A 57,671-nucleotide genomic window follows, 5' to 3' on the forward strand; every position below is an offset into this window, starting at 1 on the left:
GGTCTACGTTTCGCTCGCGGTATCAGAGCTGGCATGACCCATATCAATGACATCTCAGTCAATGATGAAAGCAATACGCCATTCGGCGGTGAGAAAAATTCAGGTATCGGTCGCTTTAACGGTGAATGGGTACTAGAAGAGTTCACTAGAACACATTGGATCTCAATGCAAAATGAGCCACGTGACTATCTATTTTAATTGTTCCAAATGACAATATAGTTAATAAAAAAGACCGCTTGGGTAGCGGTCTTTTTTTGTGTGAAATCAGGAAGTTTATAGAAACGTTATATCTGAAAAACAATCACTTATCTGGCATGAAAGCCAAGTAACCCTTCAATCTCTTCCATAGTCATGCGTCTGACCAATGCTTGCTCTTCTACTGACAAACGGTTGGTGTGTTCTTTTATCATCGTATGAATACTCCGCGATATCTCAGAGGTGGTCGCGTAATACATTTGAGGCTGTTCTTTCGTCAATCTCATCAAAAAACGATTAATAAGTTTACGTTTTTCATCTGATTTATTTTCTTCAGTCGTAGTATTATTTTGAGTCATGGTGTTCTCCTAAAGGTAAGCCGTGTAAGCAGTCAGACACATGAGAGTTGATGCTTATAAGTTATTTGTGGGGCTGAGCGCATTACCTTACAAGTATTAGGTTGGCATTAAAGTTGAATGCTAAGTGTTTTTTACACCTTATATGGTATTTAAAGATTAAAAATAATAAAACAGTGCTAAATAGCTAGAAGGATAGGGTATGTCAAATCAGACAGTGAACAACTTAGAGAACAATAATGTCACATTGGTATTATTTCATAATGACTTGCGAGTAGCGGACAACGAAACTTTGCTAAAAGCATCTGAGATATCCAATGATGGAGAGCTGCTATTGGTTTATGCTTCATCATTGACAGATACATTAGACAATAAAGACCATTATGATGCCTATCGTTATGAGGCTATAGGTCAAGCTCGTCAGCAGTTTCTACACGAGAGTCTAGCTGATTTAAATACTTCGCTGATGGAGCTTGGTAATAGGTTGCTCTATTTACAGAAAAGCGATGAAGCATTAGATGCCTTTACTCAGTTGAGTAATTTAATAGAACAGCAGCAAGTGACAGATGTCTGCATCAGTCAAACGGCAGATTATAATCAAAACAAAGTATATGACCTTCTGCAGGCGAAATATCCAGAGATACAATGGCATGTTCAAACAACAGCGACTTTATTTGACGAGTTGCCGCTAGAGAGTTTGCCCAAAAGCTTTACGCAATTTCGTAAACAAATCGAAACTGATTATGATTTGCTGCATGCAGAAAAAGATATAAATATTGACCCCATACCAGAATCACTCGCGCCATTGCCTGACAATATGCTGAGTCGGGACGAGTACTTTTTTGAATCGCAGTTGTTTAATCAGGCAGGGCTTGATAAATCATCACAGCAGCCATCTTGTTTTAGAGGTGGTGAGTCGAGCGGTCTCAAACACTTAAACACTTATTTTGACTCCGATGCACCTAGCACTTATAAAACCACTCGAAATGCACTTGATGACTGGACACATTCTACGAAGTTTTCCGCTTGGCTTGCAAACGGCTCGCTGTCTGTAAACACAGTATTGAACCGTCTACGTCGTTATGAGCGCGATATGATTGCAAATGACTCTACCTACTGGATATGGTTCGAGCTGCTGTGGCGTGAGTATTTTTATTGGTACGCTGTGAACCATCAGGAAAAATTGTTTTGGTTTAAAGGCATCAGTCAACGTACACCTTCGACTCAATTGGACGGAAATCTTTTAGTACAATGGAAAAGCGGTACGACATCGTATCCTATCGTAAACGCATGTATGAACCAACTGCGCATGACAGGCTATATGTCGAATCGTGGAAGACAACTGGTTGCAAGTTGCTTCATTCACGAGCTAGGCCTCGATTGGCGCTACGGCGCGGCTCACTTTGAGCAATATCTTATCGACTACGATGTCGCTAGTAACTGGGGCAATTGGCAATATCTGGCAGGCGTGGGTGCTGATCCAAGAGGATGCAGACAGTTTAATCTCGCCAAGCAAGCCCAGCAATATGATCCAAACGGTGAGTTTATCCGTCAATGGCAAGGTAACGTTCAAAAGAGCGATTAATGTACGTTGAAAGCTGCCATTGAACAGATGACAACTATTATTAGACTAATTACAAGATAGGTTCAAACAATGAAAAAGCCAAGTCCTTATCTAACTTTTGCAGGTGCGATTCCGTTTATAGCCTGCGCGTTTTTGCTAACGATAGACGTTGTTACCGTACCTGTACTTGGTTCAGTAGTCGATATATTGAGTGCTTATGGTTTAGTGATTGCATCGTTTATGGTAGGTGCACAGTGGGGCAATCATTTAGGATTGGCTGATGACAATGAATGGGCTATTAAGCTACCTATCTATAGCAATGTCATTGCGCTTGGCCTTTGGCTTGGCTTTTTAATCTTATCAGCCAGTAGTTTTATTTGGCTGCTAGTGATTGGCTTTATAAGCCTTTTAGTTATTGATTATGGACTTCATCGAGTGCGGATTATTAGCCACATATATTTTAAAGTGAGAAAGTATGTCACGGCAATAGTCGTCGTATCGTTAGTTGTTGCGGCATTGCAGTTGTAAATGAAAGTGACTTAATTATAGTTAAATATGAGCCAAGGTTCTTTCTATGTTTTTTTGCTTTAAACATTAATCTCAGAGACACCCAAACCTGATGTACTTAGAAATATCTAATATTTTGGTAGCTGTACTGCAAATTTATAACATTCATATAATATGAATGTTATAATTAAAGCATCTATACTCTTCTAAGAAGACGGCTATGCAATCTATCAAATTACCTAGCAAACCACCAAGCTCTCCGCATCCTATCCTCAATTTAAGCTTTCGCATATTTTTTAGTGCTGCGGCGCTATTCGCTGCCGTAACGATGTTGCTATGGGCGTTTGTGTTCACTGGTCACACGGATATCGATGCACAGGTTTTGAACCCGTTATACTGGCACGGCCATGAGATGGTGTATGGTTACGCCTTGGCAGTGGTTGCAGGGTTTTTACTGACCGCGGTCAAGACATGGACAGGGGTAATGATGCCGCACGGTTGTAAACTGCTAGGTATCTTTGTCTGTTGGTTGCTGGCGCGCCTAAGCTGGTTGTGCTTTGGGCTTGGTATAACGCTGACAGGTGATAGTATATCGTGGCTATATATAGCGGCTATTTTTGATATAGCGTTTGTCGTCTCGATGGCATATGTGATATGTCGCGCGGTATGGCAAGTTAAGCAGTATAAGCAAATGGGTATCTTGGCAAAACTGGCACTGCTGACTTTTGGCAATGGACTCTGCTATTGGAGTATTATCAATGCTGATATGAACACAACCAAGATAGGCATTTATCTGGGATTCTATTTAATCATTGGCTTGGTACTGACGATTGGTCGACGCGTGGTACCATTCTTTATTGAACGTGGTCTCGGTATGGGTACAGAAACGTCAGAACCTATTAAGTTACGTAATAGTAAAGTACAAGATATCGCAAGCTTAGCGTTTTTCTTGGCCTTCTTTATTGTTGATGTATTTTATCCAAATAAATATCTGCTGACGGTTACTGCGCTCGGTGTGGCAGTGATTAATATCATACGTCTAATAGGGTGGTATCATCACGGTATCTGGCAAAAGCCATTACTTTGGTCGTTGTATATTGCGTTTTTAGGCATGTGCTTGAGCTTCTTATTGTATGCATTACAGCCTTGGCTTGGTTATCCGCACAGCATCGCTATGCATGGACTGGCGATCGCTGGTGTTGGTATGATGACCTTAGCAATGATGACTAGAGTATCTTTGGGACATACGGGCCGCAGTATTCATCAACCGCCAAAAACGGTAAGCGCTATGTACGGTTTGATGGTCTTAGTATTTGTCAGCCGTGTCCTGCTGCCGTTAGTAGACATGGGTCATTACCTAATATGGATTATGATTGCGCAAAGTGCTTGGATTGCATGTTTTGTGCTATTTTGCATCAGTTATCTGCCCATGCTGGCACGTCCTCGGCCAGATGGATTATTTGGTTAAAACGTCCTAACGATATTATTTTCAAATACCATTACCAAAAACGTGACTTGCTTTGTTTGGCTTAATACATAAATTTTATAAAAATAGGAGCGCAAGTACATGCGACTGACCAATTATAGTGACTACGCGCTACGTTCATTGATTTATTTAGCTGTGAGACCAGATCCATCACTGCTGGCTAATATTAGCGATATTGCTGATAGCTATAGTATCTCCAAAAGCCATTTGACCAAGATTATTCATCAGCTGGGCCAACTCGGTTATATAGAAAGTGTGCGCGGCAAAAACGGTGGCATACGATTGGCGCGTACGCCTAAAGATATAAATTTGGGCGTATTGATCAAGCAAATAGAGCCTGATTTTAATCTGGTAGAGTGCTTTGCCGTACCAGCGTCTCACAAAGACAGTGAGCAGGGCGCTCATCAGACGGATTTGCCAGTGACGTTCATTGAGGAAGAAAAGAATAAATCACTAGGCTGTGTGGTTAGTCCAGCCTGTCAGCTAAAGAGCGTGTTTTTTGAAGCACTCACCGCATTTATTACTGTGCTTGAGCGTTATACATTGGCCGATATTATTAATAATGAAGATGAGTTGGCTACTTTGCTGCTCAGATAATCATGTGCTTTATAGATTCATTAGCCGAAAAAATGGGTCGCTATATTAGAGACATAGTAATAGCGACCCATTTTTATGTTTATCAAAAATACGTGTCTAAGATGCGAAAAACTAGGCGTTTTCTAGTTTTGGACGTGCTTTCTTAACAGCTTTTAACAATGCTTTTTCAAACCCGCCTTCTTCGAATTGCACAAGATAAGAATGGGCAGCACAGAAATTGCGAACGTCACGCCATTCATGGGCCAGATTGGTCGCCCAGTCGCAATATTTCGCGCCAGCGTCTGGTTCATTTTTCAATGCTTTTTTGGTCGTAGGGTGCAATATCAGCTCAGGTAGTACAGATTCTAGTAACTTCGTTGGTGGACTCATGAAAGTATCATCTACGTGCAAGCTTTGACTGGCAGGATGATAGGCCAACAAAGAACCTGCATGAATCATCTCATTGGGTGAAATATAATAGACACCTTCCGACATTGAAAACTTAAGTTCAGGATAGCGTGCAGCGACTGCATCGCTCTCTACCAAGTCGTCTGCCCAATTGATTTCTGGTACTTTTTTATGATGACGGCTACTGCCATAGAATGTGGCTTGCGGAAAGTCTTTGGCCATTTGAGCACAGCTGACTGTATGAAACGGATGTATGTTAAGGACAGCTTCGACATCTTGACCATTGTTGGTCAGTGCCATCACCTCATCTCGAACATCACCTGTTAGGGCGTAACTGTCCAAAAAGATAAATTTTCCTGACGGTAGCTTGACCAGCGAGCATTGAGTACCGATATTTAGCACACCACCGATACGGAATGATCCGCGTATATTCCAAAATCCTGCACCTAAATCATGAATATGATCAGTCATAAATATTGCTCCTTAATGGTTTATTCAATTATTTTAATTATTCGTATATAACGCTCTATTATTATTGATTTTTATGGCAGTAAAGTCTGTAAGAAAAAAGATAGAAGCAATGTAAATGTGTAAAAACAAAAAAGAGTTGTTATTCAAATGTCATTATTAACAGTGAAGACTATCAGTCTTTCCTTTTGTAAGTAGGTCAAAACCAGCTTATAAACAACCTTCGTAATCATAGGCTGAGATACGAGAGTCATCTTTATAATTCTCATTGCCACATACAAATTTATCGAAACGGGTATCATCGTTAATATAACGCTGCATCCATGCGATGGCAGGCTTGCTCAATAGTTTCTCGTTAAAACGATGGCTGGCGCAGAAATGACTACCGTTGTTAATCTCGACCTTCATTTTTGGACCGTCGGCTTTTTGATAAAAGGTGTTGGTATGTTTTTTATTGGGGGCGATACGGTCATTTTCACAAGCAATGAATAGAGCAGGCGTATTCATCGCACCATAGTTTTTATCATGATAGGGCGTTTGTGCAATGATAGCTTGCACCGTACTGCGCTTAGTTGCCAGTCGTAGCGCACCGCCGCCACCCATTGACCAGCCAATAGCACCCAAACGATTTGGATCGATCATGTGACTTACTGTGTCATCATCGATGAGATGATCGAGAGCGGCGCTCAATTGTTCAGCACGGCTATCTGGATTGTCGTAAATGGAGCTGGTATTAATGGTAATAACGATAAATCCCCAAGAGGCCAAACGCGGTCCCCACCATTTAATAGAAGATTCATAAGACACGTAACCTGGCACCACAGCGATAACACCTAGCAGACCACAGTTACCAGCATCCGTTGGGTAGTGTATGGTACCGCCACCAAAGCCATTGGCTGATTGGCGACTCACGTGTTTGGTACTCACAGAAAATGGCCCATTATCACGCGTTCTTGTGAGCCCACTATCGGTGATGGTGTCATCTTTTATACAGTCTACTGCGGCTAATGGTTTCGTAGAACTAAATATCGGTACGACTGGACTGAGACTTTTAATACTAGTTTCGGACACAGTGACTTCAGCCACAGCTATCGTAGAGAAAATCAATGTACATATCGCGATAATAAGTTTTAAAAACACCATATTTTTCATCATAGTAAATTTTATTCTAAAAGATCGTGTAGTCGTGCATGTCTCTAAGCTGGAAAGGCTGGACGTAGGTAGTCCTTGTTATTAATCGTTAAAGCAGTTACGTGCTTAGTAGGTACGTAAATAGTATTTAACCATACTATCTTGTATATGCGATAAACGTAACATTGATATTGACCTTGCGAGTCGAAAGCTGTCTTCACCGTCTCAAGTCGAAGTGTGATTTCTAGTCAAGTTTTTCTACAATAAGATCTAGCCTCAACAAAGCATTTATCAAACGGTAATAACACTTTTAAACCTGAGTATATTGGCGAATGTGCTAACATGATTTTCTTGTCGTTATGATGAGCATTTATCGTTTAATAACCGTGCTTTCACCTCATATATTGAGCACAAATATACGTTATACCTCTCTATCATCCACGCCAGTGACAGTTAATATTTACAGTCATGGTATAACCAATATAGTCAGATCCCCTGTGAATCATTCTAAAGATCAAATCCAAGATATAGCAGCTGTGCCACCTGTTCCCTCCAATCATTCAACGTCGTGGATATTGAAGCTTACAATCGGTCTGATAGGTATGTTTGCTTTTTTGCAAGTGTATTCTATTCAGGCGGTATTGCCAGTCATGATGGTGGACTTCGCTGCGACTGAAGTACAAGCCGGCATGATTGTTGGTGCCACTGTGTTAGCAATTGCGATTATGTCACCCTTTCTGGGTATGCTCTCAGATGCAGTCGGGCGCAAGCCCTTTATCGTTGGCGCTCTATTATTTTTAGCGATACCAACAGCACTCATTGCTCAGAGCTCTAGTATTGGCTGGGTCGGGTTGTGGCGATTTATGCAAGGATTGTCTGTACCGGGTATTACAGTGGTGACAATTGCCTATATCGGTGAGGAGTTTGAGGGGCGGGCAGTAACTGAGCTGATGTCCTTTTATGTGTCAGGCTGCGTGTTTGGTGGCTTTATGGGGCGGTTTTTGCTGGGGCATTTACATGAGCTGATAGGCTGGCGTGATGGCTACTACGTCATGACGGTGATGACCTTGCTAGGTGCGATATGGGTCGGCAAGATGCTACCATCGTCTCGTCATTTTGTGGCCAATCCTAATTTTCGCTCAGCGATACAGACGCTAGGCGAGCATCTAACCAATCGCTATGTCGTTACGTCTTGTCTGCTTGGTGCTTGCGTGCTGTTTTCACTGGTAGGTTGTTTTACTTTTATCAATTTACATCTGGCAGATGAGCCATATAAGCTAACAACTGGGGCACTTGCTAATATCTTCGCAGTGTATTTATTGGGCGTTGTTATCACACCATTGTCTAGCACATTGCTACGTCGGTTTGGCTCGGCGCGTACGGTCCGTGTCGCCATTGTGGTGTCGATGATAGGCTTGTTATTGACCTTGGTCACGCCTTTGTGGGGGGTGGTAATAGGACTGGCAATTATGTCCTCAGGTGTGTTTGTTACCCAATCAGCGACCATCAGTTATATCGCAGTCAATGTAAAAAAAGGACGCTCATTGGCATCAGGTTTATATTATATGGGCTACTATACAGGTGGTACGCTAGGGGCGTGGCTGTGCGGCATGGCTTATGCGCGAGGGCAGTGGAAATTGACAGTAGGATTCTTAGCACTTGTACAGGTACTGGCGTTATTAGTGGCGTTTTTTGGTATGGTTAAAACAACAGTACATGCGAAGTGATTGACTGTCTTATAATACTTACTGTAAGACCGCTTTACACAGCGCCGCTTTTTTCTTACTATCAATAAGGATGTTAGGGTCTGTTGAACATTCAAATATTAGGGCTGCTGATTGCTAAAATTGCATCAAACTAGGCGCAAGCCGACGATAATGTCGAGACCTTAGCTAGGCTTACAACAACGTTTGGGGTGATTTTAGCATCAGCCTTTTAGGGTAGTACTATTTTTCGCCGATGTATGGCGAAAATTGTTTCACCTAGAACGACTATGCGTCAAAAATTTCATTGCACCTTGTCTAAAAAATAGTGACTGCCAGCACCACATTTAAATGTTCAACAGACCCTATCGCATTATAAAAATTAGAATAGTGAGCGCAGTAGGCTTTATACTGCTCTTAACTTGATTATTGTCATTTATCCCTTATAAGTACGACAAACAAGGAAGTCAAATCTATGTCAAACATTTATCACAGTGCACCATCTGCCTACGATTACCCATTATTGGTCAAGCAGTTATTAAGCCGTGCCAAAACGGTATCGCAAGATCAAGAGATTGTTTATGCGGACAAAAAGCGCCTGACTTATAAAGAGCTATTTGAGCGCATCAACCGCTTGGCCAATGTATTGGCAGACTTAAAGCTTGATGCAGGTGACGTGGTCGCTGTGATGGACTGGGACAGTCATCGCTATCTCGAGTCTTATTTTGCTGTACCAATGTCAGAGTACGTTTTACAGACCGTTAATATTCGCCTATCACCCGAAAAGATTCTCTATACCATCAACCATGCAAAGCCTAAAGTGCTTATGCTCAACTCTGAGTTTGCACCATTGGTCAAAGACTATCAGTTTGAGAACTCAAGCATCGAGCATATTATCTGGCTTGATGACAACGGTGTTACTGCTGAAGGTATCTTTGGTAGTAATCAAAGCCGTGTTACAGGCGAGTATGAAGCGCTGCTAGAAGCTGCTAATAGCGACTTTGATTTTCCAGATTTTGATGAAAACACCATCGCGACGACTTTTTATACGTCTGGTACGACCGGTGATCCAAAAGGGGTTTTCTTTAGCCATCGCCAGCTAGTTCTCCATACACTAGCAGAAGCGGCAACTTTGGGTATGCTGCCTGATAAGCAAGGCGTGAGCTATGGTGATGTCTATATGCCGATGACGCCAATGTTCCATGTACATGCATGGGGCTTCCCATTTACAGCGACGATGGTGGGTCTAAAGCAAGTCTATCCGGGTCGCTATGCACCTGACACGTTGATGGATTTGATTGTCAATGAAAAGGTCAGTATCACCCATTGTGTGCCAACGATTTTGCAAATGGTACTCCAAGAAGCTCAAGATCGCGATGTCAGTTTCAATGGTCTAAAAATGATTATTGGTGGTTCAAGACTGACCGAAGGTCTAGCCAAAACAGCGATGGCACAAGGTATTGAAGTCTATACGGGCTATGGTATGTCAGAGACCGCGCCGCTTATTAGCTTGACAGGTTTTAGTCTCGATGAGCCTGAAATGACCGAAGAGGAAGACATTGCCCGTCGTTGTATGACGGGTAAGCCAGTACTTATGGTTGATGCTCAAGTATGGGGTGAAGGAAACAAGTCAGTGGGAACAGGACCAGAAAATACAGGCGAGTTGGTATTACGGGCGCCTTGGCTGACCCAAAGCTATCTTAAAAACGACGACGCTGGCAAGGAGCTGTGGGAAAATGGCTATATGCATACCCAAGATATCGCTTACCTACGTCCTGATGGTTACATTAAAATCACCGATCGCTTAAAAGACGTAATCAAATCAGGTGGCGAGTGGATTTCATCACTAGAGATTGAAACCATTTTATCACTGCATCCGTCAGTAGCTGATGTGTCAGTGATTGGCGTGCGTGATAAGCAATGGGGTGAGCGTCCATTGGCTCTGGTTGTATTAAAGGCTGATGCTCAAAATACCAGTGCTGATGATATCAAAGCGATTGCAGAAAAAGCAGTAGAGCGCGGTATCATTCCTAAGTATGGGGTGCCAAGCCAGTTTAAGTTTGTTGATGAACTACCAAAAACCTCTGTTGGTAAACACGATAAAAAGGTTATGCGTGAAATGTACGCCAATCAAACTGAGATTTAGTTTCAGCTATACTTTCAAATATTTGTATTCGTTAAAACGTTAAAATGTAGTGCGTATTACACGCTTAATAGTTGACCTTTCTGATAGGCTCTGCTACATTTTAAACCGATACGTATTGTATCGGTTTTTCAATTCTGGCAAGGATGACCAGTATTTATTAAGACATGGTTTTTTATAGTTGAAGCATTTTAGAGTTGGTATTAGCTAGCTGTACGCAAATAGTGCAGTGTGCGAAGTGAATACCGTTATAACTTATTGAGTGCCTTGACTATAAAGTGCTACTGCCTCATTTCTCGTTTATGCTAAGGACAGCTACTATGAGCGACTATTCCCAATCCCCAGTTTCTACCCAAATGACAGACACCCCACAATTCGCTGATATTTATCATGAGTCTATTACGGATCGAGAGCAGTTTTGGACGGAGCAGGCGAAGCGTATCTATTGGCATAAAGAGCCTGAGCAAATTTTAGATGACAGTAATCTGCCTTTTGCCAAATGGTTTGTCGGTGGCGAGACCAATCTTTGTTATAACTGTGTCGATCGTCATCTAGCAGACCGCGCAGAGCAAGATGCTTTTGTGTGGGTGTCATCAGAGATTAACCAAGAATTGATAGAAACCTTTCCAGCGGTCGTTGATTCGTTTAAAGATTTAGGCAACAACGTTGAGTTTTATACGGACTATACTAAGCGTCGTCTGACCTATAATGACTTATATAAAGAAGTTAATTACTTTGCCGATGTGCTACAGCGTCACGGTATTGGTAAGGGTGACCGTGTCATTATTTATATGCCGATGATATTAGAAGCGGCTTATGCTATGCTGGCTTGTGCTCGTATTGGTGCCGTTCATTCAGTTGTATTTGGCGGATTTGCTGCACATAACTTAGCTATCCGTATGGACGATGCTGAGGCCAAGATGGTCATTACGGTAGATGCCGGACTACGTGGCGGTAAAATCGTCAATTATAAAAATCTGGTCAATCAAGGCGTCGAGCAAGCGACTGTCAAGCCAGAGAATGTGCTAGTGGTCAACCGCGGTATATTACCATTTGAGCCAAAAGCGATGGATGTTGATTATGCAGCTGAGCGTCGTCAGAGCTGTGAGGCCAATGCGGTCGTAGAGCCAGTTTGGCTAGAGTCAAACACGCCATCTTACCTGCTTTATACTTCTGGTACTACTGGTACACCAAAGGGGGTGCAGCGTGATACAGGTGGTCATGCTGTATCATTAACGACATCGATGGACTATGTCTATGATGGAAAGGCTGGCGAGACGTTCTGGGCGATATCTGATATTGGCTGGGCTGTTGGGCATTCTTATACAATCTATGCACCGTTACTAGCAGGTATGACCAGTGTTATGTATGAAGGCTTGCCGCATACGCCAAACCCTGGTATCTGGTGGCGTATTGTCGAAGCGAATAAAGTTAATATCTTATTCACCGCACCCACAGGCGTGCGCATGCTTAAAAAACAAGACGAAAGCTGGATGACACGCTATGATGTGTCTAGTGTGAAGTCATTCTTTTTAGCAGGTGAGCCGCTTGATGAATCAACAGCCAATTGGTTGACTCAGCATTTAGGCGTGCCAATTTTGGATCATTATTGGCAAACAGAGTCTGGGTGGCCAATCTTGAGCCATACACCAAAATTCGACCATAAACCGCACAAGCAGGGATCACCTGGTTACCCGATGTATGGCTATGAAGCGCATGTCATCAATGAGGAAACGGGCGATCCTTGTCAAGCTGGCGAAAAAGGGTTGCTCGCCATTAAAGCGCCATTACCGCCTGGTTGTCTTACTACGGTATGGCGCAATGATGAGCGTTTTATCAGCAGCTATTTTGGTCTGTTTGACGGTCAGCAGTACTCAACCTCGGACTATGCAGTGACAGATGAAGAGGGTTATTTCTATATCTTGGGGCGTACCGATGATGTGATTAATGTCGCAGGACATAGAATAGGCACACAAGAGATCGAAGAGGCCATCAGTATGCATTCAGAGATGGCAGAGTGTGCTGTAGTAGGCATTCAAGATGAGCTAAAAGGCGAGTTACCTATTGCATTTTGTGTCCTAAAAGACCAGACACAAATTGAAACCACCGAAAACCGTTTCCGTATCGAGCAGCAAGTGATAGGCGCTGTCGTCAAATCTTTGGGCGGTATCGCCCGACCAGCCGCTATCTATTTCCCGCAGGCGCTACCTAAAACTCGCTCTGGCAAAATATTACGTCGCTCAATTCGTGCTCTAGCAGAAAATCAGCCAACAGGAGATATGTCAACGCTTGATAATCCAACCGCTATCGATGCGATCAAGCAAGCAATGAAAGACTATTGATTGGTGAAAATTAGCGCCATATAAACCAGTGATGGTATTAATTGCACCCAAAAGATAGATTAATTCTAAAAAGCTCATGAGCAATCATGGGCCTTTTTTGTTTCTGTTATTTAGATAATTTTTATAGAAAAATGTGCTACCAAAATAAACTTAGATAAAATTTTGATAAAGCGCTTGACCGTAAAAATGGTTTATTGTTATAGTCAATAACGATACAAAATAAATCATTTTAAAATTTAATTTTTGACAATGTTTTATAGATAAATACTCATCGCTTTTATTTTTTCATGAATATCTAGGTGCCGTTACACGGTAGTCTCGCAAAAAAGATAAGGATATCTTATGCACCACGTTCAACAGCTCATCAATGGTCAGTTCGTACAATCAAATACTGATGAATGGATTGATATCAACGATCCAGCAACTCAAGAAGTCATCGCTAAAGCGCCACAAACCACCAATGATGAGATCAACCAAGCAGTTGCCGCCGCACAAACAGCGTTCGAAACATGGCGCAAGACGCCAATTACCACGCGAGCGCGTATCTTTTTGAAGTATCAGTCTCTGATTCGTGATCACATGGATGAGTTGGCAGAAGTTTTGACCGCAGAGCAAGGTAAGACAATTGCTGATGCACGCGGTGATGTGTTCCGCGGTTTAGAAGTGGTAGAGCATGCCGCTGGTATTGCCAATTTACAAATTGGCGATTTTGTAGAAAACGTTGCATCAGGTGTCGATACTTATAGTATTTGGCAGCCACTCGGTGTTTGTGCTGGTATCACACCATTCAACTTTCCAGCGATGATTCCGCTATGGATGTTCCCAATGGCGATTGCTACGGGTAATACATTCATCCTAAAACCTTCTGAACAAGATCCGATGGTAACCATGCGCTTGGTCGAGCTTGCGATTGAAGCGGGCGTACCAGAAGGTGTACTTAACGTGGTACATGGTGGCAAAGCAACCGTCGATGCTATTTGTGACCATCCAGATATCAAAGCTGTTTCTTTCGTGGGTTCTACTCATGTTGGTAAACATGTCTATGAGCGTGCAAGTCAGTCAGGTAAGCGTGCACAATGCATGATGGGTGCCAAAAACCACGGCGTTATCCTGCCAGATGCCAATAAAGAGCAAACACTCAATCAGCTAGCAGGTGCAGCATTTGGTGCAGCTGGTCAACGCTGTATGGCGCTGTCGGTGGTTGTACTAGTAGGCGCAGCTGGTGAATGGATCGATGAGATTAAAGCAAAAGCAGAAAGTTTGGTTGTCTCAGCTGGCAAACATGACAAAGACTTGGGACCGTTGATTTCGCCTGCCGCAAAAGCTCGTGTCGAGCACTTGATTGGAACTGGGGTAGAAGAGGGTGCAAGCTTAATTCTTGATGGTCGCGGGATTACCGTTGAAGGATATGAGAAGGGCAACTTTGTAGGACCGACTATTTTTGATAACGTTACAAGCGACATGCAAATTTATCAACAAGAAATCTTCGGCCCAGTACTCTGTATCATGCGTGCTAATAGCTTGGACGAAGCGATTGAATTATTGAACGCCAATCCACATGGTAATGGTACGGCGATCTTCACTCAGTCAGGGGCAGCCGCACACAAATTCCAACAAGACATTCAAGTCGGTCAAATCGGTATTAACCTACCAATTCCTGTGCCGCTACCAATGTTCTCATTCTCAGGTTCACGCGGTAGTAAACTTGGTGACCTAGGTCCTTATGGTAAGCAAGCCGTACAGTTTTACACTCAGACAAAGACAGTGACTGCACGTTGGTTTGACGATGAAGCGAGCCGCAGTGTCAATACAACAATTTCAATTTAATCGTCAGCTCATTGTGTTTTCAGTATGATATTTTGTGTTTTGGGTATGACGATAATGTGGCTTGCGGTACTATTGAGCGTAGTTCTATTATCGTTATACCGCTATCATGTCGCGCTAATGCCTTATAAAATCTCTGATCAATATTTTTATTAGCGCTTTGATTAATACTTATCTGAGGATTAAGCCCTCTATTTGATCTATAAGAACAAGGATGACTCTATGGATTTTTCATTGACCGATGACCAAGTCGCTTTTCGCCAAACGGCTCGTCAGTTTGCACAAAAAGAGCTAAAGCCAAACGCAGCTGAATGGGATCGCAACTCACATTTCCCAGTAGATGTAATCAAAAAATCTGGTGAGCTTGGCTTTTTAGGGCTATACACCAATCCAGAATATGATGGTTTGGGCCTACCAAGACTGGACTCAGCAATGGTATTCGAAGAGCTTGCCTGGGGTGATACGGCTGTAGCAGCGTATATGAGTATTCATAATATGGCCGCATGGATGATTGGTGAGTATGGCAGCGATACACTATGCAAAAAATATCTCCCCAATATGGTCAGCGGTGAATGGCTTGGCAGCTATTGCCTAACAGAACCAAATGCAGGGTCTGATGCAGCCTCCTTACGTACCAAGGCTGAAAAGCAAGATGAGCATTACGTGCTGAACGGTGAAAAAACCTTTATCTCTGGTGCAGGCTCAACCGATGTATTGGTAGTCATGGCGCGTACTGGTGGTGCTGGTCCAAAAGGCGTGTCAGCGTTCGTGGTAGATGCTAATAGTGCTGGTATCGAATATGGCAAAAACGAGCACAAAATGGGCTGGAAAGCACAACCAACACGGACGATTAGTTTCAAAGATGTAAAAGTTCCAGTAGAAAACCTGATAGATGAGGAAGGTCAAGGCTTTCGTATTGCGATGAAAGGACTCGATGGTGGCCGTATCAATATTGGTATTTGTGCGGTAGGTACGGCACAGGCTGCGTTAGAGACGGCAACCAGTTATGTACAAGAGCGTAGCCAATTTGGTAGCCCGATTGCTAGTTTGCAATCGGTACAGTTTAAACTTGCTGACATGTTGACGCAGACCATCGCCGCGCGCCAAATGCTGTATCTAGCAGCTGATAAAGTCGACAACAACGATGGACAAGCGTCTACCTATTGCGCAATGGCAAAACGTTTATCTACGGATCTTTGTTTTGATGTTACCAATGAAGCGCTGCAACTACACGGTGGCTATGGTTATCTAAACGAGTATCCACTTGAGCGTCATGTACGAGACTTACGTGTGCATCAAATATTGGAAGGCACCAATGAGATCATGCGAGTGATTATTTCACGTCAAGTTATGCAGGATGAAGGATTAAATCAGCTACGCTAATTTATCTCGCCTTACTGAAACAAGGATGTTTTATGACAGATTATACAAATTTAAAGCTATCAATTGATGGCAATACTGCAACACTGACGTTGAGCAACCCACCTGCGCATACGTGGACGATGGAGAGTTTGTCTGCGCTTAAGCAGCTCATTGCAGACCTCAATGCCAATGATGATGTTTACGCCTTAATCGTACACGGTGATGGTGAAAAGTTCTTCTCAGCTGGTGCAGATTTAAACAACTTCTCAGACGGCGATAAAGGTCGTGCTATAAGCATGGCAATTGCATTTGGCGAAGCGTTCGAATCGCTATCTGCCTACCGCGGTGTGAGTATCGCCGTCATCAACGGTTATGCGATGGGCGGCGGGCTTGAATGTGCACTTGCATGTGATATTCGTATCGCAGAAGTGCACGCACAAATGGCACTGCCAGAGACAGGTGTAGGGTTATTGCCATGTGCTGGTGGCACGCAAAATCTACCTATGCTAGTAGGGGAAGGTTGGGCCAAGCGCATGATACTGTGCGGTGAGCGGGTCGATGCAGATACGGCATTGCGTATTGGTCTGGTCGAAGAGATCGCATCAAAAGGTGAAGGGTTGCAAATCGCTCAGGACTTAGCAAAAAAAGTCGCTAAGCAATCACCCGTCGCTGTCAGTTATTCTAAGAAACTTATTCAAGCGGCAAGAGACACCCCGCCTGCACAAAATCTCATACATGAGCGTGAAGCTTTCGTGAAGTTGTTTGATACCAAGGATCAGCGCGAAGGTGTACAAGCTTTTTTAGAAAAGCGTAAACCCACTTGGCAAAACAAATAAACAGCGGTTAAAACGCTTTAGCCATCTTTATTATTTAATTTTGTAGGTCACTTTTATGACAGCAGCTACGCCAGCGACAAACGATACTAAACAAGAAGCGTCTGTATTGTTCAATACCGAGCCGACAGATTGCGGGCATTTGATTGGGATTATGACCCTCAACACACCCAAATCGCTTAATGCGCTTAGCGTTGATATATGTCAATTGCTCTCAGCGCAGCTAGAGCAGTGGCAAGCCGACGATCAAGTAGTCGCGCTTGTACTAAAAGGCGCAGGGGATAAAGCGTTCTGTGCAGGCGGCGATATCCGTAAGCTCTACGACAGTATGTCTACTGATGCACCAATACCTAACCCTTATGCTACTGAGTTTTTCAGTCATGAATATCGTCTCTATCGTCAAATGCATTTTTATGCAAAGCCACTGATACTTTGGGGTGACGGTATTATCATGGGCGGCGGTATGGGGCTAATGGCAGGATGTAGTCATCGTCTGGTCACTGAGCGCACACGTTTTGCCATGCCTGAAGTCACCATTGGACTGTTCCCTGATGCTTCTGGCAGTTGGTTTTTGCAGCGTATACCTGCCAAGACAGGTTTGTTCTTAGGACTAACGGGAGCGATGTGTAATGGTAGCGATGCGCTATTGGCTAATTTGGCAGAGTATGCCGTTGCCAGCCACGACTATGATGCCGTCATGCAGCGCCTCAAACAGAGCGAATGGAACACGGTAGATAACGCAAATAGTTCAAACACATGCCATGATAATAGTGCGCATAGTATTGTCAGCCGTGCGTTGGCTGAGCTACCAGTAGCCGAACTACCTGATAGCAAGCTTGCAACATACTGGCAGCCTATTCAAAAACTGATGAACAGTGGCGGTATGGCTGATATTGATGGGATGCTACAAAGCGACGAAGCACTCGAACAGCTAAATCAAGACTTTGCAGCAGATAGCTGGACGCAGCGAGCAGTTGCGACCTATCGTCATGGTTGCCCAGTAACGGCCGCATTAACCTATGCGCTGTATCAAAAAGTCGCTGACCTATCGATTGAACAGGTGTTGTATTTAGAAACCAATGTCGCAGTACATTGTGCAGCCAATCCTGACTTTAAAGAAGGCGTACGGGCATTATTGATTGATAAAGATAGAAGTCCTAAGTGGTCGCGCTCATTAGCAGATTGTTTAAGTGTAGAAGGGCAGGCGTATATCGATCAGCACTTTGGCGATCCTTATCCAAAAGGTGAGCATCCTTTGAGCGATTGGTTAGGTAGTGAGGCACTAGGCAGTCAAATTGTTCGCTAACTGTCTAAAAGACATTTATAACGTAAGGTACAAGCAAGATTCACTAATAAAGACTATTAAATAGTAGGTAGCAATAGCTACATTACAAATCATCAAGGAGTGATGAGATGGGTACAAAGGGTACAAGTACAATGAATAATGACAGCACTAAACCAAATATCGCCTTCATTGGTCTTGGTAACATGGGTGCGCCAATGGCAGAAAACTTATTAAAGGCAGGTTATACACTCTCTGTTTTTGATTTGTCTGATGCAGCTACTAATCGTTTGCAACAAGCAGGGGCTAGCGTTGCAGAAAGTCCCAAAGATGCTGCAAGCAACGCTCAAGTTGTGATTAGCATGTTACCTGCAGGTCAGCATGTGCATTCTGTATATCTAGGCGATAGTGGTGCTAATGGTTTATTGGCAGAACTGCCAAAAGGTACGCTTGTGATTGACAGTAGTACGATTGCGGCAGCTGATGCAAGAACAGTAGCAGAGACAGCAAGTAAGCTTGGTATTGAATTTTTAGATGCACCAGTCTCTGGTGGTACGGGCGGAGCGATTGCTGGTAGCTTAACCTTTATTGTCGGTGGCGACGATGATGCTTTTGCCAAAGCTGAGCCGATACTAGCAGTAATGGGGAAAAATATCTTTCATGCAGGCGAGCATGGAGCAGGACAAGTCGCAAAAATTTGCAACAACATGCTGTTAGGTATTTTGATGGCAGGAACGGCAGAGGCGATTAATCTAGGAGTTAAGAATGGCTTAGACCCCAAAGTGCTATCAGATATCATGCTACAAAGCTCGGGTCGTAATTGGACTTTGGAAGTCTATAATCCTTACCCGCAAGTAATGGAAAACGTTCCTTCTAGTAATGGTTATCAAGGCGGCTTTATGAGCAAGCTCATGCAAAAAGACCTGAACCTTGCGATGCAGACAGCTCAAAATACTGAAGTAGAAACGCCAATGGGTGCTAAAGCAACAGAGTTGTATGCCTCACATATGGTAGAGAATGGCGACAAAGACTTTTCTAGTATTATTGGACGTCATGACGTTTCACTATTGTCTTAAACATAACGCCCTTAATTATCATATTTCTTAGTTATAGCAAGATTAAGAATTTTCAGTGTCACTAGCAGTGACGTTAATCAAAGAAATGCATTTACCAATAAGAAAAAGGTCTACGCTAAAACCATAGTGTAGACCTTTTTTGGTGACCAATTTTCTGGGTTAGCTTTGAAGATCGTAGACGAGCGCCTGAATATCTTGTGCCGCTTTTTGCAGGCGTGGTACATGAGTCAGAAGATCGTCGAGTGACACCCGTATGGTTGGTGCATGTAGATAGAGAGAAGCCAAATAGCGTGATTTTTTGTCTAGTATAGGCACAGCCACTGCGACCATTTCAGAGATAAACTCTTCATTGTCAATGCCGATACCAGTATCAGCAATACGATCAAGCTCGGCATTTAATGCATCGATATCGGTGATAGTATTTTTGGTAAACTTATCTAGTGGTAACCCTTGTAGTATTTTCATACGGCTAGTCGTAGATAATTGGCTCAAATAGAGCTTACCAGTTGCTGTACACCACATGGGCGACTTTGCACCGACAGGAAGATAAATCTGTAGTGGTAAGGTAGTCTGAGCACGGTTGGTATAAATCATATCCATATGATAGGGAATACCAATACCGCAAGTTTCCTTTAGTTCGTCAACCAGTTTCTGCAAAATCATCTGCCGCTCGTTGAAAAATAATCGTTGTTGCCATAGCTCAACGCTCAAATTGCGTACGCGTTTACCAGGAATAATGCCACCACCAATTTCAACCGTCAAAAAACCATCATCAACCAAGTTTTGAATCAATCTATGGATGGTTGGTTTAGGGATATCTAACTCTTGTGAGAGCTCCAGTGGGGAAAGCGGTTTTGAGGCATAGGACACTGCCTCTATGATTTCTAATACACGGGTAATCGACGATACTTTAGGCATATTATATATGGCTCAGTTGGAGTAAAGAAATAAAGCAGACAGCATCACAGCTTTTTCATAAATTAGACAAACAGTGATAACACTGACGTTCTATAACAAATCTATTATGACAACTAATTTAGCATAATATTGGCTTGAGGCAAGCGTTAGTCTCGTCATCTGAGACAATTTATATCGTTTTATTTGCTAGTGTGCATTTTTTATATAAGTAACAATAGAAACGTCAACTCACAAGGCACAATATTCTGTAAGAATAATCCATATAACTGTCATTGAATCACAAAGCGCTTTAAATAATTATATGGACATATTTTGCAATACCTTTACATAAACATTAAGCAGGCTAACTATCATGTTCATGCTGTTTGGTTACTTTAAGGACGTTATGTAACATAAAGGCGAATTTTTGCAGATTGGTGTAGCAATTATTACAGTACCTATGCAATCTTTACATAACGGCAAATAAAAACAGCAACAGTAGGGGTGACTTTTTAAGTCAGAATTGTTTTAATCACCTCAACAAAATGATGGTTTAAAAAAGCACAATCATCGTTTTCTATGGGCGGGTTTATTTTACACTTTAGGAGAACAATTATGAAATTAGTTAAATTGACAGCTATCTCTGCTGCTGTTCTAGGTTCGACTGCTGCAATGGCGGCTGAGCCAGTTGTCGTTGTTGATAACAACGCTGCAGTTGCATATGAAGCTGAGCCAGTAGCTGTAGCATATGAAGCAGAAACTGAAGCAAACACTACTAACACTGGTGTTGTTGGTAAAACTGCAGGCGCTGTTCGCAATACTACTGGTGCGGTACTTGGTGGTACTAAGACTTTGTTCCAAACTGCTATCAACCCAGCATCAGTTAGTGCTGAAGTTGGTACTTTAGGTTATGGTGCTAACATTGGTTGGTCAATGAATGAGAACACTGAACTGCAAGCTGGTTGGGCAGGTGGCGATGTTGCTGACCTTTTCGGCGGTGACTTTGATGCAGACGACGTAAACTATGATGTAGATGCTGACTTCAGCAACCCGTACCTAGGTGTGCAATTACGCCCTGCTAGCAACTGGTTCACAGTTGGCGCTGGTATCATCGTTCCTGATAACGATTTTGATGTAACTGCTAATTCTGAAGGCGGTACTTACAAAATTAATGACGTCTCATACAATGCAGATGAAGTAGGTACTCTACAAGGTACTATGGAGCATCGTAACAAACTAGCTCCTTATGCTACTATCGGCTTCCGTCCTAACATCACTAATAACTTCGGTGTGTTTGGTGAGATTGGTGCTGCTTATATGGGCAAAACAGATGCTACAGTAAATGCAACTGACCCAGATAACCTTGTAAGTATTTCTAATGGTGTTTCTGATGTACCTTCTGGTCTAAACGCTGGTCAAGTTGCTAAACTTGCTGAGCAAGAGCTAGAAGATAAAGATTGGTTAGAGTGGTTACCAATCGTTAAAGTCGGTGCAACTTACCGTTTCTAATCTAATCACAGTTTAAATGCTGTCATTAGTAGAAAACAAAAAACGATCCTATTTAGGGTCGTTTTTTTATGCTTAAAATAAAGTATTGAAAGGTATTATAAAAACTAGGACTAAACTTTATTCAGAAAATTTTGCTTAAAAAACGACAACAGTTTGCTGAGATTGTAACGCGGTAATGCGGTAGGTAGATTGGCAATTCGTATCCTCAATAGCACTGAGTATAGAAGGAGAGTTAATTTCTTTGTTATTTTCAATTAAGCTAGGGATCAGGTAAGAGTAATCCATACCCAAGCCTTGAGCTAGGGTATATTGGTTCACTTTGATAAAACTTTCTTTTATTTGCCATAACAGTTTGGCAGTGCGTTCACATTGATTTATAGGTAGCTCCTGTAATACGGCCAGCTCGCTCTCTGAGTAGAAACGATTGACTACATGCCACGCAATATTATTGCTCTCTATATCGATACCAACAGGACGCTGACGACTAATAACGACAGCTATTTTGCTGTTTAAACGCGTAAAACTTATCTGATTTAATTCTGTGCTTTGCTTTGAGATGCCAGCTCCTGTATGGCTAAAGCATACATAATGCTGACTATTAACGAGCCGATAGGGAAAGCTTGACTCATCTAAGGTATCATTGATTTCTAACTTTTTAAGCAGCTCTTTTAATAGTTGCCTAACGCCCTGCCGCTGCTGCTGACGTTGCCTGCGCGCTAGTGCAGGCACCGACCGTGATGTTACTGTTTTTGCCATATGGTAGTGCCAATTTAGGTTACTGAACTTTATGATGTCTGTATACGGCGTATTACATGGCAATAACCATAAGGACTTACTCCATAAACTTCTAGTCACTAAATGACTTATCAGCTCGCTCACTTGAGCTGTCGCACACCATGTCGTGGTATCGAGTTGGGTATATTTTATCTCGGTAAGGTTGGAAGTTAGCATATATTACTAGCCATCGAAAACGATTATTATAGAATTGAATATATAAGAATGTGTAAGTTTGAAATCTATGTATTTGATACATAGATAGTCATACAATAGCTATATTTAAATAATTTATATCTAATTAACCTACTAAAAATATCGAAAGCCCAGCAATATATCATTACTGGGCTTTTGTTAAACTACCGAGCGCTATAAATAACGTTAAATCACAATTTAGTAAGACAGCTCAGCACGACGGTTTTGTGCATACACGTCTTCAGTGTTACCAGCTGCTGCAGGGCGCTCTTCACCATAGCTAATGACACGGATATTGTTTGCAGCAACACCTTGAGCCGCAAGGTAGTTACGTGCAGCTTGTGCGCGTCGCTCACCTAGTGCCATGTTATACTCACGGCTACCACGCTCATCAGTATGACCTGCAACAACAACCCCAGCTGTTGGATTTGATTTTAGCAAGTTCACGTGTTGGTTAAGGACGCTCGCTGATTGAGCAGTGATTTCGCTGCTATCGAAGGCAAAGTAGACCACTGCTTGGATATTCTCAGCGCCAGTGATGACAGCGTTTGAGTTATCAACGATAACTGCACCATTATAGCCAACTTGTCCACCTGGGATACCTAGCGGAGCAACCACCACTTCTGAGGTAGTACGCTTGGTAGCACAACCAGTGGTGAAGGCAACAGCGCTTGATAGCATAGCAAGAACAGCGATCTTAGAAAAACTGATTGACATGACGAGCTCCTGAAATTTTAATTAAATTTGTTTTTTTAAACTGCTTCCGATAAACCTTATGCAATCTCTATCTATAATATACTAAATGTTAATTTATGTAAGTATTTTTACTGTAAGTTTAGAGAGATAAAATAGAGTATCTTACCAGCGGTGTTTACCCCAGTTTTCAGGGTTGGCCCAGTAATCAGCATTGAGCCAATTTGGTAATTGTTTATAGTCATACAAATTAAATTGCCAGAGCGTCGCAGTGGTGGTTGATGAAGTAATAGATTGAATATCATCTACATTTAGAGATGGCTCATTTAAAATGTCAAATGGTGTAAAGCCGTAAGGCTTTAAGTCTATCGAGCTGTCTAGGGCAATCAGCAAATGTGCTGCATACAGGTCACGATAGCGCATCAGTAACGGCAGATAATGTTGAGTCAGCTCTTCTGAAAAAGTTGGTAACCAAAAGCAAGCAAGCTCATAACGGTCGAGCGTATTTTGTTTAACAAGCTCTGATAACGTTGATAAATGGCTTGCATTCAAACTCGTCTCAGTATTCTTATTAGTAGATGTAATCTTATCAAGTTGTGCTTGTAGTTCTAACAAACCTGCATCGTTATGTGTTACCCACAATGTATCATTCTTATTTTTGCTCTGGTCAGGTGTCAAGTTTGTCTGAGTGATCAACGAAGGTAGTAGTGCATCAACATACTCTACAAGTAAAGGTAGGGTAATGTCTGCGCGTTTCACCGTATTTTTTGTCATATAATAGGCCGTTAATTAATTGATTGGTAATCAGTACGACTATTAAATCATTTTAAATGACATTATCCAATGGATAACGTACGTTTCATATTTAAATCATCTTGAACCGACGATATCTTAATCGGCATACTTGAAATTTAGCGATTTAGGTCAATCTAGCTATAAGCAAGCCCAACGATAAAGTCAATTTAGTAATAGAAGTCAGCTTAGGATTAGCTAAAAAGCTTTATCTATATAGCGAGTTTATGTAATTAGCATGCAGATAAAGCCTTTATTTACGCTAAAATCTTACAAAATAGTGAAATGACACTTCATCGCCAGTACAAATAATTTATAACCAAATTTCCAATAATAATAGGACACCATATGTCTACTGCTGAAACCGATGCACAAATCATCAATCCTGAAATGCCAGATGTGCCGCCTCATGCACCAAGCAAGATTAATCTAAAAGACTATACGAAACCAATTTTTGATGTCGAGACAGTACATCTAGATATTAAGCTATTTGAAGACTATGCGCAGGTAGACAGTACGCTTGAGATGGTACGCCAAACAGCAGGGGACATTGTTTTATTTGGTGAGTCATTAGAGCTGCTAACGATTACGATGAACGGTAAGGCGTTGACCACTGAGGATTATCAGCAGGAAGCAGGCAAGTTAACGATTTATAACGCTCCTGAGCGAGCTACTCTAGACATTCAAGTACGTATCTGCCCACAGACCAATACAGCGCTTGAAGGTTTATATATGGCTGGTAGTGGTGACGACACGATGTTTGTGACTCAGTGCGAGCCAGAGGGTTTTCGTAAGATAACTTTTTATCCAGACCGCCCTGATGTGCTAGCGATATTTACCACGCGACTTGAGGCAGATAAGCGTTATCCGACGTTATTGGCCAATGGTAACTTAGTTGAAGCGGGTGAAGTAACCGATGCGCCCGACCGGCATTACGCCATCTGGCATGATCCAACCAATAAGCCAAGTTATCTATTTGCCTGTGTGGTTGCTGATTTAGATGTATTGACCGATTCTTATACAACTAGCGAAGGCCGCGAAGTATTGCTTGAGCTGTATGCCAAGTCTGCTGATATTGATAAATGCGATGTCGGTATGCAGGCTTTAAAAGATGCTATGAAGTGGGATGAGGTTAATTACGGGCGGGCCTATGATTTGGATCGCTATATGATAGTAGCGGTCAGCCAATTCAATATGGGGGCGATGGAAAATAAAGGTCTGAATATTTTTAACACCGCTTGTGTGTTATCTAGCCCTGAGACGACCACCGATGCACGCAGCTTTAGTGTAAAAGCCATTATCGCTCATGAGTATTTTCATAATTGGACTGGTAACCGTATCACCTGCCGTGATTGGTTTCAGCTGTGCTTGAAAGAAGGTTTTACCGTTTATCGTGATCAGTCATTTTCAGCAGATCAGCAGTCAAGTGCGGTACAGCGTATCGATGACGTAGCGACTCTACGTGCTCATCAATTCAGCGAAGATGCAGGTCCATTAGCACATCCAGTGCGTCCAGAGAGCTTTGTTGAGATTAATAATTTTTATACGACGACTGTCTATGAGAAAGGCGCTGAAATTGTGCGTATGATTGCCAATACGTTAGGGCCAGATGATTTCCGCAAAGGTACCGATGAATATTTTCGTCGTTATGATGGACAAGCGGTAACAGTTGAGGACTTCTTATCAGCACTTAGTATCACTGATGATAAAATAGAGAATTTCATTGATTGGTATCGTCAACCTGGTACGCCAGTGGTATCAGGATCTCAAACCTACGATAGCGCCGCGCAGACGCTGACCATTACTCTGAATCAGCAGACACGCCACGTGAAAGGCTTCGATGCGCCAAAACCATTACCGATACCCGTAGCAACGGCACTATTTGACAAAAACTCAGGCGCTATCGTTGCTGAGCGTATGTTATTGCTTAATGAGGCAACGCAGACTTTTGTCTTTGAAAATGTTGCAAGCGAGCCTGTCGTGTCTTTACTACGTAATTTTAGCGCGCCAGTACAGCTCAATTACGACTACCAAGATGCAGATTTGGCATTTTTGCTCAAGCATGAAACTAATGGGTTTAACCGCTGGCAAGTAACCCAAATGCTGGTCAATCGTATTTTGCTGCAAGGACAAGGTACGAAGAGCAGCCCTGATGTATATTTAGAAGCATTGGCGCAGACGTTGCCTGTTTTAGCTGCTGACGATGCCATGCTGGCGGCACGGCTACTTGATATTCCATCAGCGCAAGAGTTGGCTTCTGCTATTTCTAAAGACTACGATCCAGTGCTGGTTAAAGAGCAACGCGATGGGCTATATAAGCAAGTAGCTGATAAATTAAAAGACCAATGGGCTGAGCTATACAACAACTTACCAATGCAGTCTTATGAAGACAGCGCTGAAGCTCGAGGCATTCGCGCGCTACGTAATGTCGTGCTTGATATGGCGTTGACTGCCAATGTAGATGATGCAGCCGACTGGGCACAGCAGCAGTATGACAATGCGAGCTGTATGACTGAGCGCTTCGGTGCATTGAAAGCAATGGTCAATCATCAATTGGTAGATGCAGATAAGTACTTAGCGGACTTCTATGAGCGTTTCCAAGCAAATGATCTGGTTATCGATTTGTGGTTCAGTGTACAAGCTGCCGCCGACGATGTAACGCCTGATATGGTGAAGTCGCTACTGACGCACACAGACTTCGATTGGAATACGCCCAACCGCGTTCGTTCAGTAATCAGTGCCTTTAGCTCACAACCGACGGTACTCTGGACAGCAGAGGGCCTAGAGATGTATACAGGCGTAATTCAGAAATTAGATGATGCCAATCCTGTACTAGCGTCGCGCTTACTACAAGTATTGGCACGCTGGAATACATTGGCTGAGCCTCGCCGTCAAATGGCACACGAGCAGCTGATAGATTTACAAAAAAATGTCTCATCTAAACATGTGCTCGAAAGCTTAGAGAGTGTGTTAGGTGCTGCAAAGAGTTAATTAAAATAGAATGTTCATAAATAAAAAGCCCCTTTTGCATTAATGCGAAAGGGGCTTTTTATTATGTGCTTAACAACAAACTATCGCTGATAGCTATTAGCGATTTGGTAGCACATCTTTTACCATATCACGTAATTCACGTAATGCTGTAACGGTGCTATCCCAATCTAGGCAGCCATCGGTGATCGATTTGCCATACTCAAGCTGACTCAAATCAGCAGTCAGTTTTTGATTGCCGCCTTTTAAATGGCTCTCAATCATCATACCGATAATTGATTTATTACCATTTTGAATTTGCTCGGCAACGTTTTTGATAACCATCGGTTGTAGGTAAGGATCTTTACCTGAGTTGGCATGGCTTGAGTCAATCATAATCTTACTATTGGTTTTGCCTTTTGCCAGCTCATTTTCAACTTGAGCAACTGCAGTTTCATCATAGTTAGGCTTGCCATTACCACCGCGAAGCACTACATGCGCGTAAGGGTTGCCTTTAGATTTGATGATAGAGACTTTACCATCTGACGATAGACCTAAGAAGCTATGACCTTCTTTAACCGCTTGCATGGCATTTACAGCAACCGTCATACCGCCATCAGTACCGTTCTTAAAGCCTACTGGACATGACAAACCTGAGCTCATTTCACGATGTGTTTGGCTCTCAGTAGTACGTGCGCCAATGGCTGACCAACTGATGAGATCTTGCATGTATTGCGGCGTATTTGGATCAAGTGCTTCAGTCGCACAAGGCAAGCCTTTTTCGTTCAGATCAAGTAGCAATTTACGAGCTGTGCGCAAGCCTTTTTCTATATCAAAGCTGTCATTCATGTCAGGGTCGTTGATCATGCCTTTCCAGCCAACCGTTGTACGAGGTTTTTCGAAGTAAACACGCATAACCACAAACACACTGTCTTCGATTTCTTTTGCCAATACGGCCAAACGATCGGCATATTCGTGAGCGGCTTTGATATCGTGAATAGAGCAGGGGCCAATGACCACAAACAGACGCTTGTCTTTACCATCCAAGATATCTTGAATAGTATTACGACCTTTTAGTACGGTGTTATACGCGTCGTCTGATAAAGGCAGCTCGGATTTTAGCTCGGCGGGGGTAATCAAAGGAATAAATTTTTCAATATTCACGTCGTCAATATCTGCATTATGGGTAACTGATGTTGTCATGGTTATATATCGTCTAGCTGATTTATAGGAACATTCATTATGCGGACAAAAGTGTTGGTTGACAAGGGTAGTCGAGCAGTTAATTGACTGATAACTGGAATGTGGAAAACAAAACTTAGTTATACTTATAGAGACTTAGTGTGATGTTTGGCCTTCTAAATGCACGTTTAGCATTTGGTTTTTCTATCTATTAATAAGAGTTGCTTGAGTTTTTTATGCATAACACTCAGATTTTATGTGTGAATTTCGCTATTTGTATCATCGTCAAGTATGATGGCAACATTAGCGATGGGTCGTCAAAACTATGGTGTTAAAATAGTACGGATGGGTGCGCACATTGTCCGTCAAAACCTATCACTGATTTATTGCGTTATATTTTATAATAACGATTTATCTTATTTTGTATATTTCTAATATCGAGAGCTTGTCATGACAGATTCTGCTACGTCTCATCACCATACTGACCTCATTCATCAAGCTGAGACGGATCTTCAACTACCAAGTGTAAAAGCTACATCACTAGTGATAGGTATCGTCGCAGGTGAAGTATCTGGTGATAGCTTAGGCGCAGATTTTATGCGGCAAATGAATAATCTACGTGATGATATTGTCTGGGTGGGCGTAGGCGGTACAAAGATGCAAGCACAAGGGTTACAGAGTATTTTCCCATTAGAGCGACTAGCAGTGATGGGGCTGGTAGAAGTGATGTCGCAGCTACCAGATTTGCTCAAAGCGCGCCGTGAGCTACTGAGTGCATTTAAAGCCGCTAGTATTGATTGGTTCGTCGGTATCGATGCGCCCGATTTCAATTTACGAGTATCCAAAAAACTAAAGCCCCAAGGCGTGTTCTGTGTGCAGTACGTCAGTCCATCTATCTGGGCATGGCGCGAGTCACGTATTCATAATATTAAAGCGGCGACCAATCTAGTGCTATGCCTATTCCCGTTTGAGTTGCCAGTTTACAAGCGACATAACCATCCGGCGATCTGTGTGGGCCATCCATTACTACGAACCATTGATCAGACGTTGATTGATATACCAATCAATCAACGTCGTAGTGAGTTGGTCTGGCACAATGATGGACTGCAGCAGTTTTTTATTGAACGCTTTGATGATGTGAGTCAGCTTATTTGTGTGATGCCAGGCTCTAGGCGCGGTGAAATTACGACTATTTTGCCATTGATGCTTGATGGTATTCAAAAGTTAATCCTATTAGATCCTAAGCTGTGCTTCATCATTCCAACGGTCGATCAAAACCATCAATATATCGTACAAGAGGTTATCGACCAACGCTCAGAGCAGCTGCGAGCAGCAATTGTAGTGGTCTACGATGATACCCAGCCAGAATTTAGCCAACATGCCATGGCGGCATCAGACATCGTGATGCTGGCATCTGGGACAGCAACGCTGGAGGCAATGTTGCTTGAACGGCCGATGGTAGTGGTCTATCAATTAAATCAGCTGACTTATCAAATTGCCAAGCGTCTGGTAAAAGTACCGTATGTGGCATTGCCTAATATATTGGCTAATGCGCCAATTGTACCTGAGCTGATTCAAGAGCAGGCGAGCGGTGACAATATTTGCCGAACCGTCATGCGTTTGCTGCAACCACGCGCTTATGCCGAGCAATTACACGATTTATTAGTGACAAAGCAGTCGTTACAACAGCAAAGTAACCATGAGCCTGCAAACAGTGTGATTGAGCAATGGTTTATCCAAAATACGACTAACGTCAATCCTAATTAAATGAAAAAGACCTTCTAATATTATGCATATTCAACACAGTACAGAAAGAGCAGTTCAAAAAATTGACATCAAGATTGAACACATTGATGTCAAAGGGCAATATGTTCAGCTAGCCACGCCCATACACTTATGTGGGCAAATCAATACCTCTGAGTTGCTAAATGAGTATTTGGCTAATAATGGCCAAAAGACAAATCAATCAATACTACAGATTGGCGTTGATGAAGCAGGACGTGGACCATTATTAGGTAGCGTTAATGTGGCAGCGGCAATATTACCGGCGACTTGGTCAGGATTAATTGAAGAACAACCGCTCAAAGAAACGCCGTTGTCGATACTGACAGATTCCAAAAAACTGAGTGAAAAAAAGCGAGATATCCTTTATCCATTGGTTCAGGAGCATGCTATTGGCTATATCATTGCTGATATACCAGCCGCAGTGATTGACCAAGTAAATATTCTACAAGCAACAATGCTCGGTATGCGCTTGTGTACTGAGTCATTATTAGACGTGATTTTTGCAAATTTCTTGATAGCTGGAAATGATAAAAGTATGTCGCTCGATCAATTAAAGATCGAAGTACTATTTGATGGAAATCGTTGTCCTGACCTGAATTATGATAGCTTTAACAAACTAGAGATAGTGCCATCTGCGATTGATTGTCAAGCGTGGGTAAAAGGAGATGCGCGCCATACTAGTATCGCTGCAGCCAGTATATTAGCAAAAGTAAGTCGTGACCAGACTATGTATGCACTGGATACTCAATATCCAGAATACAACATTGCCAAACATAAAGGTTATCCGACGCGCGCGCACATGGAGGCCATTGAAAAACATGGGGTCTTGCCAACGCATAGACGTAGTTTTGCACCAGTGAGAAAAGCTTTAGACGTAGAGTAGCTATAAACAAGTGACTGTATAGCAAATACCAAAAAAGAGTGATTTATAGATGATTTGTCTTCCTTAAAAATAGCCTAAGCCCAGTATTGATTTATAGGTCTAGAAAGAAACCTGTTACTTGCAGTCAGCGAGTAGCAGGTTTTTTACAAAATAATCAGCAAAAGTTCATTAATTATAATACAATAGATATTTATAGAAATAAAACACTGTCAAATCAGTTACTAACAACCTGTAGCTGATTTTTATTCTCATTGCTTTTCACAAGTAGGTTATTATTTTATAGGATGAGCGATGACTTCTTATACTTCTCAAAAAAATCTTGTGGCAGTGCTATTCTTGACGATGTTTCTTAGCGCTTGTGGAGGCGGCGGTGATTCTGATAGTGGCTCTACATCTGCTAATACACCAGACAGTGCACAAAATGATGAAGCTGCTCAGCCAATAACATCAGAACCTATTATTTCTGCTCCGATTATAGAGACACCAACTGAGCAAAGCGGCGATATCCCTAGTACTGGTGGTAATGGGTCAGCTGATAACAATATACAAGCAGCATTAGGTGCGAATAACCAATTTAGTTTGGCAAGAACCAGCTGTGGTCTAAACGGTCTATCCGTTGATACAGAACTAGACGATCTGGCTATCCATCACGCGAACTATATAAAGTATGTATTTGCTAACAGCTCACCAACCAGCTTTAATGCGCATTTCGAAAATGAAATAACTGATATTGCTAGTGCGACAGGCACCAACAACCCTTTTTTTAGTGGGTTGGATCTGGCAGATCGATTGATCAATGCGGACTATGGTAACTCCCAAGATGGTGTCACTGAAAATATTGCCCAGTATGTCTATTATAGTTCGGCGGGCAATTTTTCTAATACAGAGGCCGTGTCAAGTTCTATGGCGAAGTCGTTGTTGTCAGCACCATATCACCTGCGCTCTTTGATGTGGCCAACCTCTGATGTAGTAGGAACAGGTATGGTGACCTATACACCTAATGGCAAAAGTGCATCTAACAACAAAGGCTATGTTTTAGTCAGCAATGCTTCAGGGACAAAAACCACGGCAAATAAAACTCTTGAAGGGGTTTTTACTTATCCATGTCAAGGTGTGAAGGGGACGGTCACAGCGCTGTATAACGAAACACCAAATCCAGTCAGAGGCTCTGGGCGCAATTTACGCACTGATCCTATCGGACAGCCAGTTTATATCAATATGCCATCCGCTGATAAAGTTAAGGTCAACAACGTTAAATTTCATGATATACAGCGCAATATAGATGTACCGATTCAACTGCTTGATTTTGACAATGATCCGTACAAAGGTACGAATTACGCACTACCAACGAATGAAGCATTTATTTTGCCATTAACTGATGCATTCAAAAGCTGTGAGTCAGGTAGTAATAAAGGTGGCAATTGTGGACTTCATGGTAATAGTAAATATAAGGTCAGTTTTGATATTTTGGTAGACGATAAAACATTAGAGCAGCAGTCATTTACGTTTACCACTGGTAAGGTAAATTACTAAGAAGTATTTAATACGCTCTAAATATTTATCGTAAAAAAGGTCTGAACCAGTAATATGATCCAGCCCTTATTTTTATGTGATAATTTTTTGTGTAATAACTAGGCTGTCTTCAAGTAATATGAGAAATGTACTCTAAAACGATGAGTTAGGCTGTTTTAAAAAGTTCTTTTCATCTTCGGTTGAGGTACGATTTAGTACTTCATTACGATGTGGGTAACGACCGAATTGATCGATAATTTGTTTATGACGATGTTCAAAATCTAGCGTATTGGCATCATCTAATTGTTCAAACAATGGCAAATAACGCTTATGAATTACGGCTGACTCGGAATGCATGAACGGTATAATAATAAATCTACGCCATTGCATCGGTAGAGTATCAAAATAAGGCTGTTGAATGGCTTCTTGCGTCAGTGCTAAGGCCATACCATCTTGCGCAAATGCACTTGATTGTCCGCGACATAAATTGCGTGAAAACTGATCGAGTACAATAATTTCTGCTAAGCGTCCTGCCAATGCTGTTATCGAACTATTACCATCTAACGAAGACTCTGCGATACGCCAAGTGACACATTCGCCTTGTTTGGCTGCGTGCCAAATACTGCCAAACTTATCTTGTATCTGCTTATCAAAACGATCGTTTTGTTCAAACCAATAAGCTTCATTGTTTTTATCAAACCAAAAATCCAGCACGGCGCGCGCATCAGGTTCTAGATACGTCAAATCTATGTTTTCAGGATCCAATTGTGATGAATGAGATCGACTGGCTGAGGTGGAATAATCGGTTGAAAGTGACATAAGATATTCTAATTATAATGAATTTAGTCTACTATAGCGCAAATATTTATATCTGTCTGTCAAGATACCAACAGCAGGGTTTCTATTAGGTAATCTATTATGAATGCAAAAAATCTAGAGAATTCTACCAACGCATCATTGCCACCAACGCCTTACTATGTGCTTGATGAAGCGGCCATCGTTGCCAATGTGCAAATCATCGCTAGGCTATGTGAGTTGTCTGGTGCAAAAGCATTATTAGCACTAAAATGCTTTGCCACATGGGGTGTTTTCGATGTGATGCAGCCTTATCTGCATGGTACGACTTCGTCTTCACTGAACGAAGTCAGATTGGGCTATGAAACCTTTGGTAATAACGATGATGCCAATAGCAGCGATAAAAAAGAAACGCATGCTTATAGTGTTGCCTATAGTGCAGATGAAATCCCTGAAGTACTGAACTATGCGGATAAAATTATCTTTAACTCAATCTCACAGTTAACTGCTTTTAGCGCGCAAGCCGCCGCGCAAAATATACCCGTAGGTCTACGACTCAACCCTAAGACCAGCAACTCATCGTTTTTGATTGCTGATCCTGCGCGTCCCTTTAGCCGTCTTGGTGAGCACGATAAAGAGAAAATTGCAGCGGTACTTGGCGATATCACTGGCGTCATGATTCATAACAACTGCGAAAATGATAGCTTTGAAGCGTTTAGCGAAAGTTTGGCTGATATCGAAGAAAGGTTTGGTGATATCTTAGCGCAACTTGAGTGGGTGAGCTTGGGCGGTGGCATTCACTTTATCGCGCCTGATTATCCATTAGAAAAGTTGGCGGCACGTCTAAAAGCGTTTAGTGAAACCTATGGTGTGCAAGTGTACCTTGAGCCGGGTGAAGCCAGTATCCATGGCGCAGGTACGTTGGTGACCACCGTGTTAGATACCATGCATAATGAAAAAAACCTAGCAGTCGTTGATGCTTCTATCGAAGCGCACATGCTGGATTTATTGATATATCGTGAGTCTGCACCGATTGCAGCGATTAACCATACAGCCGCCAATATCGCGCCGATAGGTAATCCTGCGGAAGCTGCGCTGTCTGAAGTTAATACTGAGTCGGCAGGCAATACTATTATTTATGGTCGTTCTTGCTTAGCAGGCGATATCTTTGGTGAGTATGCATTACCGAGTAATCTTCAGATAGGCGATAAGATTGCTTTTGGTAATGCAGCTGGTTATACGATGGTTAAGAAGAACTGGTTCAATGGTGTTAACATGCCAGCGATTGTCATTCGCCGTTTGGATGGCAGTATCGATATCCAGCGCGAATTTGACTATCAAGACTATAAAGCTAGCTTGTCTTAGCATGATGCTTTTATGATTTTTCTGTATTAAAAAACAAAGGCTTAGTCTCGATAATGGATAATTTAAAGGTATCTGCTATTGATACATTATTTTTTACCGATAAAGGAATAAAAATTGTTATAATCGCCTCGGGCAAGTAATGGAGTATTGTTTGTCCGACGGGTGCGTGGGTTTTCCTCGGTCTTCCTTTTTAATTCACGCATATCATTCACTCGTTTCTGTTTTGCATAGCCACTATCGATGGTATCGACAGGGACCCAAAGGAGGATTGTTCATTGAACACAAACCAACAAGCTAAGTCTAACAAAAAAGACGTACTGATCATCGGAGCAGGCGGTGTCGCTCAAGTGGTCGCGCATAAATGTGCAATGCACAATGATGTACTTGGTGAGATTCATATCGCCTCGCGCACCAAAGACAAATGTGATGCCATCGCCCAAAGCGTAAAAGAAAAAGACAGCTTTAAGCAAGCTGCGGTCTTGCACACGCATCAAGTTGATGCCATGGATAGCCAAGCACTTGTGCAGCTAATACAAGACACTGAAATTCAAATACTTATTAATGTTGGCTCGGCATTTATCAATATGACCGTACTAGAAGCCTGCATTGAGACGGGTACTGCCTACATAGATACGGCCATTCATGAAGATCCACACAAGATTTGTGAGACACCGCCGTGGTACAACAACTATGAGTGGCAACGCAAAGACCGCTGTGCAGACAACAATGTTACTGCTATTTTAGGTGCAGGGTTTGATCCTGGTATGGTCAACGCTTATGCGCGTCTTGGCTATGACATGATGGATGCAGGGTCTGTGACTGATATTGACATCATCGATATCAATGCGGGTAGCCATGGCAAATACTTTGCAACCAACTTTGACCCAGAGATTAATTTCCGTGAGTTCACTGGTACGGTTTACTCTTGGCAAGATAGCAAGTGGCAGTCCAACAAAATGTTTGAAGTCAAACGTACGGACGATTTACCAGTGGTTGGTGAACAAAATAGCTACTTAAGTGGTCATGACGAGATCCACTCATTATCAGCTAATCTAGATGTACCAAACATTCGCTTTTGGATGGGCTTTGGTGAACACTATATCAATGTCTTTACCGTGCTACAGAGTTTAGGATTGCTGTCTGAGCAGCCAGTAACGACTGCTGAAGGTCAAGAAGTGGTACCGCTAAAAGTCGTCAAAGCAGTACTACCAGACCCAAGCTCGCTTGCACCGAACTATACAGGCAAGACCTGCATTGGTGACAAAGTCAAAGGCAAGATTAATGGTGTTGAGACTGAAGTGTTTATCTACAATGTCTCAGATCATAAAGATGCGTATAATGAAGTTGGTAGCCAAGGTATCTCTTATACCGCAGGTGTACCGCCTGTTGCTGCTGCTATGTTGGTCGCGACTGGCGAATGGGATGCAGGCAAGATGGTTAATGTCGAAGAACTAGATGCTAAACCATTGATCAATCTATTGAATAAGATTGGTTTGCCAACTCGTATCAAAGACGAGAATGGTGATAGAGCGCTTGAGTTTGATATTTAATTAGTCGTCATATCTGTTCTCAAGCCCATCTGACTTTAATTAAGTCAGGTGGGCTTTTTTCGTTTTTACATGCTCGAAACTAAGCAAAGATGAATTATTGTTAGTTCATTAAGCGTTATAGAGTTCAAATGAGAATGATTTTTAATATCATTTATAGGAAAAGTACGCTAGTATTGCACCTTTGTATCATTTGCTAGACATCTTGTAACGGGGGAGGTTAGAGGTTTGTCAGTAAATAAAAATAGGAGCAGTGGATGACATACGCACGATTTTTCTCTAAAAAATGGGTTACAGCAGGATTCACTTGTTTGTTATATTCGACGTCATTTTCGGCATTTGGTTTGGAGACAGCGATGTTAACGATTGAAAGTCCTCTAGAAGGTGAACTAAGTCATCCTAGTAGTAAAAAAAATAATACCAAACCTCAGCCACTGGATATCAATGTTCCTTGCGAGACGGGCGACTATTTGACTGGATATGTAGAGAGTGGTGATGTGATGACGATGGATGTCATAGATGCTACAGGAACGGTATCGCGCCGTTTAATTGATCATAAGAGTGGTAAGCAAAATTTTTATTTAGTGGCAGAAAACTGCGATGCGACATGGCGCTTGTCTGGATCAGGTGCGTACCAAGTAGTGCTTGAGCAACGTATCAGTTTAGCAGAACAGAACTTAGAAAGTGCTTTAGAAAGCTCTGACACATTACTCAGTCCAAAAGTAACAGCATTACGTGAGTCACTGACAAAAGGACAGAGTAGCGATAGTTTTTGGGCGGATGTAGAGGTATTAGGTACACCGCTCATTGAAGAGACTTCCTCTGGTACGGTGATGACATTTTTGGCGCGGGGCAATTATAACAACATAAAACTTTTAGGCGCACCTTCTAACAATCACGAGTCGCTACAACAGCTGGCTGATTCTGATGTTTGGTATAAGAGTTTTGTGGTGCCAAAAGATACCCATTTTTCTTATCAGATAGCGTTTAATGTGCCTCAACCACCAGAATCTGGATTTGCACGTAGAGTGGCGATAAGAGCTGTGGCTCAAGCTGATCCCTATAATTACCATCCATGGCCTCGTTCAGCAATTGACAAGTACACAACCAAATCTACTGTTGCGTTAGAAGGCGTGCCAAAAAGGCCTTGGGTAGATGTGCAAAAAGAAACCCCTAAAGGAGCGCTGTCTACTTTTAAATTTACCAGTGAGACATTAGGCAATACCCGTGACATTACTGTTTATACGCCTTCTATAAATAGTAATGCAGCAGGGGATGAAGTGTTGTTGTATATCTTTGATGCCGAGTCTTATATCAATACAGTGGAGCTACCAACGATATTGGATAATCTGATTATAGAAGGTAAAATCCCACCAGTAACAGCGGTATTTATTAGCAATCCTGATAGAGATGCTCGTGCACGTGAATTGCCCGCCAATCCAGTTTTTGCAGATGTCATGGCCAATGAGCTGGTGCCACAGGTGAACAAAAAGCTGCCAAGAGCAATACCAAAGGACAGAACGGTGATTGCAGGGTCTAGTTATGGTGGGCTAGCTGCCACGACTATCGCATTACGTCATCCTGAGGTGTTTGGCAACGTCATCTCTATGTCTGGGTCTTATTGGTGGAAGCCGAAAGACCAAACAGCAGATGATAAGCACTTTGTGGCGTCTGAAGTTATCAGAATGGATAAAGTACCGGTTCGGTTATTTTTGAGTGCTGGCGTGTTTGAAACGGCTCGTGGTGATAGTAGTAGCAACGGTATATTAGGAACCAATCGTCATCTACGTGACGTGCTGTTGGCAAAAGGATATGACACTCGTTATGAAGAGTATGGTGCAGGGCATGATTATTTTTCTTGGCGAGGAATAATAGCAGATGGTTTGATATCGCTTTTTGGGTCTGAGGAATAGAAGTAATATCTGTATTTTATATAAACAGTAGCGGCTATGGCAGGATAGCCGCTACTGTCAGAGCTAGCATTGATATTATGTTATTGTTTACCTGCTGCGATTAACTACCTTTGAATAAGCTTTAACTTGCAGGTTTGAAAAATAGCTCATCAATTTATACTTACGTTTGCTATTAATGAAAAAGGAGGCATTTCTATGGCAATCAAAGGAAGCTGTTTGTGTCGAAAAGTTATTTATGAAGTGGATTCCTTGGATATGCCTATTGCTCACTGTCATTGTCATACTTGCCGTAAAGCTCATGCAGCAGCATTTGCCACAGTAGCAGGTATTCAACGTGATAATTTTCGTTGGCTCAGAGGAGAGGAGTTTATTTCTACCTATGAATCATCAGCAGGAAAATTCCGTCACTTCTGTAAGTGTTGTGGTTCTCATTTAATTGCTCAAAGACCTGCACAGTCACATATTGTTCTTCGTGTGGCAACATTGGATGATGATCCTAAAATAAAACCTGAATCTCATATTTGGATGTCACACGAGCTGCCGTGGCTTGAATATGAAGATATGGAGCAGTATTCAGAAGGTCAGTGAGCTATTTATAATTAGCTTAATATTTGTTGTTTATAATAGTTCTGAATAACAAATAGTATTTCATAATAGTAATTTTAGTAGGTTGAACTCTGTGTGGCAGTGCACAAAGAGTCTGGCTATCTTTATTTACTCGGATTATATTCTCTCAACGCTGCAATACGGTCATCGAGCGTTGGGTGTGAGCGGAATAGATTTGCAATACTAAAGCCTTGCGTTTGCCCAGACGAGATTGCAAATGCTTTCATACTCTCAGGCATTTGGTCGGGGCGCTGTGCGGAAGGACGAAGCGCATTAAGCGCACTGATCATCTTTTCGCGGCTGGCAAGTTTTGCGCCCATCTGATCGGCACGAAACTCACGTAAGCGTGAAAACCACATCACGATAGCAGATGCCAAAAACCCAAGCAGAATATCCATCACAATACTGGTAATAAAATAGCCAATACCTGGACGATCACTGGTGTTTTTAAACACAGCACGGTCCACGAAATTACCGACAATACGAGCAAAGAACATCACAAATGCATTGAGCACCCCTTGAATGAGGGCTAAGGTTACCATGTCGCCATTGGCCACATGACCAATCTCGTGTGCCAATACGGCCTCGACCTCATCCTGATTCATATTCTGTAGTAGACCAGACGACACTGCCACCAGCGCTTTGTTCTTATTCCAACCAGTCGCAAACGCATTTGGCTGAGAATTATTAAAAATACCGACCTCAGGCATACCGATACTTACCGCTTTTGCTTGTTTGGTTACCGTATCGACCAGCCATTGCTCAGTAGCGTTACGTGGGGATTCTATGACGACCGTACCAGTTGATCTCTTTGCCATCCACTTTGACAAAAATAGCGATATCATCGAGCCAACCATACCGTAGATGCCGCACATAATGGCAAGGCTAACATAGTTAAGTCCGCCTGCTGTATGTACACCACCAAGTCCAAAAAACCTCGATAAAATACCGAACACAATGCTAAATACCACAATCACTGCTAAGTTGGTCAATAAAAATAATCCAATGCGCATCATGACGCTAACTTCCTATGTAAAGTGTCGGTATGGCCTCGATAGAGCACTCTCTAAGAGGTTTGTTTGCTATAGTTGTATCTAAATTATATTGAACGGGTGCTACTGCCGTAAAAAAGCCAAAACAGCGTATAGCGATTAATTTTATTATAAACTGAAGTGATTATTATGGCGAACCGTAGTTATTTGTATTCAACCAGTATTGTTCCCGAAGCAAATAAAAATGATAGCAGCCGTGTGTTAACTGGCATATCAGAATACAACTATGATATTCCAATCGTCTTTAAGGTGTTACTCTCTGGTAATCCGCAAGCCTGTCTGTCAGTGATTTGGGGTAATCCTGAAAAGATTGCTCTTATTGGAGATTATGCCAGCGGTGTGCAAAATCTTGAAGCATTCTTAGCAGGTATTACGCTACCTGCTGCTCAGGCTCCAATTACAGAAGCGCTTGGGTTTTTAAAAATGCCAGAGAACCAAAATCAGTATTGTATTTTGGAGTGTGGCGAGATTTTTGCTATGGGCGAGACGCCAATGGAAGCGCAAAATCTGGCACTTCTCAATCAAGTACAGAATCTGCAGCCTGAGATAGAGGCGGCATATCAGTCACTGCTGCCACCTGCGAAAGTCATGAATGAACAACCAAGGCCTATTGGCTTATTGGCAAAACTGTTTGGCCGCCGTCCGACACCCGCGAAGGCACTGTCTGTCAATGAATCTGAACAAGCTATCTTTAGTCTTGGTCTGGGACTTTGGTCGAATATTTTGTACTTTGACCTTTCTGAAAAGAGTGATGACTAAGGTTTATCTGTAGGGAATGTAGAAGTGTTATTAATGCTTTAAAGATAGAGAGGTTTTAATCATGAATGCCTTAGAACTTAAGGTTCCGCCTGTAGCGCAAGTTATTATTACAGCAGCTGTTATGTATGGCGCTTCTAAAGTCATACCTAATTTACAGTTCTATTTTAATGGATCAAATACGCTGGCGATTGGTTTAAGTGTCATAGGGCTGGGTAGTGGGGTCTTGGGTGTGGCTCAATTTAAAAAAGCACAAACCACTGTGAATCCGCATACGCCTGAAAAGTCTACAAACCTAGTGACAAGTGGCATTTATCGATATACTCGCAACCCAATGTATTTAGGATTGGTGCTTGTCTTGCTAGGTTGGGCTTTTTATCTGTCTCACTTTTTACCATTTATGTTAGTACCTGTTTTTGTGATTTATATGACACGTTTCCAAATACAGCCAGAAGAAAAAATGATGGCACAAAAATTTGGTAGAGAATATCAGGTTTATCTATCTAGAGTACGCAGGTGGATATAAAGCTTATAGAGTATTCAGTCGAGGTAAGGTGTACGATTGTACGGCTATAGAGGATAGAGTACTGGTTTTTGATAACACCGTATAATATTTGACAAGTTTTATTACTATTGAAAAATGTTGGGTGAGGAGTAGTAAGTTTTGACAGAATTAAAGACCTTTGGGCTGTTTGCGCTTACTGCATTGGCTGAGATTGCAGGGTGTTATCTGCCTTATCTATGGCTACGAGAAGGCAAGTCAATCTGGCTGCTGATACCTGGTGCGCTTAGTCTGGTTGCGTTTGTCTGGCTGCTGTCGTTACATCCGACTGCTGCGGGCAGGGTCTATGCTGCATATGGTGGTGTGTATATATGTATGGCGATTTTATGGTTGTGGACGGTCAATGGCATACGACCAACCACATGGGATATATTGGGTTCAGTAGTTGCATTGTTAGGAATGGCGATTATTATGTTTGCACCGCGCGGACCCTGATCAAAACCGAAGCTTCAGTCAAAACAGTATCTGGTTAAAAATGTAGTACTTATAAAAGCCGATGGCCAATCAAAAAAACACCAACTAAACGGTTAGTACGGCTAACTATAGGTTATCAGTTAATTCGTTCAATCAATCATTGTATTAATAAGTGCTTACTTACGGATACATAGCGATTTGCTATAATAGATCATAAACCGACTCATAAACGCGGTAAACTCTTATTTATTAACATTTAGCACCATAGTGCTTGCTGTTTTGGTCAAATTATTATGCGTATTCGTAAACTATTTAAATTTGAAAATGCTCATATCGTTCGTAACTGTAGCTCTGAGCGTTGTAAGCACTCGATTCATGGTCACAGTTATCAGATTGAGCTGATTTTAGAGGCCACTCGTTTAGACCATGGGCAAATGGTTTATGACTTTGGTCTGCTAAAATCTTCGATCAAAGATATTATTGATAGCTTCGATCATGCTATTTGCTTCTGGAACAAAGATGATCCTGAGTATGTCGCAGCGTGTAAGAAATTTAGCGCACGTTGGATAAGTTTGCCAGTTTCACCATCGGCAGAGCAGTTTTCACGAGTGATATTCTTTTGGGCGCAAGAAATACTGCGCCAGACACAAATGCAAAATGGTGAAGCAGATGTGAGCGTGTACTCAGTAATCGCCCACGAGACGGCGACAGGGTATGCACAGTGCTTTGCTGATGATGTTGCAAATGATCAAATGGGTAAACTGGCCTTAGAAGACTTTGAATTTAGTGAGCAAGTTCGCGCTGAGTGGACGGACTCTGAGCTGTATGCCAAGCTGATTCGCGGTGAAAGCTTTACCAATCCAACCGTGACCATGCAGGTACAAACAGAGCAAGTACAAGCAGGTTCAATCTGATGTGTGATGATCAATCTATAAAAAATGGTAAATACTTAAAGACTCTGACCCTAGCGTCTGAGAAAGATACTCAATCATTGGCTAAGCAATTAGCGTCATTGCCGCTGACAGGAAGTGTGTGGCTGGCAGGTGACTTGGGTGTGGGCAAAACCACGTTGACGCGTTACTGGTTACAAGCGCTTGGTCATTCAGGTGCAGTGAAAAGCCCAACCTATACCTTGGTTGAGCCTTATAGTATTCAGAAACAGGATGGGGCTATTAAGCCAGTCTATCATGCAGATTTATATCGTCTGCAAGATCCTGAAGAGCTGTCTTTTATAGGATTTGATGAGTATTTGGATGAGCCTGAAGCATTAGTCATTATTGAATGGGCGAGCCGGGCTGATAGCTATCTACCACCGCCCACGTTATTCATCGATATGACCCAGAGTGTAAGCGATGACAACGATAATGAAGCACGCCAAGTGCAGCTAATATTATCAAAATCAGGTCAAGCGCAAGGTTTGGACTTATCGCAGCTCACTATCTAAACCATATCAATTGTTATTCTTCTAAAATATGACATCTATCAATGCCAGATAATCATTCTAATACACGTATTAAAAAACTATCGCCACTTCTGATTAATCAATTAGCAGCAGGTGAAGTGGTGACACGTCCAGCAGCAGTGGTTAAAGAATTGCTTGAAAACGCCATTGATGCTGGTGCGACCAATATTGAGGTTCGCATTACTCAAGGCGGTATGGGCTTGATCGAAGTGGTGGATAATGGGGTCGGTATTCATCCTGATGATATGATCATGGCGATTACCCGTCATGCGACCAGTAAGGTTGCCGATGTTGCTAATTTGCATGGTATTACGACGTTGGGTTTTCGCGGTGAAGCGTTAGCGGCGATGGCTGCTGTCTCGCGTTTGTCCCTAACCAGTAGTCATGATGAGAGTGGTATAGGTCGTCAATTACAGGTCGCTGGCGTATTAGATGATACACCGAAACTGTTACCAGTTGTCCATAACCGCGGTACCACGATTGTTGTAAAAGATCTGTACTTTAACGTACCTGCCCGCCGTGGCAATTTGAAATCTATTGCCACTGAATTCGGTCATATCGAGACCATTGTTCGAGAAGTCGCACTGGCGCGTGCCGATGTTGCTTTGACACTTTTCCATGACAATAAACAGCGGCTATCATTATCTGCAAGTGCTACGGGTATTAATGATAACAATGACAGCCGCTTGTCACTGCCGCGTCTAGAACAAGCAACAGGTATGGCGTTGACAGATAATGCGTTAGCAATATCGATAGATTTGTCGAGTCTAGTACAGTCGTCTGTAGAGTACAGTGGCAATGTTAGTCAGGCAGTGGTTAGTGGCTGGTTATGGCCATCGCATTATGAAAAATCTGACTTACCAAAGCTGATTTATGTAAATGGCAGACTGGTAAAGGAAGCGTTGATTAGTAACCAAATACGCCAACTTGCACAAGATGCACAGCTGGCAGGTATGGGGTACGCGCTGTATTTTGATTTACCAACTCAATGGTTGAATATCAATGTACATCCATCTAAACAACGTATCAAAATCAGTCCATTGAACAATATTATGGCGCATTTAGGCCATACGATTCGCTCTCAGTTGAAAACAATCAATGCCCCCGTATCTGTATCAACGACAGACGCTGATAGTCAGTACATATCTTCGGAACGAGCAAATAACAATACTTCTGAAGGTTATCCGTCTGAAATGCCTATGTCCAGTAGTCAGCCTACCAATAATCAAAGGCAGCACAATAAAGTAGAAGCTACTAGACAGTCTTATCAGTCTACTGCAAGTCAAAAATCTTCAGGTAAGTCTTCATTGCAAGAATCGGTACAACCTTACATTAATGAGCAGGCAGGACAAAGTGATAGTAGCACCTCACATTCCTCTGTTGGAGCAGCCAATTCGGCATCCTTGCCAATTTGCTTAGATATAATCGATAGTATAGAAACTATTGATATTGACTCAAACGCAGATGATAAAAATCTACCTTGGCTGTTATTTTATCATCAAGGACAGTGTGTACTGATAAGTGCTAAAGATTGGCAGTTTAAAGTAAGCCAGTTGTTTGAACCACTTACCTCTAATCAGCAAGTATTCAAAAAAGATAAATTGCCAAGCAGCGCCACTGAGATTAATCAGCAACTTATAACCGTCAATATGCAAATGTCTGCGCAAGATTCAATGGTTTTTGCGAATGATCTTACTGAAATAATCACGAATTATGCTATCAAAGCGATGGATAGTCACTGTTTAGTAAAGCTAATGCTGTCTTGACTGTTTGAGAATAATGACAGCATTTAATAATAATTAAAACAACCGTTATCCATATATTATCAAAGGCCACTTTATGCAACATTCGTCTGATAGCCTACCTCACAAACTGACGAATAACAGCGTGGTTTGTCTTATGGCACCAACTGCTAGCGGCAAAACGTCACTGGCGTACGAGCTATACGATACTGGCCGTTTTGAATTAATTTCTGTGGACTCAGCGCTGATATATCGTGATATGAACATTGGCACAGCTAAGCCAACAGCAACTGAGCTGGCGCGTTATCCACATCATTTGGTTGATATTATCGATCCTATGCACAGCTATAGCGTGGCTGAGTTTGTTAGCGATGTTGCTCGTCTCATTGATGAGTGCCATCAAAAAGGAAAAACACCATTACTAGTTGGCGGTACCATGATGTATTACATGGCACTGCTCGATGGATTGTCTCCTGTGCCTGATAGCGATGATATTGTACGAGCGCGAGTAGAACAATGGCGTCAGGAGAAAGGTATTAGTGCTCTATATGACTACTTGGGTAGTATAGATCCTACAAGCCATGAGCGTTTGAACGCTACCGATACTCAACGTATCACGCGTGCGGTTGAAGTCTATCTGCAAACGGATATGCCAATAAGTGACTGGCAGCGCAAGCCAAAGCAAGCACTGGCACACAATCTAGAGCAGCAGTGGCATGCGCTATCGGTAATGCCAGATCGTCCATGGCTACATGATCGTATCGAACAACGCTTAGACATCATGTGGAATGAAGGGCTAGTGACTGAAGTCATTGACTTATTAAAAAAGTATCCGCTTACGCCTAATATGCCTTCGATGCGCTGTGTGGGTTACAGGCAAGTACTAGAATACTTGGTGCATATTGATCATCCGATACTTGATGAGAATCATCTGGATAAAAATCAATTTTATGAAGCTTTTGGAGCACATACAGCTGTCAACGGAGAAAAAGAAACCCCAGATAATATTACTCAGTCGGCCGCTCAATCGAACATAGCTAAACAAGAGACCGAGGTGCTTGCTTGTCAGGAAATGCAAAATAAGGCATTATATGCTACAAGACAACTAGCGAAACGTCAGTACACATGGCTGCGAAAGGTAATGCAATTGCCTAATACATCGTCAAGTAAGATCTCGCAATCTGAAAATAAAGCTGATACTAGCAGTCGTATGATATTACAAACGTTTGAAACGATGGCCGAAGCACGAGAGTATTTGTCTTAAAGTGGAATAATAGGTATCACAATTAGTTTCAAAAATCGGCATAAATAGCTGTTATAATTTAACTCGATGAGTTGAGTATTGTTATAACAGCTATTTATAGACTTTTGTATACAGAAAATATTGACGAAACAACTAGTTACTTAATTATTTACAATAATAACGTATTCGCGATAAAGTGGAATCACTTAAGAGCAACGAGTATTTATTTAGATACGTTTTATAAAGAAAACACCTTATTGTATCTACCTTTTAGCCATTATAATTAAATTGACACTTAAAATAATTGGCACTCAAAACATAATTATATAATATTTAGGAGAGATTTCATGTCAAAAGGACAAACTTTACAAGATCCATTCTTGAATTCGCTGCGCAAAGATCGCATTCCTGTTTCTATTTTTTTGGTCAATGGTATTAAACTACAAGGCCAAATTGAATCATTTGATCAATATGTTGTTCTCCTGAAAAACACAGTGAGCCAAATGGTATACAAACATGCCATCTCAACAGTAGTACCAGCACGTAACCCGCGTAGTAGTACGTCGACAGGTACCAGTGCTCAGCCTCAAAGTGCAGCACCAACTGGATATCAAGGTGGTGGATTTGAACGTGGTGGCAACCCTGCTGCTAGTGGTTTCGAAGAGCGTGGCTTTGCATCGAATCGTAGTGGATTTAACCGTGGTGGTTTTAGCCAAGGTCAAGATCGTGGCTTTGAACGTGGTAGTTTCGGCCAAGGTCAAGAGCGCGGGTTTGAGCGTGGGGGCTTTGGTCAAGACCGTGGTTTTGATGCTGCAACAGATAATATAGGTTTTGAAGATAAGCCAAACGATGGACCTAACGATAATAACAGCTAATTCGTTGCATTAATCGAGCATATTGTTTAGAGCCAAATTATTGAAGTATGATTTATCCGTTTAAAACCTGCTGATAATAGTGGGTTTTTTTTGTATAGATAGTAGTATTCTGTTTATTGATTGCAAAACACTATATTAATGTAGACCATTACTAATATGAAACGTAGTGTAGTAAAATAAACTATTGATTCATTATAAAAATAGAGCGGATTCATGAGTGATACCAAAAACAACTTAACCCATGAGCAATTTATTACGACTGCTATTGAGGCGATTAATACTGAGATATCTGCGTTGGCATTGCTAACAGAGCAGATTGACGACAGATTTGCACAGGCTTGTGACATCATCTTGACTTGTAAGGGTCGAGTAGTGGTCACAGGCATGGGTAAGTCTGGGCTAATTGGTCGTAAAATCGCAGCGACTTTCGCCTCAACTGGTACACCTGCTTTTTTTATGCATCCTGGCGAAGCAGGTCATGGCGACTTGGGAATGCTTGTGAAAGGTGATGTACTGCTTGCTATTTCAAACTCAGGTGAATCAGATGAAATCAAGATGCTACTACCAGTTGTCAAACATCTAAATATTCCACTCATCAGTATCAGTCGTGATAAGCGCGGTATGTTGCCACGAGCAGCTGACATTGTATTGACGCTTGGTCAGTCGCAAGAGGCTTGTCCGCTTAATCTAGCGCCTACTTCCAGTACGACGGCTACTTTAGCGCTCGGAGATGCGTTAGCAGTAGCTTTAGTACATGCACGCAATTTCACTTCTGAAGACTTTGCATTATCACATCCTGCTGGTGCCTTGGGTCGTCAGCTGTTAACGCGCGTCGAAGATTTAATGCATACCAAATCAGAAGATTTGCCTTTGATTCATCAGCAAGCTCCATTGCAACAAGCTTTGTTTACTATGTCTGCTGGTCGCTTGGGCATGACGGTAGTGACTGGTGATGACAATAAAGTCGTTGGTGTGTTCACAGATGGTGACTTGCGCCGAGGATTGGAAAAAGGCATCGATTTGCAAACGCCAATGCATGAAGTAATGGTCAGTAACCCACGCCATATCAGTAAAACAATGCGTGCGTCAGATGCGCTGAGTGTCATGAATGAGAGTGGTATCAGTCAGTTATTGATTATTGACGATGAAGATCGTTTAGAAGCTATTATTACCGTGCATGATTTGCTGCAAGCTGGTGTTAAATAAGGTTTGTGAGTTAGTATCGAAATAGTTAAGCTATATAGAGTACCTCTTCGAAAATAAATATTAAAAAGAGATGAATGATGCAAGACTTAATACAGAAAGCCGGACAAGTAAAATTATTGGTCATGGATGTCGATGGTATTTTATCCAATGGTCAAATTATCTATGATGCTAATGGCGTTGAGACCAAAGCATTCTCAGTACAGGATGGTGTAGGTGTTAAGTCTCTAGCGCGTTACGGTATTTTGACCGCCATTATTACGGGCCGTAGTAGTGCGATGGTAAATAAACGCGCAGCAGAAATGGGTGTTAACCATGTGGTGCAAGGACGCGATGATAAGTTAATCGCGCTAAATGAGCTGCTATCGTCTTTAGATCCTACGCTTAATATTACTGCTGCCGATTGTGCTTACATGGGTGATGATTTACCAGATATCAAGGCGATGCAAACAGTAGGGTTTGCAGCAACGGTACCTAACGCGCATGCTGAAGTTATTCAGCGTAGCGATATGGTAACGACTCGTGCTGGCGGTACTGGTGCAGTGCGCGAGATATGTGATCTTATCCTAAAAGGTCATGGACATTATCAAGACTTTATCGCGCATTATACGCTTGATGAGGCACAAAATCAGGATAAACAGTTGTGAATACACGTGTCTTGATTATATTAGCCTTAATTATTGCCGGTATCGCGGGTTGGTTTTTTCAACAACAAGGCGATGTAGCAGCGCCAGTCAACATTGAAACAACAGATGTCGATTACGAAGCCACCGATATCAAAGCCGTGCAGACAAACGAGCAAGGCGAAACCGAATATGAGCTTACAGCTGAGTCTTTGACCCATAATCCTGAGACCAATCAGGATGAAATGTCAGGTATTACTATGAATTGGGAACCGTCTGCAGAGCAACGTTATCGCATTCAGGCAGGCAGTGCAGCGATTAGTCAACAGACAGGAGAATTTAGCTTATCAGGTGGATTTACACTAGTAAGCGAAGGTAACCAAGATACTCCTGATATTGAACCGATAAAAGTAACTGGTAGCACGTTAAAGGGTAATACGAAGTCAGGTAAAGTGTATAGTGATGCACCTGTAAAAGTCGAACAAGGCATGAACCGGTTTGAAGCCTCTAGTATGACTGCCAATCTTGAAACGGGTGAGTATGAGTTTGGCCAAGTCGCTGTCGCTTTTTCTCCATCTGAACGCCAAGATCAAGCATTATTTTAATCGAAACCTTTCTTATTCACTGTGTTAAAAATAGCGGCTAGCATAAAGTTTGCAAATCCTACCACCTATTATGAAATGAGTTATTTATATGAAACTTAAATTTTTGCCTACTTTACGCGCATCATCAGTCTGCTTGCATAAGTTACATGCACTGCCAATGGTAATGTTGTTAGCGCTACCGCTTTATAGTCACGCACTGCCATCAGATTCTAATCAGCAGATTAAGTTGTTAGCGGATAAAGCTACTTATAGTGAGAGTACCGGTGTGACCAGTTATGCAGGTAATGTCATTATTACTCAAGGTACCTTTAAAATGACGGCCGACAACATCACGGTCAATCTTTCTCAGCAGCGTAGCATTAACTCAGCGGTAGCAACTGGCCGTCCCGCTACTATGCAGCAAATAGTCACGCAAGAAAAGGGTTTGGCAAAAGGCCAGGCTAATAAAATTGACTATAATGCGGTGTCTGGAATTATTACGCTAACTGGCAATGCTAAGCTGGTTCAGAACGGTGCAAGCTTTGCTGGTAATGTCATTCGTTATAGTCTAAAAGCAGGTGATGTTGAAGCGACCGCTGGTGGCAATCAGCGCGTTGAACTAGTATTCCCACCTAACAACGGCACAAACCAAAGCGGCGTGCGTTAATCCAAATAAATAGACTACGAATTAATAAGTCTGTCCTTAGCAATGCTTAAGTTGTGTGAAAGTAAGAGTAATTTATGAGCGAAGATAAAAATCTAGACCTATCGGCATCACATACCAACACGGCACCAGTTGCTCGATTGACTATGCAAAACCTAGGCAAGCGTTATGGCAAGCGTTGGGTGGTCAAAGATGTTTCGTTTTCTGTTGAGCAAGGACAAGTTGTAGGACTGTTAGGGCCTAACGGTGCTGGTAAAACGACTAGCTTTTATATGGTTGTGGGACTGGTTAATATGGATAAAGGTCGTGTTACTTTAGGTAAAATGGACTTATCTAAGTATGCTATGCACGAGCGTGCGCGTGCAGGTATCGGCTATTTACCGCAAGAAGCATCAATCTTCCGTAAGTTATCTATCGAAGATAATATCCTATCTATCTTACAGACTCGTACAGAATTAAGTAAAGCGGAACAGCAGCAAGAGCTTGAAAAGTTAATTGGCGAATTCCATTTAGAACATGTACGCAAGTCTCAGGGTATGAGCGTGTCAGGCGGTGAGCGTCGTCGCTGTGAGATTGCGCGAGCATTGGCAGCTGATCCTAAGTTTATCTTATTGGATGAGCCATTTGCAGGGGTAGACCCGATCTCGGTTGGCGACATTAAGGACGTTATTTTGACGTTAAAAAATCGCGGCATAGGTGTTCTAATAACCGATCATAATGTTCGAGATACACTAGCGATTTGTGAAAAGGCTTATATCGTATCAGAAGGCGCTATCATTGCAGAAGGCACTTCAGCTGAAGTGTTAGAAAATGACTTAGTAAAATCTGTTTATCTAGGCAAAGACTTTCAAGTATAAGTGAAAGCGTTAAATATTTTATCCTATAATCTATTTTATATGATCGTTTCACTATAAAACAAAGCACTAAAAGTAGAGTTATTCTGGTATTTATCTTCCTTACTTTTTTATATGTTCTATTTTCTAAACGCTGCGTAAAACGCATAGCAATAATTTTGTACTTTCTAATTAACTAATAGAGCTGGCTGAAATTACTCTTTATAGAACTTGTAAGCCAGTTACTACTTATATCTACAATTAACATCATCCTCTTTAAAGTACAGCTTACAAAATAATGGCTGGCTATCATAACAAATACTTCTGAATCAACGCTCACAAAGCGTGACAATACTTTCTTCATTATTCTCGATTGATCCTCTGAATAAGGCTTATAAGCTATGGCAAAAAATAAAACCAGCTATGTCTGTCAGCATTGCGGTGCGCATTTTGGTAAATGGGCAGGTCAGTGTACAGATTGTGGGGAATGGAATAGCTTGGTTGAAGCCCCAAATGTCAGTATGCCACATCATAACAAGAGTACTGCTAAGCCTAATAGTGCTCGAGCTGCTGCTCATAGTAGCAGTAGTGCGCCAGCTGGTAATTACTCTGGTACTCATAGCGCCGTTATGCCACTTAACGCAGTAAGCGTCACACTTGACACACGCCTACCAACTGGTATCAGTGAGTTTGATCGCGTACTCGGCGGTGGACTAGTGGCAGGTTCCGTAGTGTTAATCGGTGGTGATCCAGGTATTGGTAAGTCAACGATCTTGCTGCAAACGGCGACCAACATGGCACGGGCTGATTCATTGGCAGGCAGTGCGTTATACGTGACAGGTGAAGAGTCACTGGCACAGGTGGCTATGCGAGCCAAACGCTTAGACCTACCTGCTGATAGGCTACGTGTACTGGCCGAAACTAATGTAGAGACTATCTGTGCTGCATTGACGCAAGAGCAGCCAGCCATTGCGATTATTGATTCTATTCAGACGATTTATACGGATGCTATTAACTCTGCGCCAGGTGGTGTCAGTCAAATTAGAGAATCTGCTGCGATTTTGACGCGCTATGCTAAGCAAACAGGGACAGCGCTATTCTTAGTAGGACATGTAACCAAGGAAGGTACACTAGCGGGTCCGCGAGTATTAGAGCATATGGTTGATACGGTGCTTTATTTTGAAGGACAGTCTGACTCGCGTTTTCGTATGATTCGTGCGGTCAAGAATCGCTTTGGTGCGGTTAACGAACTGGGTATCTTTGGTATGACTGATATGGGGCTCAAAGAAGTTGCCAATCCATCAGCGATATTTTTAAGTCGTTATGACAAACCTGTTGCGGGTTCTGTGGTCATGGTTAGCCGTGAAGGTACAAGACCATTGTTAGTAGAAGTACAGGCCTTGGTAGATGATTCACAAGGTTCGCCTAGGAGGATGGCGCTGGGTCTGGATTTCCAGCGTTTATCTATGCTATTAGCAGTGATGCATCGTCATGGCGGGATACACACTAGTGGACAAGACGTCTATGTCAATGTGGTTGGTGGCGTAAAAGTTATAGAGACAGGATCTGATTTAGCTGTATTGCTGGCTTGTGCATCAAGTATCAAAGAGAGGGCGTTACCATCATCACTAGCCGTGTTTGGAGAGGTAGGTCTATCTGGTGAAATTCGTCCAGTACCTAATGGACAAGAACGTTTGAAAGAAGCAATGAAGCATGGGTTTAAGCATGCCATTATCCCAAAAGCCAATGCACCTGCTAAGGGAGCGCCTCAGTTTAAAGGTATCAATGTAATTGCGGTTGAGCGACTTGATGATGCTATTGAAAGCGCATTTGAATTATAAGATATATACAATTCATAGTGCTTGGTTTTAAGTAGTTAAGCCATTGCTATTAGTTTGGAGCAATAAATATAAACAACAAAAAACGCCTAACTAATTATTAGTTAGGCGTTTTTTGTTGTTTACGTTGGCAATGTTATCAGTCTCTAAAACCGATACTTGAAACTATGGTCCTGCAACGCGCTCAATAGAAACGTTGCCAACGCCTTTACTTGTAATACCAAGTTTTTTGGCAGCGCCATAGGATAGATCTAACACGCGGTTACCATGGAATGGGCCGCGATCGTTCACTTTTACGACGACCGTTTTACCGTTGGTTTTGTTAGTAACTTTGACATAGCAGTTTAGTGGCAATGAGCGATGCGCTGCAGTTAGAGCATTCATGTCAAAAGTTTCACCACTAGCAGTCTTGCGACCATGGAACTTACGACCATACCAAGAAGCAAGACCAGTCTGCTTGAATTTGCTTACTGAGTTAGAGGCCACAGCTGTTAGACGCTCTAGTACATCTTCATCATTAGTAACTTGGGTCGTATCATTAGCCAGTAATGAGCTACTGAGGGCTAATGAAGTAGGCTGACGGGCTGACTTGACTAAGCTTGATGCGCCATCGTGCTGACGGCTCAATTCACCAAGTACACGGTCGATGTGGGAGGCGTTATCTTGCGAAATCATAGCAAGTGTGGTTTTTGCTTCTGCAGCATTTGCATTGGTAGCGACTGCAGAGCCAGCAAACAACATTGCCGACATGGTAAGTAAACCAGATAAACGCTTATTCATAAATACCTCTATAACTTATACATCAAAATCTAACTCTAAATAACTTAGACTGAGCATAGCATCAACCTATTATTTTCATGTCGGTTAATAGATGGCTCTTATAAACATCAATGTATGGTAATTTTTCATTTCATTATCATCAGTGTTTAGCGAACATAATGGCTAGAGTGACTGACGATACGCTCAAATGATAGTTAGCGATAACTATTGAATACAGAGTCTAGAATAAAGACTGAGTGACAATATGACTATGTCGTATTTACATGATGTGCGATATACAAACTTCTTTAGAGTGCTACATTAATAGAAGGTTTAGAAAACATCGCGTATCGCTTTGTTATCAAACCGTTAATTAAGTAGTGTATTTGAAAGTCTGGAATCTACAAGATGTTAACTATACAGCTAAGCTACAACCTAAATATATTTGAATGAAATGTTTGTTAGTAGCTATGTACATGTTATGTATCAGAGTATAGTAAAATGAGGTTAACGCAATTTTTTGTAAAAAACAAGCAATAAAATCTTTCCGCATCTGTGGTTAGTTAACCAATATCAGAAATTATGCTCGTTTATCATCAGAATAATAGCGAGTAGAATGACTCATTATTTTAGGTTTGTAACTGTTATTGTTTCCTACACGAACATATATCATTTTTTATGAAGTCATAGGTAATCTAGCCAGATTTATGAGTATGAATAGACATAAGTAAGCCAAATCCTGCCATCAGAGTTACAATTGCCGTACCCCCATAACTAATGAATGGTAGTGGAACACCTACAACAGGTAAGATGCCGCCAACCATGCCGACGTTGACGAATATATAAACAAAGAAAGACATGGCGATAGCACCAGCTAACAACCTGCAATAGACATCAGGATGAGTGAAAGCAATATATAGAGCACGTGATAGAAGGCAAAAGTAGATAAACATTAGTAGCATCACGCCGAGTAAACCAAACTCCTCGGAGAAAGCAGCAATGATAAAATCAGTATGGCCTTCTGGTAGGAAGTGTAGATGTGATTGAGTGCCTTCTAGGTAGCCTTTTCCAGTGAGACCACCAGACCCGATGGCGGTTTTCGATTGAATGATGTTCCATCCCGCACCTTGTACATCTGCTTCAGGATTGAGGAGTGTCAATACCCGCGTACGCTGATAGTCGTGGAGTAAAAAATTCCAAGCGAAAGCTATAAAGGGTACAGCTAAGATTACAGCGGCAGAGATTAAACGCCACGAGAGGCCTGCTAAGAAAAGTACAAATATACCACTGGCAGCGACCAGTAGTGACGTACCAAGATCAGGCTCTTTAGCAATTAATAGCACAGGTACAATAATCAAAGCTAATGTGATAGCAATGCTAGACGCTGACGGTGGCAGATCACGCTTAGACAAAAACCAAGCACACATCATTGGCATGCCAAGTTTCATAAACTCCGAAGGCTGTACACTACCAAAACCAGGTAAGTTAATCCAGCGCTGAGCACCCATACGCACTTCACCAATAATATCTACCAATACTAATAGTATGAGTCCTAGGACATAAAATATAGGCGTAAAAGTACGATAGAGACTGGGCGGTATTTGGGCCATGGTAAACATCACAGCAAATGCCACACCGTAACTGACCATCTGGCGAATGACCATACCAATATCTTGGCTTGCAGCGCTATATAGTATCGTTAGACCAATACAACAAACTGTCAGTAGTAGTAAGGTTAACCATGGATCGATATGGATACGTTGCCATAGTGTCGGTGCATGACCTTGACCCAGATGATGGCTCTGACGTGAAAAACGATATTGCGGGCTAGAAGACATAGGCAGAGTTTGACATAACAATTGATGTAGGAAGGAAGTACTAACTAAATTTTCTCGTGATAAGCATAGAGTGAGATAAGCTTAAAAGTACCATTTCTAATAAAAGTACGCGAGCAATTGACAGTCAATTAATTGGCACATAAGTCATAAAGTCACTCAATTATAAAAGTTGTAAGGATAAGTGTTAATTATCAATATTGGACTTCAAATTAGAAGCGATAGTTTAGCCTGCTTGTCGAAAATTTGATAGTATCGATAAAACGTTTTTAGCGGTAGCTTCTTGTCATGATGAAATCAAAAACCTATGCGTATAGGCAAATTTTCCAGCCTGTTCTCACGTTCATACTTTGTGCTGGTAGTATAACTGCTCATGCCGTTATTATCAGTGATGATAGTGAACGCCGTATTCAAATACGTCAAAATAGTAGTACGAATACATCAAATAACGACAGTATGCAAAACTTGATTGTACAAAAGCAGCGTGATTTTGAGATTGATGCTAGGTTATCTATTGAAGAAAATAAACGTGTGAATATTGTGAAGCGCGGTGCTACTTATAGTACGTTAAACAACACCTACAATGGTGCTTATAAAGATTCTACAAGTATGGACTTTAATGCATGGCTAAACAGTAATAGTTATCGTGCTAGACAAGTAGCAGAGTATAAACGCTATCTCAGCTCACGAGTAGGGTCACAGAATGTACCACCGCTATCTCAATTACTTACAACCGCTCGTAGCTGGAGTAAATGTGGATATGAACCTTATCAGCTACCACCGCAAGAGTTGTGGCCTAACATCGTACCGACATTGCATCTCTATAGTGAATTGAAAAACCAAGGCATTTTGCCGCCCAGCAGTGAAATACGGTCGGTATATCGTAACCCAGGACTGAATGATTGTGCAGGTGGTGCTGATAGTAGTAAGCATATGAATGCGAGTGCCATAGATATTTGGGTACCTGAGTACGAAGATAATTTATGGCGCTTGAATACCATGCAAGATGGCCTATGTCAGTTTTGGCAATATCAGGGACAGTCTTACAATTTTGGCTTAGGATTATATGCGACAGGGGCTATTCATTTGGATACTGATGGCTACCGTAAATGGGGATTTAATCACGCTAGTAGCTCTTCTTCTTGTCGATATTAAATAGATTGTTGCTGATGTAAATATCGAATAAAGATAAAAAAATCATAATAATGCTAGATATATATATTCATTTTTATATATACTGCGTCGGTATTTACTAAAAGCAATACTATTGCAATTGTTTAGTAGGATTTATAGGTTGTACGCATAAGTTCATCAAAAATTTGTTTGGTATTCGCAAGCCATGCTTTAATAATGTGTACTATCAATTGTCTTCATGATCTACGAAAAACGACTGAATTTACCTTAAGCGAAATTTATGAAAAATCAGTGCTCAACAATAGTAAGATACTATAAAGCAAAAGGTAGGCGTCAGAGTCTTTTGCAGCCGACCCATAACAAGTATGGCGTTTTACTTATTCCTGCACTCGTATCCATACTGATGGTCAGCGCATGTAGTACAGAGGTGTCCTCCGAAAGTAGTATGACAGTGACAGATAATTCTGCCAGAAACATACAAAGCTCTAAGGAGATAGAAGACAATATCAAGAACTCTTACGCACGTTTGGCATCTAAGCGTTCTGACGTTTGTCCAAAATTAATTCAAGAAGAAACAGGTAATCAGGTTATTGAGCGTATATCAGAGGTCATGGTAAATGACTATTGTGATTATTTTTTATATCCGCGAGAGGGGCAGCGTCTCAATGTCAAAGTAGATAACCGTCAAATAGAAGCGCTATTAGTTGTGCCAACGATACATAATTTTGCTAATGGTAATTATAAAGTGACGTCTTATGACAAGCACGTTATCCGTCTAAGCTATAATGGGGCTACCTATAAGCCTGAACATTTTGTCTATGATGTTGCATTAAAAATCTCTGATGCCAAGCATTCCTAATGCTAAACATTGAGAATGCTCCATTTTTTATTTTAGGGCCATAGTATTTCAAATATTAAAGTAAGTGTTATGAGTAGTATTCTCTACTACTCATAACATGCATATATTGTTAATAACTCTTATATCTAAAAATATCCTACTTCCTAGCAACTTATTTCTTACTAGTTTTCTTTGTCGCTTTCTTTTCTTCCCACGGATTTTCTTGTCCCACAGTGACAATCAAGAAATTATCAGGCTTTAGTGTATCTTGCATGGTTTGATTGACCTCTGGAAGTGTGACTTGATCGATGCGATTGGTATAGTCAGCTAAGTAATTATTCGGTAATTGGTAAAAATTCATCATTCCCAATAATCCATTAATGCCTGCATTGCTTGCAAATCCCATTGGGAAGCTGTTTTTTAAGTTATCTGTAGTCAAACGCATCTCATCCTTAGTAATACCCTTGTCCAGTGTCCCATTGATAACCTCTAAACTTGCATCAATTGCTGCACGCGCTTTATCATTACGTGTCGAAAAACCAATCTGATAGGGGCCTCGCGAGAGCATGGGATTCATTGATCC

At 41.9% G+C, this 57,671-nt stretch carries 50 protein-coding genes and 1 pseudogene (2 of these 51 cut by a window edge); 38 read left to right on the plus strand and 13 right to left on the minus strand.

Annotation, left to right across the window (positions count from 1 at the left end; genetic code table 11):
• Positions 1-198, plus strand: partial view of an aldehyde dehydrogenase family protein gene (locus tag ACT3QR_RS08325; protein ID WP_444520882.1) — the final stretch only. Its footprint begins 1,281 nt before the window's first position; the window shows 198 of its 1,479 coding nt (coding positions 1,282-1,479); its start codon lies off the left edge, out of view; the stop codon is at positions 196-198.
• Between the two features lie 107 nt (positions 199-305).
• On the opposite strand, the gene ACT3QR_RS08330 is transcribed toward ACT3QR_RS08325, so the two are convergent.
• Positions 306-554, minus strand: coding sequence for a hypothetical protein (locus ACT3QR_RS08330; RefSeq protein WP_057760515.1), 249 nt, complete (start codon positions 552-554; stop codon positions 306-308).
• Positions 555-753: 199 nt separating this feature from the next.
• Between ACT3QR_RS08330 and ACT3QR_RS08335 the strand changes: the two genes are divergently transcribed.
• The 4 genes from ACT3QR_RS08335 (at position 754) to ACT3QR_RS08350 (ending at position 4,705) form a co-directional block, all read left to right on the plus strand.
• Positions 754-2,136, plus strand: a complete 1,383-nt coding sequence (locus tag ACT3QR_RS08335; protein WP_444520883.1) for a DASH family cryptochrome — start codon at positions 754-756, stop codon at positions 2,134-2,136.
• A gap of 69 nt (positions 2,137-2,205) precedes the next feature.
• Positions 2,206-2,643, plus strand: a complete 438-nt coding sequence (locus ACT3QR_RS08340) for a DUF3429 domain-containing protein (RefSeq protein ID WP_444520884.1) — start codon at positions 2,206-2,208, stop codon at positions 2,641-2,643.
• Positions 2,644-2,842: 199 nt separating this feature from the next.
• Positions 2,843-4,090 (plus strand): NnrS family protein, encoded by a 1,248-nt coding sequence (locus ACT3QR_RS08345; protein WP_444520885.1) that lies wholly within the window; start codon positions 2,843-2,845, stop codon positions 4,088-4,090.
• A gap of 99 nt (positions 4,091-4,189) precedes the next feature.
• Complete coding sequence (locus ACT3QR_RS08350; protein ID WP_444520886.1) at positions 4,190-4,705, plus strand: Rrf2 family transcriptional regulator; 516 nt, start codon at positions 4,190-4,192, stop codon at positions 4,703-4,705.
• Between the two features lie 111 nt (positions 4,706-4,816).
• On the opposite strand, the gene ACT3QR_RS08355 is transcribed toward ACT3QR_RS08350, so the two are convergent.
• Positions 4,817-5,563, minus strand: a complete 747-nt coding sequence (locus ACT3QR_RS08355) for a hypothetical protein (protein WP_444520887.1) — start codon at positions 5,561-5,563, stop codon at positions 4,817-4,819.
• Positions 5,564-5,770: 207 nt separating this feature from the next.
• Positions 5,771-6,715 carry a dienelactone hydrolase family protein gene (locus ACT3QR_RS08360; protein WP_444520888.1) on the minus strand — a complete coding sequence of 315 codons (945 nt, stop codon included), beginning with the start codon at positions 6,713-6,715 and terminating at the stop codon, positions 5,771-5,773.
• A 512-nt stretch (positions 6,716-7,227) separates the two neighbouring features.
• Here ACT3QR_RS08360 and ACT3QR_RS08365 point away from each other — a divergent pair.
• The 8 genes from ACT3QR_RS08365 (at position 7,228) to mmsB (ending at position 19,256) form a co-directional block, all read left to right on the plus strand.
• A complete protein-coding gene (locus ACT3QR_RS08365) occupies positions 7,228-8,418 on the plus strand; it encodes an MFS transporter (RefSeq protein ID WP_444520953.1) in 1,191 nt (396 codons plus the stop codon).
• 451 nt (positions 8,419-8,869) lie between these two features.
• A complete protein-coding gene (locus tag ACT3QR_RS08370; RefSeq protein WP_444520889.1) occupies positions 8,870-10,540 on the plus strand; it encodes a fatty acid--CoA ligase in 1,671 nt (556 codons plus the stop codon).
• A gap of 317 nt (positions 10,541-10,857) precedes the next feature.
• On the plus strand, positions 10,858-12,879 hold the full coding sequence (locus tag ACT3QR_RS08375; RefSeq protein WP_444520890.1) for a propionate--CoA ligase: 2,022 nt from the start codon (positions 10,858-10,860) through the stop codon (positions 12,877-12,879).
• Positions 12,880-13,221: 342 nt separating this feature from the next.
• The gene (locus ACT3QR_RS08380) at positions 13,222-14,706 is read left to right on the plus strand and encodes a CoA-acylating methylmalonate-semialdehyde dehydrogenase (protein ID WP_444520891.1); all 1,485 of its coding nucleotides are present in this window, start codon (positions 13,222-13,224) and stop codon (positions 14,704-14,706) included.
• A 219-nt stretch (positions 14,707-14,925) separates the two neighbouring features.
• On the plus strand, positions 14,926-16,086 hold the full coding sequence (locus ACT3QR_RS08385; protein WP_444520892.1) for an acyl-CoA dehydrogenase family protein: 1,161 nt from the start codon (positions 14,926-14,928) through the stop codon (positions 16,084-16,086).
• Between the two features lie 32 nt (positions 16,087-16,118).
• The gene (locus tag ACT3QR_RS08390) at positions 16,119-16,901 is read left to right on the plus strand and encodes an enoyl-CoA hydratase (protein WP_444520893.1); all 783 of its coding nucleotides are present in this window, start codon (positions 16,119-16,121) and stop codon (positions 16,899-16,901) included.
• A 55-nt stretch (positions 16,902-16,956) separates the two neighbouring features.
• A complete protein-coding gene (locus tag ACT3QR_RS08395) occupies positions 16,957-18,204 on the plus strand; it encodes an enoyl-CoA hydratase/isomerase family protein (protein WP_444520894.1) in 1,248 nt (415 codons plus the stop codon).
• Positions 18,205-18,311: 107 nt separating this feature from the next.
• Positions 18,312-19,256, plus strand: a complete 945-nt coding sequence (mmsB, locus tag ACT3QR_RS08400; protein ID WP_444520895.1) for a 3-hydroxyisobutyrate dehydrogenase — start codon at positions 18,312-18,314, stop codon at positions 19,254-19,256.
• Positions 19,257-19,415: 159 nt separating this feature from the next.
• On the opposite strand, the gene ACT3QR_RS08405 is transcribed toward mmsB, so the two are convergent.
• Entirely contained in the window at positions 19,416-20,174 is a 759-nt protein-coding gene (locus ACT3QR_RS08405) for an IclR family transcriptional regulator (RefSeq protein WP_444520896.1), read from the minus strand.
• Between the two features lie 594 nt (positions 20,175-20,768).
• On the opposite strand from ACT3QR_RS08405, the gene ACT3QR_RS08410 reads away from it, so the two are divergent.
• A complete protein-coding gene (locus ACT3QR_RS08410) occupies positions 20,769-21,662 on the plus strand; it encodes a hypothetical protein (protein ID WP_444520897.1) in 894 nt (297 codons plus the stop codon).
• 135 nt (positions 21,663-21,797) lie between these two features.
• On the opposite strand, the gene ACT3QR_RS08415 is transcribed toward ACT3QR_RS08410, so the two are convergent.
• The 3 genes from ACT3QR_RS08415 to ACT3QR_RS08425 all read right to left on the minus strand — a co-directional run bounded on the left by ACT3QR_RS08415 (position 21,798) and on the right by ACT3QR_RS08425 (position 24,098).
• The gene (locus ACT3QR_RS08415; RefSeq protein ID WP_444520898.1) at positions 21,798-22,418 is read right to left on the minus strand and encodes a 4'-phosphopantetheinyl transferase family protein; all 621 of its coding nucleotides are present in this window, start codon (positions 22,416-22,418) and stop codon (positions 21,798-21,800) included.
• Positions 22,419-22,829: 411 nt separating this feature from the next.
• The gene (gene pal / locus ACT3QR_RS08420; protein WP_444520899.1) at positions 22,830-23,348 is read right to left on the minus strand and encodes a peptidoglycan-associated lipoprotein Pal; all 519 of its coding nucleotides are present in this window, start codon (positions 23,346-23,348) and stop codon (positions 22,830-22,832) included.
• A 141-nt stretch (positions 23,349-23,489) separates the two neighbouring features.
• On the minus strand, positions 23,490-24,098 hold the full coding sequence (locus ACT3QR_RS08425; RefSeq protein ID WP_444520900.1) for a DUF6231 family protein: 609 nt from the start codon (positions 24,096-24,098) through the stop codon (positions 23,490-23,492).
• A 408-nt stretch (positions 24,099-24,506) separates the two neighbouring features.
• Between ACT3QR_RS08425 and pepN the strand changes: the two genes are divergently transcribed.
• Entirely contained in the window at positions 24,507-27,107 is a 2,601-nt protein-coding gene (pepN, locus tag ACT3QR_RS08430; RefSeq protein WP_444520954.1) for an aminopeptidase N, read from the plus strand.
• Positions 27,108-27,203: 96 nt separating this feature from the next.
• Here the strand turns inward: pepN and ACT3QR_RS08435 are convergent, their stop codons facing one another.
• Entirely contained in the window at positions 27,204-28,286 is a 1,083-nt protein-coding gene (locus ACT3QR_RS08435) for a 3-deoxy-7-phosphoheptulonate synthase (protein WP_444520901.1), read from the minus strand.
• 429 nt (positions 28,287-28,715) lie between these two features.
• Here ACT3QR_RS08435 and lpxB point away from each other — a divergent pair, with 429 nt between their 5' ends.
• The 3 genes from lpxB to ACT3QR_RS08450 all read left to right on the plus strand — a co-directional run bounded on the left by lpxB (position 28,716) and on the right by ACT3QR_RS08450 (position 32,466).
• A complete protein-coding gene (gene lpxB / locus ACT3QR_RS08440; protein ID WP_444520902.1) occupies positions 28,716-30,032 on the plus strand; it encodes a lipid-A-disaccharide synthase in 1,317 nt (438 codons plus the stop codon).
• Positions 30,033-30,054: 22 nt separating this feature from the next.
• Positions 30,055-30,933, plus strand: a complete 879-nt coding sequence (locus ACT3QR_RS08445) for a ribonuclease HII (RefSeq protein WP_444520903.1) — start codon at positions 30,055-30,057, stop codon at positions 30,931-30,933.
• Positions 30,934-31,224: 291 nt separating this feature from the next.
• A complete protein-coding gene (locus tag ACT3QR_RS08450; RefSeq protein WP_444520904.1) occupies positions 31,225-32,466 on the plus strand; it encodes a CAP domain-containing protein in 1,242 nt (413 codons plus the stop codon).
• Positions 32,467-32,598: 132 nt separating this feature from the next.
• On the opposite strand, the gene ACT3QR_RS08455 is transcribed toward ACT3QR_RS08450, so the two are convergent.
• A complete protein-coding gene (locus ACT3QR_RS08455; protein ID WP_444520905.1) occupies positions 32,599-33,264 on the minus strand; it encodes a DUF924 family protein in 666 nt (221 codons plus the stop codon).
• Between the two features lie 99 nt (positions 33,265-33,363).
• Between ACT3QR_RS08455 and ACT3QR_RS08460 the strand changes: the two genes are divergently transcribed.
• The 4 genes from ACT3QR_RS08460 (at position 33,364) to ACT3QR_RS08475 (ending at position 38,653) form a co-directional block, all read left to right on the plus strand.
• Entirely contained in the window at positions 33,364-34,605 is a 1,242-nt protein-coding gene (locus tag ACT3QR_RS08460) for a carboxynorspermidine decarboxylase (protein WP_444520906.1), read from the plus strand.
• 275 nt (positions 34,606-34,880) lie between these two features.
• Positions 34,881-36,155 (plus strand): saccharopine dehydrogenase NADP-binding domain-containing protein, encoded by a 1,275-nt coding sequence (locus ACT3QR_RS08465; protein ID WP_444520907.1) that lies wholly within the window; start codon positions 34,881-34,883, stop codon positions 36,153-36,155.
• Between the two features lie 254 nt (positions 36,156-36,409).
• On the plus strand, positions 36,410-38,065 hold the full coding sequence (locus tag ACT3QR_RS08470) for an alpha/beta hydrolase (protein ID WP_444520908.1): 1,656 nt from the start codon (positions 36,410-36,412) through the stop codon (positions 38,063-38,065).
• A 195-nt stretch (positions 38,066-38,260) separates the two neighbouring features.
• On the plus strand, positions 38,261-38,653 hold the full coding sequence (locus ACT3QR_RS08475; protein ID WP_444520909.1) for a GFA family protein: 393 nt from the start codon (positions 38,261-38,263) through the stop codon (positions 38,651-38,653).
• Positions 38,654-38,775: 122 nt separating this feature from the next.
• Here ACT3QR_RS08475 and htpX read toward each other — a convergent pair whose 3' ends face one another.
• Complete coding sequence (gene htpX, locus ACT3QR_RS08480; protein ID WP_444520910.1) at positions 38,776-39,687, minus strand: protease HtpX; 912 nt, start codon at positions 39,685-39,687, stop codon at positions 38,776-38,778.
• Between the two features lie 165 nt (positions 39,688-39,852).
• On the opposite strand from htpX, the gene ACT3QR_RS08485 reads away from it, so the two are divergent.
• The 14 genes from ACT3QR_RS08485 to radA all read left to right on the plus strand — a co-directional run bounded on the left by ACT3QR_RS08485 (position 39,853) and on the right by radA (position 52,525).
• The gene (locus ACT3QR_RS08485) at positions 39,853-40,482 is read left to right on the plus strand and encodes a DUF7822 domain-containing protein (protein ID WP_444520911.1); all 630 of its coding nucleotides are present in this window, start codon (positions 39,853-39,855) and stop codon (positions 40,480-40,482) included.
• Positions 40,483-40,543: 61 nt separating this feature from the next.
• On the plus strand, positions 40,544-41,005 hold the full coding sequence (locus tag ACT3QR_RS08490; protein ID WP_444520912.1) for a methyltransferase family protein: 462 nt from the start codon (positions 40,544-40,546) through the stop codon (positions 41,003-41,005).
• Between the two features lie 138 nt (positions 41,006-41,143).
• The gene (locus ACT3QR_RS08495) at positions 41,144-41,476 is read left to right on the plus strand and encodes a YnfA family protein (RefSeq protein WP_444520913.1); all 333 of its coding nucleotides are present in this window, start codon (positions 41,144-41,146) and stop codon (positions 41,474-41,476) included.
• A gap of 272 nt (positions 41,477-41,748) precedes the next feature.
• The gene (locus ACT3QR_RS08500) at positions 41,749-42,369 is read left to right on the plus strand and encodes a 6-pyruvoyl trahydropterin synthase family protein (RefSeq protein WP_444520914.1); all 621 of its coding nucleotides are present in this window, start codon (positions 41,749-41,751) and stop codon (positions 42,367-42,369) included.
• Complete coding sequence (gene tsaE, locus ACT3QR_RS08505) at positions 42,369-42,899, plus strand: tRNA (adenosine(37)-N6)-threonylcarbamoyltransferase complex ATPase subunit type 1 TsaE (protein WP_444520915.1); 531 nt, start codon at positions 42,369-42,371, stop codon at positions 42,897-42,899. The genes ACT3QR_RS08500 and tsaE overlap by 1 nt, the downstream gene beginning before the upstream one ends.
• Positions 42,900-42,940: 41 nt before the next feature.
• Positions 42,941-44,683: a DNA mismatch repair endonuclease MutL gene (mutL, locus tag ACT3QR_RS08510; protein ID WP_444520916.1), complete on the plus strand. Its 1,743-nt coding sequence runs from the start codon at positions 42,941-42,943 to the stop codon at positions 44,681-44,683.
• Positions 44,684-44,756: 73 nt separating this feature from the next.
• The gene (gene miaA, locus ACT3QR_RS08515) at positions 44,757-45,923 is read left to right on the plus strand and encodes a tRNA (adenosine(37)-N6)-dimethylallyltransferase MiaA (RefSeq protein WP_444520917.1); all 1,167 of its coding nucleotides are present in this window, start codon (positions 44,757-44,759) and stop codon (positions 45,921-45,923) included.
• A 326-nt stretch (positions 45,924-46,249) separates the two neighbouring features.
• A complete protein-coding gene (gene hfq / locus ACT3QR_RS08520) occupies positions 46,250-46,777 on the plus strand; it encodes an RNA chaperone Hfq (protein ID WP_444520918.1) in 528 nt (175 codons plus the stop codon).
• Between the two features lie 213 nt (positions 46,778-46,990).
• Entirely contained in the window at positions 46,991-47,983 is a 993-nt protein-coding gene (locus ACT3QR_RS08525; RefSeq protein WP_444520919.1) for a KpsF/GutQ family sugar-phosphate isomerase, read from the plus strand.
• 77 nt (positions 47,984-48,060) lie between these two features.
• Positions 48,061-48,627, plus strand: coding sequence for a KdsC family phosphatase (locus tag ACT3QR_RS08530; protein WP_444520955.1), 567 nt, complete (start codon positions 48,061-48,063; stop codon positions 48,625-48,627).
• Positions 48,624-49,208: an LPS export ABC transporter periplasmic protein LptC gene (gene lptC / locus ACT3QR_RS08535; RefSeq protein ID WP_444520920.1), complete on the plus strand. Its 585-nt coding sequence runs from the start codon at positions 48,624-48,626 to the stop codon at positions 49,206-49,208. The genes ACT3QR_RS08530 and lptC overlap by 4 nt, the downstream gene beginning before the upstream one ends.
• Before the next feature lie 88 nt (positions 49,209-49,296).
• Positions 49,297-49,854: a lipopolysaccharide transport periplasmic protein LptA gene (gene lptA / locus ACT3QR_RS08540; RefSeq protein ID WP_444520921.1), complete on the plus strand. Its 558-nt coding sequence runs from the start codon at positions 49,297-49,299 to the stop codon at positions 49,852-49,854.
• Positions 49,855-49,997: 143 nt separating this feature from the next.
• Entirely contained in the window at positions 49,998-50,708 is a 711-nt protein-coding gene (lptB, locus tag ACT3QR_RS08545) for an LPS export ABC transporter ATP-binding protein (RefSeq protein WP_444520956.1), read from the plus strand.
• A gap of 377 nt (positions 50,709-51,085) precedes the next feature.
• Positions 51,086-52,525 carry a DNA repair protein RadA gene (radA, locus tag ACT3QR_RS08550; protein ID WP_444520922.1) on the plus strand — a complete coding sequence of 480 codons (1,440 nt, stop codon included), beginning with the start codon at positions 51,086-51,088 and terminating at the stop codon, positions 52,523-52,525.
• 162 nt (positions 52,526-52,687) lie between these two features.
• Here radA and ACT3QR_RS08555 read toward each other — a convergent pair.
• Positions 52,688-53,029, minus strand: a pseudogene (locus ACT3QR_RS08555) (septal ring lytic transglycosylase RlpA family protein); the annotation flags it as partial.
• 947 nt (positions 53,030-53,976) lie between these two features.
• Positions 53,977-55,119 carry a rod shape-determining protein RodA gene (gene rodA / locus ACT3QR_RS08560; protein ID WP_444520923.1) on the minus strand — a complete coding sequence of 381 codons (1,143 nt, stop codon included), beginning with the start codon at positions 55,117-55,119 and terminating at the stop codon, positions 53,977-53,979.
• A 285-nt stretch (positions 55,120-55,404) separates the two neighbouring features.
• Here rodA and ACT3QR_RS08565 point away from each other — a divergent pair, with 285 nt between their 5' ends.
• Together ACT3QR_RS08565 and ACT3QR_RS08570 are read left to right on the plus strand one after the other, a co-directional pair.
• Complete coding sequence (locus ACT3QR_RS08565; RefSeq protein WP_444520924.1) at positions 55,405-56,271, plus strand: D-Ala-D-Ala carboxypeptidase family metallohydrolase; 867 nt, start codon at positions 55,405-55,407, stop codon at positions 56,269-56,271.
• A gap of 322 nt (positions 56,272-56,593) precedes the next feature.
• Positions 56,594-57,109 (plus strand): hypothetical protein, encoded by a 516-nt coding sequence (locus ACT3QR_RS08570; protein WP_444520925.1) that lies wholly within the window; start codon positions 56,594-56,596, stop codon positions 57,107-57,109.
• Positions 57,110-57,260: 151 nt separating this feature from the next.
• Here ACT3QR_RS08570 and ACT3QR_RS08575 read toward each other — a convergent pair whose 3' ends face one another.
• A protein-coding gene (locus tag ACT3QR_RS08575) for a M16 family metallopeptidase (RefSeq protein ID WP_444520926.1) crosses the window boundary here: on the minus strand, positions 57,261-57,671 show its final stretch. 1,167 nt of this gene lie beyond the right edge of the window; 411 of the gene's 1,578 nt are visible here — the last part of the coding sequence; its start codon lies beyond the right edge, outside the window — the gene reads right to left on this strand; its stop codon occupies positions 57,261-57,263.

Source organism: Psychrobacter sp. AOP7-B1-25 (genome assembly GCF_052376195.1).
In the GTDB taxonomy this organism is placed as follows: domain Bacteria; phylum Pseudomonadota; class Gammaproteobacteria; order Pseudomonadales; family Moraxellaceae; genus Psychrobacter.

Bases quoted from the DNA above. Each gene is read 5' to 3' on its own strand.
- ACT3QR_RS08330 (WP_057760515.1), bottom strand. From the start codon at position 554: ATGACTCAAAATAATACTACGACTGAAGAAAATAAATCAGATGAAAAA.
- ACT3QR_RS08335 (WP_444520883.1), top strand. From the start codon at position 754: ATGTCAAATCAGACAGTGAACAACTTAGAGAACAATAATGTCACATTG.
- ACT3QR_RS08340 (WP_444520884.1), top strand. From the start codon at position 2,206: ATGAAAAAGCCAAGTCCTTATCTAACTTTTGCAGGTGCGATTCCGTTT.
- ACT3QR_RS08345 (WP_444520885.1), top strand. From the start codon at position 2,843: ATGCAATCTATCAAATTACCTAGCAAACCACCAAGCTCTCCGCATCCT.
- ACT3QR_RS08350 (WP_444520886.1), top strand. From the start codon at position 4,190: ATGCGACTGACCAATTATAGTGACTACGCGCTACGTTCATTGATTTAT.
- ACT3QR_RS08355 (WP_444520887.1), bottom strand. From the start codon at position 5,563: ATGACTGATCATATTCATGATTTAGGTGCAGGATTTTGGAATATACGC.
- ACT3QR_RS08360 (WP_444520888.1), bottom strand. From the start codon at position 6,715: ATGATGAAAAATATGGTGTTTTTAAAACTTATTATCGCGATATGTACA.
- ACT3QR_RS08370 (WP_444520889.1), top strand. From the start codon at position 8,870: ATGTCAAACATTTATCACAGTGCACCATCTGCCTACGATTACCCATTA.
- ACT3QR_RS08375 (WP_444520890.1), top strand. From the start codon at position 10,858: ATGAGCGACTATTCCCAATCCCCAGTTTCTACCCAAATGACAGACACC.
- ACT3QR_RS08380 (WP_444520891.1), top strand. From the start codon at position 13,222: ATGCACCACGTTCAACAGCTCATCAATGGTCAGTTCGTACAATCAAAT.
- ACT3QR_RS08385 (WP_444520892.1), top strand. From the start codon at position 14,926: ATGGATTTTTCATTGACCGATGACCAAGTCGCTTTTCGCCAAACGGCT.
- ACT3QR_RS08390 (WP_444520893.1), top strand. From the start codon at position 16,119: ATGACAGATTATACAAATTTAAAGCTATCAATTGATGGCAATACTGCA.
- ACT3QR_RS08395 (WP_444520894.1), top strand. From the start codon at position 16,957: ATGACAGCAGCTACGCCAGCGACAAACGATACTAAACAAGAAGCGTCT.
- mmsB (WP_444520895.1), top strand. From the start codon at position 18,312: ATGGGTACAAAGGGTACAAGTACAATGAATAATGACAGCACTAAACCA.
- ACT3QR_RS08405 (WP_444520896.1), bottom strand. From the start codon at position 20,174: ATGCCTAAAGTATCGTCGATTACCCGTGTATTAGAAATCATAGAGGCA.
- ACT3QR_RS08410 (WP_444520897.1), top strand. From the start codon at position 20,769: ATGAAATTAGTTAAATTGACAGCTATCTCTGCTGCTGTTCTAGGTTCG.
- ACT3QR_RS08415 (WP_444520898.1), bottom strand. From the start codon at position 22,418: ATGGCAAAAACAGTAACATCACGGTCGGTGCCTGCACTAGCGCGCAGG.
- pal (WP_444520899.1), bottom strand. From the start codon at position 23,348: ATGTCAATCAGTTTTTCTAAGATCGCTGTTCTTGCTATGCTATCAAGC.
- ACT3QR_RS08425 (WP_444520900.1), bottom strand. From the start codon at position 24,098: ATGACAAAAAATACGGTGAAACGCGCAGACATTACCCTACCTTTACTT.
- pepN (WP_444520954.1), top strand. From the start codon at position 24,507: ATGCCAGATGTGCCGCCTCATGCACCAAGCAAGATTAATCTAAAAGAC.
- ACT3QR_RS08435 (WP_444520901.1), bottom strand. From the start codon at position 28,286: ATGACAACATCAGTTACCCATAATGCAGATATTGACGACGTGAATATT.
- lpxB (WP_444520902.1), top strand. From the start codon at position 28,716: ATGACAGATTCTGCTACGTCTCATCACCATACTGACCTCATTCATCAA.
- ACT3QR_RS08445 (WP_444520903.1), top strand. From the start codon at position 30,055: ATGCATATTCAACACAGTACAGAAAGAGCAGTTCAAAAAATTGACATC.
- ACT3QR_RS08450 (WP_444520904.1), top strand. From the start codon at position 31,225: ATGACTTCTTATACTTCTCAAAAAAATCTTGTGGCAGTGCTATTCTTG.
- ACT3QR_RS08455 (WP_444520905.1), bottom strand. From the start codon at position 33,264: ATGTCACTTTCAACCGATTATTCCACCTCAGCCAGTCGATCTCATTCA.
- ACT3QR_RS08460 (WP_444520906.1), top strand. From the start codon at position 33,364: ATGAATGCAAAAAATCTAGAGAATTCTACCAACGCATCATTGCCACCA.
- ACT3QR_RS08470 (WP_444520908.1), top strand. From the start codon at position 36,410: ATGACATACGCACGATTTTTCTCTAAAAAATGGGTTACAGCAGGATTC.
- ACT3QR_RS08475 (WP_444520909.1), top strand. From the start codon at position 38,261: ATGGCAATCAAAGGAAGCTGTTTGTGTCGAAAAGTTATTTATGAAGTG.
- htpX (WP_444520910.1), bottom strand. From the start codon at position 39,687: ATGATGCGCATTGGATTATTTTTATTGACCAACTTAGCAGTGATTGTG.
- ACT3QR_RS08485 (WP_444520911.1), top strand. From the start codon at position 39,853: ATGGCGAACCGTAGTTATTTGTATTCAACCAGTATTGTTCCCGAAGCA.
- ACT3QR_RS08490 (WP_444520912.1), top strand. From the start codon at position 40,544: ATGAATGCCTTAGAACTTAAGGTTCCGCCTGTAGCGCAAGTTATTATT.
- ACT3QR_RS08500 (WP_444520914.1), top strand. From the start codon at position 41,749: ATGCGTATTCGTAAACTATTTAAATTTGAAAATGCTCATATCGTTCGT.
- tsaE (WP_444520915.1), top strand. From the start codon at position 42,369: ATGTGTGATGATCAATCTATAAAAAATGGTAAATACTTAAAGACTCTG.
- mutL (WP_444520916.1), top strand. From the start codon at position 42,941: ATGCCAGATAATCATTCTAATACACGTATTAAAAAACTATCGCCACTT.
- miaA (WP_444520917.1), top strand. From the start codon at position 44,757: ATGCAACATTCGTCTGATAGCCTACCTCACAAACTGACGAATAACAGC.
- hfq (WP_444520918.1), top strand. From the start codon at position 46,250: ATGTCAAAAGGACAAACTTTACAAGATCCATTCTTGAATTCGCTGCGC.
- ACT3QR_RS08525 (WP_444520919.1), top strand. From the start codon at position 46,991: ATGAGTGATACCAAAAACAACTTAACCCATGAGCAATTTATTACGACT.
- ACT3QR_RS08530 (WP_444520955.1), top strand. From the start codon at position 48,061: ATGCAAGACTTAATACAGAAAGCCGGACAAGTAAAATTATTGGTCATG.
- lptA (WP_444520921.1), top strand. From the start codon at position 49,297: ATGAAACTTAAATTTTTGCCTACTTTACGCGCATCATCAGTCTGCTTG.
- lptB (WP_444520956.1), top strand. From the start codon at position 49,998: ATGCAAAACCTAGGCAAGCGTTATGGCAAGCGTTGGGTGGTCAAAGAT.
- radA (WP_444520922.1), top strand. From the start codon at position 51,086: ATGGCAAAAAATAAAACCAGCTATGTCTGTCAGCATTGCGGTGCGCAT.
- rodA (WP_444520923.1), bottom strand. From the start codon at position 55,119: ATGTCTTCTAGCCCGCAATATCGTTTTTCACGTCAGAGCCATCATCTG.
- ACT3QR_RS08565 (WP_444520924.1), top strand. From the start codon at position 55,405: ATGATGAAATCAAAAACCTATGCGTATAGGCAAATTTTCCAGCCTGTT.